The following is a 57,671-nucleotide window of genomic DNA, read 5'->3' as shown; positions in this document are numbered from 1 at the left end:
CGGCACACCGCCCAAACCCGGGAAAGTCTTGCTGCTCCCAAGAAAAGACTTGAAAATCTGGAGTCAACGAGTAGATTACCGCTTCCAGACTACGCCCGCAGACGGAGGTCGCTTTGCCATGCTCGTTACTATTGTCAAAGCTAAACGAAATTTCTCACAATGCAAGCCTGAAATGCCGGGACGGCGGCGGCGTTTTGCCCGGAGATCCGCCATCCTGTTTGGCCTGCTGCTCGCCGCTGCCCTGCTGGGCTTTCGCCATCCTTTTCATGTCAGCGTTTGCCAGGTGGATCACAATCCGCAAACCCAAGCGCTCGAAATCACCTTCAAGATTTTCACCGATGATCTCGAAGAGGCACTGGCCGCGCAGGGCGCGCGCCGGCTCTTCCTCGGCGACGCGCGCGAGTCGCAGGCGGTGGATCGCTATCTTTTCAACTATCTCAAACACGCCGTGGTGTTCGTCGTCAACGGCGATACCGCCGCTTTTCAATACCTCGGTAAGGAAATAGAAACCGACGTGACCTGGTGCTATGTCGAGATTGCGAAGATCGCGCAGGTGAAAAAAATCTCCGTTACCAGCCGGCTGCTGCATGAAATCTTCGAGGATCAAATCAATCTCGTGCACGTCAAGGCCGGCGGCAAACTGAAAAGCCTGCAACTGCGGCGCGGCCAGGCCACCGGCACGCTGGAATTCTAACCGCAGCGCCACGCCGGCGATCGCGAAACCACGCGCGCCCGGCGAGAGACACAGGATCGAACATGCCCACTCCGATCAACATTTTTCCGATTGACAACCAGACGCTCGGTATCGACTGGGACGACCACAGCCGCACCACCTATGGCCTGCGTTTTCTGCGCGGGAATTGCCGCTGCGCCGCCTGCGTCGACGAAGTCACCGGCCAGCGCCTGGTCTTCCCCGAACACATTCCGGAAAATATCCGTGCGCTGGAGGCCAGACCGGTGGGCCGCTATGCCATCCAGTTCCTCTGGTCCGACGGCCACGAGAGCGGAATCTATACTTTCGACTACTTGCGCGAGCTTGTGCAAAAAAGTTGAAACTTGCCGAGGAATGTGCTATCTTGCCGACCCAATTGCCTGCCGTGCGGCGAACCGGTGGCCAGCCGGTTGCAGGCCGGCGGCGGCAGCGGACACAACTGCGGCAAACCATTGCAAAACTCGCACGCAACCCTAGCGGAAGCATGAAGATCTATCTCGAAACCTACGGCTGCCAGATGAACGAGTATGACTCGGAGGTCATTCGTTCGATTCTGCGCCAGCAGCAACACGAGTTCACCGACGTCGAAGCTCACGCCGAGGTGGTGTTGCTCAACACCTGCGCGATTCGCGAAAACGCCCATGAAAAGATCTTCAATCGCCTCGAACACCTGCGCGGTTTGAAAAAGCGGCGCAAGGGCAATCTCGTGGTGGGCGTGCTGGGCTGCATGGCGCAAAACCTGCGCGCCGAGCTGGCGGAGCGTGCCGGTGTCGTCGATATTGTGGCGGGGCCGGACAGTTACAAGCGTTTGCCGGCGTTGATGGCGGCGGTGGTGGAGCATCGCGAAACCGCCTTCGACTTCTCGCTGTCGGAGTACGAAACCTATTCCGACATTGCGCCGCAGCGCCAGCCGGGCGTGAACGCGTGGATTGCGATCATGCGCGGCTGTGATAATTTCTGCACGTTTTGTGTGGTGCCCTACACCCGCGGCCGGGAACGCAGCCGCGAGCCGCGCAATATCGTGGCGGAGGCCGAACGCATCGCCGCCGAAGGCTTCAAGCAAGTCACGCTGCTCGGCCAGAATGTCAATTCCTACCGCTACGAGCAGTATGATTTCGCCGATCTGTTGCAAATGGTGGCGGAGGTCGAGGGGCTGCAGCGCCTCCGTTTCACCTCGCCGCATCCCAAGGATTTTCCGCGCAAGCTGCTGCACACCATGGCCGCCCACCCCAAGCTCTGCAAGCACATTCACCTGCCGCTGCAGGCCGGCAGCAACGCCGTGCTCGAACGCATGAATCGCAACTACACCCGCGAAGAGTTTATGGCTTTGGTCGCGGAGATTCGCGACACGGTGCCCGAGGTGTCATTGACCACCGACATCATTTGCGGCTTCTGCGGCGAGACCGAAGCGGACTTTGAAGAAACGCTGCGCGTGGTCGAGCAGGCGCGCTTTGACTCGGCGTTCACGTTCAAGTACAGCCAGCGCAAGCATACCATTGCCGAGCGCAAATACGCCGACGAGGTTCCGGAAGAGGTCAAAGTGGCGCGGCTCATCCGATTGAATGAATTGCAGCGTGAGATTTCGCTGGCGCAAAACGCCCGCGAAGTGGGCCGCGTGCACACCGTGCTGGTCGAAGAAGTGAGCAAGAAGCGGCCGGACGAATGGCTCGGTCGCACCGATCAAAACAAGGGCGTGGTGTTCGCCGGCAGGGTCAAGCCCGGCGATTTGGTGAAGGTGCGGATCGAGTCCTACGGCACGAATACGTTATTGGGCTCGATCGTGGGCGATTATCGCCATCGCTTTCGCATTCACCTGGAAGCGCAAACGTGTTGCGCTTGAGGGAAAAAAACGGCCCGCGGAGTTGCTGCAACAGCTCATGCTTCATGCTATTGCCAGCAATGATGCGCTGACGTACAAGCGAGGAAGAGGCCTGAGGTAACTGGGTGCCTTCGTGGTCGAATTCGTTTGCGGCGCGCCCGCCGCGAGGTCACTTCCAGGGCTCGTTGCAGTGATCGTCGCCGCCGAAGTGGCGGCGCAAAGATGCGCCCGACTGCTTTTTCCTCCGTGCCAATTGAATTCTACTCGTCCGCGCGACCATGTCCACTCTCAATCCTTTCGATTTCTACAACATTGAGGCTTCGCTCTCCGACGAAGAGAAAGCCGTGCGCGATCAAGTACGGGAGTTCGTGCACAAGGAAGTGAAGCCGATCATTCGCGATCACTTTCGCGAGGGCACATTTCCAAGCGCTCTCGCCAAACCGATCGGGGAGATGGGCCTGCTGGGCGCCAACTTGAAAGGCTATGGCTGCCCGGGCTTGAACAATGTCGCGTATGGCCTGATCATGCAGGAACTGGAGGCCGGCGACAGCGGCCTGCGCAGTTTTGCCTCGGTGCAGGGCGCGCTGGTGATGTATCCGATCTGGGCATTCGGCAGCGAGGAGCAGAAGCAGAAATATCTGCCGCGGCTGGCGAGCGCGGAGTGGCTCGGCTGCTTTGGTTTGACCGAACCGGACTACGGCTCCAATCCCGCCGGCATGATTTCACGCGCCGAACGCACAGAGGGCGGCTTTGTGCTCAACGGCCGCAAGATGTGGATCACCAACGGCACCCTTGCCGACGTGGCCGTGATTTGGGCCAAGCTCGCGGGCACGGTGCGCGGCTTTTTGGTGGAGAAAGGCAGCAAGGGCTTCCGCCAGCAAAAAATGCACGGCAAGCTTTCACTGCGCGCCTCCGACACTGCCGAGCTGCTGTTGGATGATTGCCATGTGCCGGCGGCAGCCATGCTGCCGCACGCCGAGGGATTGAAAGCGCCCTTGCGCTGCCTGAGCCAGGCGCGCTACGGCATCGCGTGGGGCGTGTTGGGTGCCGCGCTGGCCTGCTATCAGGAGGCGCTGGCCTACGCGCAGGGCCGCATCATGTTCGACAAGCCGATCGCCGCGTTTCAATTGACCCAGGAAAAATTCGCTCACATGGTGAGCGAGATCACCAAAATGCAGTTGCTCTGCCTGCAACTCGGCCGCTTGAAAGATCAAGGCCGGGCGCAGCCGGCGCAAATCAGCCTGGCGAAGCGCAACAACTGTCATCACGCCCTGGAGATCGCGCGCATGTGCCGCGAGATTCTCGGCGCCAACGGCATCATCGACGATTATGTCGCCATGCGCCATGCCGCCAATCTGGAAAGCGTGAAGACCTACGAAGGCACGCATGAGATTCACACGTTGATCCTGGGCCAGGCGGTCACCGGCATTCCGGCGTTTCATTGAAAATGGCCGCCGGGCAGGCAAGAGGACAAAGGACTCATTCTCCGGCAGGAGTTGTGCGCGAACCGATGTCTGATTCATCTCTTAGGAGGAAGCTTGAAGCAGTACGGTCAATTCACGGATGATGGCATGCCCCGCTTCACGCTCGAGCAGGCAAATCTGCTGTTGCCCAAGCTGATCGAGCTGACCGAGCAGGTGATCGAATCTTTGCAGGATGCCAAAGACCGGATGGAGTCCGAGCAGTTGTTCAATGAAGAAGATGCCCAACAGAGCTATGATCTGCAGGTGGCGTTGACGCTCGAGCGCTGGTCGCAGCAGGTGCTCAAGCTCGGCGCCTACCCCAAGGGCTATTTCACGGTTGATTTCAAGAGTATGATCCCGGAAACGCTGCTGTGCTGGACCTACGGCGAAACCAGGATCACGCACACCCACAAAGTCTGGGAGAATTTCAAGCATCGCCGGCCCATCGAACATCCCGAAGTCTATTCGTTTGCCTTTTCACTGAACTGAAGGTGTTGCAGCCCGCGGCGCGCCCGAACGTGCACGCAGCGGGGCGAATATGATTCCATATTGCACAGCAAGGCCTGGCTCGAATGTATGAATGTGACTGATGAAAACTGATTCCCCTCACTTGATTCTTCGTACCCGCCAAGAGGATTCCCCCCCAACACGGTTGCTGGCACAGGGGCGCCGGCTGCTGCCCTGGCTGTTCGGCCTGGTGCTGCTCTTCATCGTTTACCAAATGGTTGCCTTCCTGCGCCAGCCGCCGGCTGCCGAAGTGGCGCCGGTCCGGCAGGAAACAGTCGTGCGCGCGCTGGCGATCACCGCGCGCATCCGTCCGCGCTACACGAACCGGGTGACGCCGGTGGTTTCCGGCCGACTGGTCAAGCTCACCCGCGAGGAGGGCGAGGCGGTGCAACAAGGAGAAGTGCTGGCGCAGATTTTCGACGAGGCCGCGCGCGCCGCGCTGCGGCAGGCCCAGGCAGTGGCCGCCACGCAACAAGAGCGCTGGCTGCAGTCGCGCCGTGATTTCGAGCGCGCCCGGCAACTCCACGAGGCCGGGCTGAACTCTGCCGAGGAATTGGAAAACGCGCAACTCGCCCGCGAGCAGCAAGAAAAGGCGCTGCAACAGATGCAAGCCGCGGTTGCGGAGGCCGCCGCGCGGCGCGAAGACTATGTCTTGCGCGCGCCGTTCAACGGTTACATTCTCGCGCGGCCGGTGGACCCCGGGCAAACTGTGGGACCGGAAACCGTCATCTATGAAATCGCCACCACCGACCAGCTCGAGGTCGAAGCGGAAGTGGACGAGCAATATCTGAGCGAGCTCGAGCTCGGCATGCCGGCTACGGTTTCGCCGCTCGGCAACCACCGCCAGCTTTATGAAACCGGGCTGTGCTACATCGCCAAAGGTGTGAACACGCAGACGGGCGCGGCCATTGTCCGCTTCTGCTTTCTCGCGGCGCCGCCGGCACTGCCCATCGGCCTGTCGCTGGATGTCAATCTGATCGTGGCGCGCCATGAGAATGCCCTGACCGTGCCGCGGGCGGCAGTGGCCGGCTTCGGCAGCGCGCCTTATGTTTATGTGGTGAATGACGGCCGCACGGCGCGGCGGCCGGTGCAGGTGATCGACTGGCAATCCGAGCGCATCGTGGTGCTGAGCGGCCTGGCTGCCGGCGAGGCGGTGATCATGAATCCGAGGATGGTGTCCGATGGCATGGCAATTCGGCCGCGACCGTCTCAAACCGCGCTTTGAAATCACAGTCGCCTGGCGCTACTTGCGCAGCAGCCCGCTGCAAACCGGCTTGATTCTGCTTGGCATTGTGGTCGGCATTTTGGTCTACACCTTCATGGCGGCCCTGATCAACGGCTTGGCGAAGCGTTTGACCAACGACGTCGTGGGCAATCTCGCCCACGTCACGCTGGAGCCGCCGGAGCGCGTGCCGGCGCTGCTGCTCCCGCCGGCGGAAGGACGGACGCAAGTCGCGGTGCAGCGGCTGAATCAGCAGCGCACGGAGATCACCGGCTGGCGGCAACTGGTGACGACGATCGCGCAAACGCCGGGCGTCACCGTGGCCGTGCCGCAGGTGATCGGCAATGGCTTCATTCAACGCGGGGAGAAGATCGCGCCGGTGGCCATCACCGGTTGCGAGCCGGAGAATCTCTCCGCCATCATCGACGTGGCCGGCGGTTTGGTGCGCGGTTTGGCAACGCTGGCGCCCGGCGAGGCGCTGATCGGCGCGCGCCTGGCGGAGGAGCTGGGCGTCACCACCGGCCAGCGGCTGCAAGTGCAGAGCGAGCGCGGCCGCACGCGCGCCCTGATGATTCGCGGCATCTTTGACGTGGGCAGCGCCAGCGTCAACGAGCGCGTGGTGTTCGTGGAATTGGGTACGGCGCAAGCATTGATGGATCTGCAGGGCAGCGTCACGCAGATTGCGGTGAAGTTGCGGGACATTTTCGCCGCGCAACCGCTTGCCGGCCGGCTGGCCGGCAGCACCGGCCTGGAGGCGAAAAACTGGATCGACGAAAACCGGCGGCTGCAGGAGGGTTTGCGCTCGCAAGGCATGACCGGCGATCTCATCAAGATCTTCAGCCTGATGGTGATCATCATCGGCGTGGCGAGCAAGCTGCTGCTCTCCGCGGTGCGCCGCAGCCCGGAGATCGGCATCATGCGCAGCATGGGCGTGAGCAAAGGATCGATCATTTTCATTTTTCTGCTGCAAGGCTGGCTGTTGGGCCTGCTCGGCTCCAGCCTGGGCGCCGGCGTGGGCTGGTTTTTCTGTGAATTTCTGCGGGTGGTGACGCTGCGGCCCGACGGCCGCTCGGGCTTGCCCATTGATCCCGCACAAGGCGAATACGGCCTTGCCATCGTGCTGGCCACGCTGTTCAGCACGCTGGCGGCGATTCTGCCGGCGCGCGCCGCCGCCAAAGTCGATCCGGTGGAGGTGCTGCACCAATGAGGGAAATCGTGCTGCGGGCGCGGCAAATCGTCAAGACCTTTCACGACGGCGAACTGGATACGCAGGTGCTCAAGGGCATTGATTTGGAAATTGCCGCCGGCGATTTTCTGGCATTGATGGGACCGAGCGGCAGCGGCAAGAGCACGTTGATGGCGATTCTCGGCACCCTGTTGCGGCCGACCTCCGGCACCATCGAAGTGGCGGGCAAATCCACGCACGAAGTGGCTGATGCCGCGCTCACCGGCTTTCGCAACCGTCACCTGGGCTTCGTGTTTCAGTTTCATCATCTGTTGCCGGATTTCACCGCGCGGGAAAACGTGATGTTTCCGGCGCTCGCCTATCACGGCCGCGAGACCGCGCAAGCGCGGCAGCGCGCCACCGATTTGCTGCAACGCGTGGGCCTGGGCCACCGTCTCGATTACAAAACTCCAAAGCTCTCCGGCGGGCAAAAGCAGCGTGTCGCCCTGGCGCGCGCCGTGATGATGAAACCCGAGCTTGTGCTCGCCGATGAACCCACCGGCAACCTCGATCGCGAAACCGCCGGCGAAGTGATGGCGCTGTTGCAGGACATGCGCGCCCGCGAAGGCACCGCCTTCCTGATCAGCACGCATGATCCCCAAATCGCGGCGCGCTGTGATCGCGTCATTCAAATCGTGGACGGACGCATTCAATCCTGAAAGGCTGCGGGCACGCGCATGTTCAAGCTCGTCTTTTTTTCCCTCTTCAGCCATCTGGCCATCGGCGGTCTGTTGCCGCTGTTCTTCATTGCCCTCGAAGAAATCGGCACGATGTACTTTCGTTTGATCAGCCTGTTGGCGGCGCTGTTTCTGGGCTTCGCTCTACTCGCGCAGCCGTTCACGACTGCGCCGCCGGCTGTCGCACCGGTGCCCGGCTTCTCCCCCGGGCTGGTGTTGGGATTGTTGGCCGCCAGCATCGTGATGCTGGTTGCCGGCGCGATTGGGATCAAGTTCCTGCGCAAGAGTTATCTGTGGCCGGCATTCGGCGCCGGCGTGCTGGCGCTGCTCGCGAGTGCCTTCTTCTATCCTGCCGTCGCCGGCGCCACACCCTCCGCCTTCACGGTCAAGGCACTCAGCTTTGCCGGCTCGGCCTTTCTGCTGGGCAGCGTAATGACGGCCATGATCACCGGGCATTGGTACTTGGTGAATCATCGCCTGACGATTCAACCGTTGAAAATTGCTTCTCTGCTGTTTCTGGCGGCCGTCATCCTGCGGCTTCTGTTCGTGACGGGCTTGATGTCATTCAATGCGCTGGCAGGCGAAGCCGCCACGGTCACGGTCACCCGTAATTTGCTCAGCCTTTCCGGCGAGGGTTTGATCTTTTGGGCGCGTGTCGCGATCGGGCTGGTCGGCCCGCTGATCTTTGGCTTCATGGTCCATGCCACCGTGAAGCTGCGCAGCACGCAGTCTGCCACCGGCATCTTGTATGGCGCAGTGGTGATGGTGTTCATCGGCGAAGCGTTTTCGAAATTTCTCTGGTTTTTCACCGGCATTCCCGTTTAGCCGGCGGCAGATTGAGGTTGCGGTTGCGTCTTCGGACGGACATGAATGAGTGTCTATCCAGAAAGCACGGAACCGCCCGGGCGCTTGGCCCGGAGGCGTGCACCAGGCGAAGCGGACGCGCTCGCGTTCATGATCAAGCGCCCGGGAAGTGGTGTTTTTAGACGGCCACGAATTATGTCTTGATTTTCGGGTCTTAACGACCTATATTTTCGGCAATTTCGAAATGCAGGATGCCTGGAGGCGTGGCCGAAGAGCCTGTATTCTTTGGGATTGGCGAAACGCAGGCGCTGCAATCTGCGTTCGCCATTTCTGTTTCAAGTGGAGGTTACGGCTGCGACTCTGGCGCGAAGGCATCAGCTCATCTCAGGAGAGACAACTATGGATCTGAAGCCAATGGAAGAGCTGACCTTCCGGTTACGATTGGAACTCATGGTGTGTTTGTTCAACGGCCAGCCGCTGCGGCCCTTGCTGGACAAGCTCACCACCGCGCAACTGGTGCAAGCGCACAATTTTCTGTGGAACAAGCTGGTGGAGTTCCACTTCAAGACGCAGAAGGGAGAGTTCCATCGCGAAGAAGTCACGCGCAAAATGATCCCCTCGGCAAAATATCAAAAGCTGCAAAATTGTGATCTGCGCCTCGATTACTGCAAGGGCGTCGAGTGCGTGTGGTCGAACCCTGCTTGTGCGGGCAACAAGATCAAGAACAACATGGAAGTGATGGCCGAGCACATTCGCGGCTATTTGCGGCCGCACCTGGCGCCGGCCACTCCCGCCTTCGAGCACCAATATGCCGCCGCCTGAAGCCGGCGGGCGCATGCAGTGGACCGGAATCGCAATCGGGTTCCTCTTGGGACGAAGCGAGGAAAATCATGGAATCGTTTTGGATATACGGCGCCGTCGCCCTGACGGCTTTTGTCATAGCCTGGCTGCTGGCCAAATTCACCATTCATCGCCAACTCGTCAAAGCCCAGACTGCCGCGGCTGACGTTCTGGCGCAGGCCGAAAAGGAAGCGGAACGCAAGAAGCAGCAAATCCTGGTGCAGGCCAAACAGGAATGGTTTCGCGAGCGCGAAGAACAGGAGCAAAAGCTCAAGCAGCGCCAGCGCAAGGCCGAGCAGAACGAAGAGCGCCTCGAAGAACGCGAGAAGAAGCTCAACCGCCGCGATGACGCCCTCAAACAGCGCGAGGGCGCGCTGCAGCAGCGCGAAAGTGAGCTGGAAACCCATCGCCTCTCGCTCAAGGCCAAGGATGCCGAGCTGGAAAAGCTGATCGCCACCCAAACCCTCGAGCTTTCCAAAATCACCCAGCTTTCGCTCGAGGAGGCGAAACAACGCTTAATGGACAATCTGCGGCAGGAATTCAACCGCGAGGCCGCAGAGCTTTACAAAAGCATCGTCGATGAGGCCAAGGCCAATGCCACTCGCGAGGCCAAGCGCATCCTCACCATGACCATCGAGCGCATCGCCTCCGAGCATGCTTCCGAAACCTCGGTCTCGGTGGTGCCCATCCCCTCGGAAGATGTCAAAGGCCGCATCATCGGCCGCGACGGCCGCAACATCAAAGCCTTTGAACAGGCCACCGGCGTGAAGGTGGTGGTGGATGACACGCCCGAGGCGGTGGTGCTCTCTGCTTTTGATCCGGTCAAGCGCGAAGTCGCGCGGCTGGCGCTGGAACGGTTGATCGGCAACGGCAAAATCCATCCCCAGCGCGTGGAAGACGTGGTGGCCGCGTGCGAGGAGGAGGTGGAGAAGGCCATCTGGCGCGCCGGCAACGAAGCCGTGGCCTCGGTCGGCATCGGCAAGATTCACCCCGATCTCATTCGCGTGCTCGGCCGGCTGCACTTCCGCACCAGCTACGGCCAAAACGTGCTGGATCACTCCAAAGAAGTGGCCTTCATCTGCGGCGCGCTGGCCGCCGAGCTGCGGCTGGACGTGCGCATGGCCAAACGCGCCGGCCTGCTGCACGACATCGGCAAGGCCATCAGTCAAAATCAAGAGGGCACCCATACCCAGCTCGGCATGGAGATCGGCAAGAAGTACAACGAAGATCCCATCGTCATCAATGCCATCGGCTCCCACCATGAAGATATTCCGGCGGACAATTTGATTTCGCTGCTGGTGAGCGCGGCGGACGCCATCTCCGGCTCGCGGCCGGGCGCGCGACGCGACACGCTCGACGGCTATGTCAAACGGATTGACAAGCTCGAAAAGGTGGCGGATGGTTTTGATGCCGTGACCAAAGCCTATGCAATTTCCGCAGGCCGCGAAATCCGCGTGATGGTGCAACCCGAAAAGATCAGCGATGCGGAAGCTGAGCTGCTGGCCTCTGACATTGCCAAGAAGATCCACCAGGCGCTGGAATACCCCGGCCAAATCAAGGTCACGGTGATTCGCGAAACCAAGGCGACCGCGTACGCATAAATCGTAAGGCTGAATGTTCTTTCCCAGTAGACACTGTTGAATATGGCTTTCGCAGTTCACTTTTGACCTTTGGGAAGAGCTGCAAGCAGAGGTACAGAGTTGACCAAGCGAAGAAACAATGGATAGCCGCTATCAGCTCGTTGCATTGCGATATTACCTACAAGGACTGAAGAGGTAACAACAATGGATAACTGGCAGCCAAAACGGATCCTGATCTTAGGTACAACTTATCCAAGCTATTCTCAGAAATACACTGAAACCGTTTGTACTGGAGGCATATTCGAAGATACTTTTGAAATGGTCAGACTTCATCCAATTCCGCACCGATACCTGGAAACAGAGCACCAGTTCAAGTCTTTTCAATTCATCAAAGCAAAGATCACAAGGAATCTCAGTGATCCACGCCCTGAGAGTTATCGCATCGAACCGAACTCTATTGAACTGCAGGAAGCAATACCACCAGAGAGACCTGAGGACCGAAGGAAATATCTTGAGAGATCACCTCACTTTTGCAGTTCTGTTGAAGAACTAAAGGATAGACAAGACAAGCATAGAACATCTCTTGGGATTGTAGTGCCGAAGAAGATCATAGACTGCAGTATTGAGCCGCGTTCTGAGCATGAAAGACTGGAATGGGAAGAAAAGGAGAGAACAATCTTAGACCAGCAAGACTTATTCAACATGCTCAAGCCAATAGATTTCCCAGAGGCCCAGTTTTTTGTTTCTTGGGAATGCAATGATATACGTTGCAGAGGTCATAAGATGAATCTACACCAATGGGGAATTCACGAATTATATCGAAAACTCAAGAATGATCCCGAGCGTGACAAAAAGGTTCTGAAGGCAATGCGCAGTAGACTAGATCAGTCAAATCAAGATGTTTTTCTTTTTCTAGGCAACTTCAGGGGCATTCAATTCAACTTTGGTCTTATGGATTCATATTCTGCGAAAAAGACGCAACAGCTTGCTTTGGAATTTTGAACAAAGTCCTGAAGAGGTGAGACACTAAACTCTTGGAGGAGGAGATGGTATGTTTCAATCTTGGCTACCAAGGGAGATCATTAGCGGAGTTATGTAGCACATTATCTGAAAATGCTGTCAAGATTCTTATAGATGTTCGGGAGCATGCGTGGAGTCAACGTCCAGAGTTTAGAAGAGTAGTGCTGCAAAACACACTGGCCAGTCACGGAATCAGTTATCTCCATTGCAAGATGGCAGGTAATCCTTTTCGTCCTCGCAATGGCGAACGTCTTGATTTCAAAGTCTGCGCTGAAAGGTATGAGCGACATTTGACAGAGGTCCCTGAGGTATTGGATGAATTGGAGAGCGTAATCAAGAATCAACGCTGTGCTCTATTTTGCTATGAACGAGAACGCAACTCCTGTCATCGAGATATTCTTCTGAATGCACTTTCAGTTAGAAATCCTAAAATGAAGATTATCAACCTTTGATGTTTCGAATTGCAGAAATTTGAAGTCCGACGAACTTCAATACTTTAGGATGCCAAAGTTGTGATTGGTCTTTGTGATGTCCGCGGTTTGAGCGTACGCCAAGTTTTGGCCTAGGGCCGCTACGCCTGAGGTTCGCAGCCTTGAGGAATACGATTCGCAATATCGAGAAATCATTGCCGCCAGCGGCGCCCAGCCGCCCGGCATGAAGCGAGGCACCCTCTGAAATTATTGGCTTTCGCCGAATAGATCGACCAGGCGAGACTGGCATGGAAATTGACCATCTCGCCTGAAACAGACCAAATTAACCCCACACAGTGCTGAGGTGAAATTATGGAACGTCGTCGTGTTCGAATCTTCGCTGCCTTCGGTGCGGTCATCGCCATCATTGGATGGGTGATCGCCAGCGGCTTTAAGGATACAATGGTGTACTACAAGACCGTGCCGGAACTCAGAGCCATTGGCCAGGAAGCGGATGGCCGCGGCTTCCGGGTGAGCGGGCACGTGGTGCCCGGCTCGGTGGTGAAATCCGAGGATGGCCTTTCGATCAAGTTCATGATCGAAGAACAAGGCCAGCAACTGCCGGTTTCGTATCACGGTATCGTACCGGACACATTCAAAGAGGACATCGATGTTCTGTTGGAAGGCAAGTATGCCAACGGCCAGTTTGCCGCCAACCAGATCTTCACCAAGTGCGCCAGCAAATATGAAAGCGAAGACGGCAGCGGGTATTCGGCTCCTCCTTCTTCGACATGAGCAGCCCGCCCGGAAGCTGGTTTCAGATTGTGCTTCAAACCATGGCCCCGTCAAGGGGCTTTTTTTCAACCCAGCCGCCAGGGTGCTCACTGGTTGAACTGCCGTAACACCTGAACCCAGGACAACAACTCATGACTCAATTTGGAAGTATCTTCATCTGGCTGTCGCTCGGCTGTGCGGTATACGCCATTCTCGCGTCCGTGCTGGGCGCGCGGCGCAAGGATGCGCAACTGGTCGCCAGCGGCGAACACGGCGCGTTTGGCGTGGCGATCTTTCTCACGCTGGCGGCGCTGGCTTTGTGGCAGGCGATTTTCGCCGACAACTTCCGCGTCGAATACGTGGCGGGTTACAGCAATCGCGCGCTGCCGGCTTACTACAAGTTTACCGCGCTGTGGGCGGGCATGAAAGGTTCGCTGCTGTTTTGGGGATGGCTGCTCTCGCTGTTCAGCGCGCTGTGCATTCTGCTTTATCGCCGCAAGCAATCCGTGCTCATGCCCTACGTCACGGCGATCAACACCGCGGTGACGCTATTCTTCATCGGCTTGATCACGTTCGTCACGCCGCCGTTTGAAATGCTCAATTTCATGCCGGCGGACGGCCGCGGCTTGAACCCGCTGCTGCAACATCCCGCCATGGCCATCCATCCGCCGGTGCTTTATCTCGGCTACGTGGGCTTCACCATTCCCTATGCCTTCGCCTTGGCGGCCCTGCTCAGCGGCCAGCTCGGCAATGAATGGCTCAAGATCACGCGGCGCTGGACCATCATTCCGTGGTTCTTCCTGGGCGTCGGCATGATGCTGGGCGGCAAGTGGGCTTACATGGAGCTCGGCTGGGGCGGCTACTGGGCTTGGGATCCGGTCGAAAACGCCGCGATGATGCCCTGGCTCACCGGCACCGCCTTCCTGCATTCCGTCATGATTCAGGAAAAGAAAAACATGCTGCGCGTGTGGAACATGGTGTTGATCATTCTCACCTTCACCCTGTGCATCTTCGGCACTTTTCTCACCCGCAGCGGCGTGATTTCCTCGGTGCACAGCTTCACCACCTCCAGCCTCGGCCCGTTGTTTCTCGCGTTTGTCGGCCTGATTGCGATCGCCTCCTCGTGGATTCTGATTCTGCGCTCGCATATCTTGCGCAGCCCGGTGCGGATGGAAGCGGTGGTCTCGCGTGAATCCACCTTCCTGCTGAACAATGTCGTGTTCTTGGGCGCCTGCTTCGCGGTGTTCTGGGGCACGGTTTTCCCGGTGGTGTCCGAGGCCGTGCGCGGTGTCAAGATCACCGTCGGCGCGCCCTGGTTCAACGCGGTGCTGGTGCCGATTTCGCTGTTTCTGTTGCTGCTCACCGGCATCGGGCCGCTGGTGGCGTGGCGCAAAAGTTCGCTGGCGCAAATGCGCAAGATCTTCGCGATTCCGGTCACCGGTGCCCTGCTCGCGCTGGTTTTGTTTGTGGCATTCGGCATCCGGCACGTGTACGCGCTCATCTCCTTCACCCTGAGCGTGTTCGTGACCGTCACCATCGTGCTGGAGTTCCACCGCGGCGCGCTCGCCCGCGGCCACAGCAGCGGTGAGGCTTATCCGGTGGCGCTTTGGCATCTTCTGCTGCGCAACCGCCGGCGTTACGGCGGCTACATCGTGCATTTCGGCATGGTGCTGTTGTTCGTCGGCGTAACCGGCATGGCGTTCACGCAGGAAATCGAAGGCCAGGTCAAGCCCGGCGAATCACTCAAGCTGCGCAACTATGAGCTGGTTTATCAAACCACCGAGCAACACAGCGATCCCAACAAAGTGGTGATCCAGGCCACCATGACAGTCAAGCGCGACGGCAAAGTGGTGGATACGATCTATCCGCAAAAGCATTTTTATGTCGTCCAAGAACAGCCAACCACGGAAGTCGCGCTGTTTTCGAATTTGCGCGAGGACTTGTATGTCGTCCTCGGCGCGCATCAACCGGAGACCAATGCCGCGACCTTTCATGTGTACCTCAATCCGCTGGTCACATGGGTGTGGATTGGCGGCTTGGTGTTGACGCTGGGAACCTTGATTACGCTGCTTCCCGAGCCGCGCGACAGCCGGCGCCAGCAAGCCGGCCAACCGGCGGCACAGGCCGACAAACACGAGCCCGCCACCGCCTGATCGACGAGGAGATTCTGGCATGAAAATCACCCGTGACTTCCTGCACGCACTACCGAAAACCGATCTGCACTGTCATCTCGACGGCTCGATCCGGGTGAACACCGCCATGGAGCTCGCCCGTGCCAACGGTCTCTCCCTGCCCGGCAACGCGGCCGAGGCCTACGATTTCCTCTCGGTCAAGGGGCAGGTGGAAAATCTCAGCGAGTATATCGACAAGTTTGATCTTACCCTCAAGCTGATGCAGGAGGAGGAGGCGCTCCGCCGCATCGCCTACGAGCTGGCCGCCGATGCCGCCGCGGAAAACGTGCGCTACATCGAAGTCCGCTTCTCCCCGATCCTGCATCAGCAAAAGGGGTTGTCCCTCGAACAAGTGATGGATGCGGTGCTCGCCGGCCTGGGCGAAGCCGAGAAGAAATTTCCGATCCGTGCCGCGGTGATCATTTGCGCGATTCGCAGCATGGCGCCCGCCGCCACTTTGCGGCTGGCGGAGTTGACGCTGCAATACAAGCGCCGGGGCGCGGTCGCCTTCGACCTGGCCGGCCGCGAGTTCGGCAATCCCGCCAAGGATCACGCCAAGGCCTTCTATTTTATCCGCAAACACTGCATCAACTGTACGGTGCATGCCGGCGAAGCCTACGGCCCGGACAGCATCTATCAGGCGATTCATGCCTGCGGCGCCCACCGCATCGGCCACGGCACCCGCCTGATCGAAGACGAAGATTTGCTCAGCTACGTTTGCGATCACCGCATTCCGCTGGAAATCTGCCTGACCAGCAACGTGCAAACCAAGACCGTGCTGCGCATTGAACACCACCCTTTCAAGAAATTTCTCGACCGCCAACTGCGGGTCACGCTCAACACAGACAATCGCCTCATTTCCCGCACCACCATGACCGACGAGCTGTGGCTTGCCGTGCAGACCTGGGACCTGAACTATGAGCAGGTGAAAAAGATCGTGCTCAACGGGTTCAAGAGTCTGTTCATTCCTTTCGCCGAAAAGGCGAAAATCTACCACGAAGCCAAGGCCCTGCTGGCACAGTACGATTGAACTGCCTGCCTGCCGCTGCGGGGTGCCTGATTACATCGTCATCCAACATCTCTGCGAGGCCGGAGTGCAACCTGCCACCTCGAAAGCCATTCTGTTGATTGCCGATATCAGCGGTTTTACCCAGTTCATGCGGCTGCATCGCATGGCCACCAGCCATGCCAAGCAGATCGTCGTGCGGCTGCTGCAGTCGATCATTTCCGCTTCCGCCCCGCCTTTGACGCTGGCCGAACTGGAAGGGGACGCCGCGTTCTTCTATGCGCTGTATCCCACCGCGGAAGAATTGCCACAGGCACTCGCCGCAGTCAAAGCGCAATTGCCGGAGTTCTTTCGTTCGTTTTACCGGGCGCTGCACCAGACTTGTGATTTGCGGCTGTGCGTGTGCGAGGCTTGCACACGCGTCGACGATCTGCGGCTGAAAATCGTGATGCACGCCGGCGAAGTGGCGATCGAGCGCATTCAGACCTTCGAGAATCTGTTCGGCCTGGACGTCATTCTGGTGCACCGGCTGCTCAAGAACCCGCTGCCGGCACGCGAATACGTCTTGATGACGGAGGAGGTTTACCGCGAGCTTGGCGGGTTTCAGGAATTGCAGCCGGAGCGATGCCGGGTCAACTGCGAAGGCATCGGCCGGGTGGAGACGCTGGTGTTCTATCCGCCGGCGGAGTTGATCGGCGTCGCCGCCAACCGCGGCGCCGCGCGCCAGCCCTCTTTCCTGCAAAAGCTCCGCTGGATCGTGCAACTCGATTGGGGCTTCGTACGCGGTGTTCTGGCCGGCAATAAACAAAAAGCCCCCGCCCATTAGGGTGGGGGCTGTGCCAGGCCGCAGAATTTGAGGGCCATGCCGGCCCGCAGTCATCCTCCCTCTTTGATCCCTTCCATCGTCTCCCGGATCAAATGGTCCATCACCGCCGTGAGATCATGATTGCTTTCCTCATAGACCTGAAGCTGGCGATCGGCGCTGGTGCCCACCTCCAAAATGCGGTAAAGGTAGTTGATCTCGTGGCGGCTGTCGAGTTCTTCGACCGCTTCATCGACAAAGCGGATGTATTCATAGAGCAAGTCGCGGAACGGCACTTCCGCTTGCTTGCCGAAATCGATCAACTTGCCGGAGACGCCGTAGCGCGCCGCCCGCCATTTGTTTTCCTCGATCAAAGTCGGCCGGTAGGTGCGGAAGCTCATGTTGTCCTGGTGCAGCATCCAAAGCTTGGCCACGGTCGCCTGAATCAGGGCGGCAATCGCGATGGTGGTGTCGAGATTGGTGGGAATGTCGCAAATGCGGATTTCGATGGTGTTGAAAAAGGCATGCGGCCGGATGTCCCACCAGATTTTCTTGCCGTTGTCGATGCAGTTGGTTTTCACCAGGGTCTGCACGAAATGCTCGAAGTCGGCCCAGGAGGCGAAATAATCCGGGATGCCGGTGCGGGGAAAGCGGCGAAAGATCACGGCACGGGTGGATTTCAAGCCGGTGCGGCGGCCCAGCCAAAACGGCGAGCTGGTGGAAAGCGCCAGGATGTGCGGCAGGAAATAGCGCATCTGGTTGCAAAGCGCGATCGCGGTCTCGCGGTCTTCGATGCCGACGTGGACGTGCAGGCCGAAAATCAAATTGGCGCGCGCGACGTCTCCCATCTCATCGATGATCATCTTGTAGCGTTCGTGTTCGGTAATCTCCTGCGTGCGCCAATCCGAAAAGGGATGGGTGCCGGCGGCGACGATGCACAGCCCGTTCTTGGCGGCAATCTGTGCGATGCCGCGCCGCAGGGCGGTCACGCTCTCACGCGCCTCGCGAATGTTGCGGCAGATGCCGGTGCCCACTTCGACCACCGACTGGTGCAACTCCGGCTTGATGTTTTCCTGCAGCAACATCCTGCCTTCCGCCAGCATTTGCGAGAGGTGAGACCGCAACTCGCGCGTGTGCGGATCGACGATCTGAAACTCCTCCTCAATGCCGATGGTGAACTGCTCTTTCACGTTCAGGCTCCTTCATCGGTTCGGGACAGGTGCGAGGCGCGTCACTGGCAGCGGCCGGCAGTGACTCACCGGCCCGGTGAGTCGGCGAGCAGGGGCTCGACCGGATCATGGCCGGCGCTGCCCAGAAAATTCGACCACAGATATTCCGCCGGCGGCGTCACCGGCAATTGTGCCCGTTCCAGCGCAAGGTCGGACATCTTGTCGACTACCCATTCGAAATTGGGCGGCGTGACGGACTTGTAATCACAATCGGGCGCGGGATTGCCGAAGTCAATCGCATAGGGGATGCCGTTGCGCACGGCAAACTCGCAGGTGTTGAGATCATACCCCAGTGCCTGATTAATGAGCAGGCAGTAGGTGGTGATGGCTTCGGTCAGCGCCGGCGTCAGCGGCGACGCGTTTTGGAGATATTGCTCGAAAAACGGCTTGCCGGGATCATAACGCATGATGCGGACATGCCGCCGGCCCACGGTGTAGCAGCGATAATACTCGGTGAACTCGATGGCCTCCTGCAGCACCATGCAGAGGATGCCGGTCTGATTGTAACAATTGAAAAACTCTTCGGCGTTGTGGACTTTGTAGACGTGTTTCCAACCGCCGCCGCTGTGCGGTTTCAGGAAGGCCGGCCAGCCGATGTATTCGAACACCGGCTCCCAGTTGATCGGGTATACCATGTTACGCATCGATTGCGAGGAGGTGTAGGGCGGATGCGCGTTATGCGGCAGCAAGACGGTCTTGGGCACGGGCACACCCAGCCGGCGGGCGATCGCATAATTGAAGAATTTGTCATCGGCACTCCACCAAAACGGGTTGTTGATCACATGCGTGCCGGAGAGCATGGCGTTTTTGAGGTAGGCGCGGTAAAAAGGAATGTCATGAGAAATGCGATCGATGATGACGTGATAGCCGCTCGGTTCCGCCATCTGGATGGTTTCGAGCTTGATGAATTCTGCGGTGGCGGGCAGCTTGCGTTCCGCGCTTTTTTCATTGATGCGGGCAATCAGTGCTTCGGGAAAGGAGTTTTCTTCGCCGCGTAGGACACCAATTTTCATTTACCCTCCTCTTCTGCGAGTCCGTCTCGGAGTTCTTCTGCCAGAAACTTGGCCGCGGCCGGCGGCGTGCCGGAAAGATCGACCCGGCGGCGGGCATGGCCACATTGTTTCGTTGCGGGAACCTCACCGTTGGCGGGAGCGCGCGTGATAGATTAGGCGACCGGCTCCCGGTCCGCGCACAGCAGCCACCTGGTTCCCAGCATGTCAAGCAACGATAAAACGCAGAAAATATAAGGAACGGCTTACAAAAAGGGAAGGGAAAATTTCCCCGGACAAAATCCCCCGCGGCAGTTTGCTCATTCACGCACATTTGTGAGTATTCTAAGGTGATGGAAGAATCATCCCTCGTTCCTGGCATTGGCAGGCATTCGCAGATTTACAAGGAGTAGAAATGGGTCCATGGACGCTGATTGCCGGCTGGCAAGCCCGCCTCAATGGCAAGCTAGATGGCGTGAAAGAGAGACCGGCGCAAAACGGCGAAAACATCGCTTACTATCTGTATAAAGGCAAACAACCGGGGATCAGCAGCAACGGGCAGTGGCATGAGGTGCAATGTGCCTCCGAGTATGAACAAAAAGTGTGCAAGATCGCGGATCGCGCCATTCGCAAAGTCTACCAGAAATGGCAGAGCCGGGATGCCAAGCTCATCGGCCAGCACAAGAATTGGATGCACAAGCTCAAACAAGCCGAGGAAAACTACTTTGCCCGGCGCAACGACCTGGAGCGCGATTCGACCTTCGACGCCACGCCCTGGTGGTATTTCCCCATGATCTTCGTCTTCGGCATCGCCGAGTTCGCGATGAATGCACAGGTGTTCGACATCTTCGGCTCGCCGCGCTTCGAGACCGTGATTATGGCGATGATCCTGTCCTTTGCCATCCCGGTGTCCGGCCATTTCTGGGGCCGTTTTCTGCGCGAGGATGAAAAGGAAAAGCCGCTGATCTTTCTCTCCATCGGCTGTTTGGCGGTGATTCTCTTCTCGCTGTACTCGCTCGCCGAGGTGCGCAACAACTATCTGCGCACGGCCGCCGCCTCCTCCGATGAAATGGCATTCAGTGCCTGGCTGTTCTTCCTCTCGCTCAATTTGCTCATCTTTGTGATTTCGGTGTATGCCTCATGGTACGCCCATGAGCGGGATTTCAAGCTATTCAAGTTCAAACGGGATTACCTGAAGGCGATGGCCAAGATTCACAAGATCGAAAGCCGGCGCAATGCGCTGAAATCCTCCTGCCACAACCAGAGCTTCCGCATCCGCGACGGCGCCCACCAGGCGATCAGCGTCTACCGCCAGCACAACATGCGCCACCGCGAAGATGACCGCCGGCCGCGCGCCTTCGAGATGCTGCCGGACATCCTGATTCCCGATTTCGAAGAAGAAACTTTTGCCACCAACGGGCAAAGCCTGCCCCTGCGCAGCCTGCCGCCCCAGGCGGGCAGCTCGCGCTACGCCTTTGACTGAACAACGGCGCGCCCCGGCCGGCTCCTGGCTACGGCGCCCGGTTGCCTGTTCCGCGTTCTGAAACACAAACCCTCGAGTGGTTTTGAAGGATGAAAATCACGATCACACGTTTTGCCAGAGAGTTGTCCCGGCGTGCGGCGCTGCTGCTGGCAGCCCTGTCGACGCTGACATTCACCACCGCTTGTGACAACACGGAAGCGCAGGACAGCGAGCCGCGGTGGGTCATGATCTTTCTCGACATGTCTTTGAGCACGCTGCCCGATCGCGAAAATTATCAAAAGTACATCCAAAACATCGTGGCCAGGCTCAACGCCGGTGACCGCGTGACGGTCTGCAAAATTATCGACCTCACCATCGCCGACTTTGCGCCGATCTACGACGCCACCCTGCCCTCCTTCAACTTTTGGACCGACAACCGCACCCAATACAACAAGCACACGCGCGGCATCACCGATCAGATTCTCTCCACGGTGGACAGCGTGCTGCAAACCAAGCCGCGCATTCAGAAGGCCGAGATCATCAACTCCTTCATCATCTGCGATCAGCTCATGCGCGGCAAACGCGGCAAGAAGTCCCTGGTCATCATCTCCGACATGCAGGAAAGCTCAAACGAGTTCGATTTTCGCACCGACGCGATGACGCCGGCCTATGTCAGCCAGGCGCTCGCCACGCTGAAAAGCAAGGGCCGCCTCCCCAATCTGGCGGGTGTCGAAGTCTGGATTGCAGGCGCCTATTCGAAGGAAACCGAACGCTATTTTACGATTCAGGATTTCTGGAGCCGCTACATCGCCGCCAGCGGCGCCGAGTTGAAATCCTACTCCCACACCCTGCTGGATTTTGAGTAACGGCCGCCGTCGTCAAAAATCTCCCCAAAGTTCCGTTGACAAAGGCGGCGGAATTCCCTATAATCCGCCGCGTCCTTTCGGCGTGATGCCACCTCATCAGGAACACCTCCGGCGCTGCTTCAGCATCAGCTTCCCACCCGTTGAGACGGTGCCGGGCACAACGCGAACGACCTTTCACCGACATGAGGGATGCGATGCACGTGCCGCCGGTCCGCAGCCTGGGGAAGACAGCCAGCGTACCAACCAATCCGCGGCCTGATCCGCCATCTCCTTCCATCTCCATCATTTCGTTCGCAGTCAAGCGAATGTGTTGATATCACGGCTGTGTTGTCACCTTCATTACTCATTTGATCGACCTCACTGTTCTTGCAGGCAGTTGTCGCAATTCGCCAAATCCAATGCACCGGTGTGGAAGCTTTTTTTTCAAACTGGATTCCCGCAGCGCGCCGGCCGGGGTGGTCTGCTCTCTTGCCCTCGCGTCAAAAGGCCGCTTCGACCATGCGGCAGCGGCATGCGGGAAACAATTTTTGAAGCTGGCCGGTGTGCCGAACTCTGATCTATACCAAAAGGAGAGGCAATGAGACGAGCAATTACCACGGGATTGATGCTTCTGGCGTGCGCTTCACTGGCTTGGGCGTCAGAAGCAGGCGTGAAAAAAATGGAGGTCAAGCGGCCAGACCTTGCCATCCCGAGCTTTGTCGGCTGGGTGCCGGACGAAATCGTCGTACAGTTTGACAAATCGGCGGTGATGAATTTCGACCAAACCACCATGGCGCTGGGCAAGTCCGGCCTCAATGCCATCGATCAACTCAATCGGCAATACCAGGCGGTGGCGCTCACGCGGCAGTTTGCGGCCAGCCAGCCGCGCGTGTATAACGGCCGGACGATCGACTTGTCGGGCTGGCATAAAATCAAATTCGCGAGTGCCGTCGCGGACATCGAAGCCGTGGTGGCGGAATACCAGCGGCTGCCCGGCGTGATCGATGCTCAACCGATCGGCATTCACACGGTCTACGCCACGCCCAACGATCCGCAATTCGCCAGCCAATACCATCTCAATCAAGCCAATGATCATGACGTCGATGCGCCGGAAGCGTGGGACCAGCAAACCGGCAACAGCCAGATCATCGTCGCCATGCTCGATACCGGCGTGCGCTACTATCACAAGGATCTCGGCGGCGCCAATGCCGCCGCCGGCAATTTTTCCTCGATCAGCGGCAACATGTGGAAGAATCCCGGCGAGATCATCGGCAACGGCATCGATGACGACGGCAACGGCTACATCGATGACATTGTCGGCTACGATTTTGTGTCAGCGCCGATCGCGGGATCCAATTCCTGCTGGCCGGGCGAAGACTGCACCACCAAAGACAACGATCCGCGCGATTTCAACGGCCACGGCACGCACTGCGCCGGCAACATCGCGGCGATCAACAACAACGGCTACGCCACCGCCTCCGTTTCCGGCGGGTGGCTCAATGGCGCGCAACAGGTTGCCGGCAACGGCGTGAAAGTGATGGCCTGCCGCATCGGCTCCTCGGAAAAATATTTCGGCTTTTTGAACATCGAAGTGGGTTATGTGCGCATGGACTATTGCGCCGAGGCTTTCAATTATGCGGCGAACAACGGCGCGCACATCGCCTCGTGCTCGTGGGGTTCCTCCAATTCCGGCGGGTTGGCAGCGGCCATCGACAACTTTCTGGCCGCGGGCGGTTTGATCTTCAAGGCCGCCGGCAATGACAACACCGGCGACAGCCCGGATTATATGGGCTCGCGCACGGACATCATCAATGTCGCCGCCACCGATCAGAACGATCTCAAGTCCGATTTCTCGAACTACGGCAGCTATGTCGATGTCGCGGCCCCGGGCACGGATATCCTCAGCCTTTATCACAATCACAGTGATGCCGCCAACGACTACGTGGCCACGGTCAGCGGCACCTCGATGGCCACACCGATTGCCGCGAGCGTGGCCGCGCTGATTTGGTCGGCGGATCCCAGTCAAACCGCGGCGCAGGTGCGCAGCCGCTTGCAAAGCACCGCGGACAACCTCGACGGCCTGAATCCCTCCTATGCCGGCAAGCTCGGCGCCGGCCGCGTAAATGCCTTTCGGGCCATCGACGGATTGGGCGCGCCGCCAACGCCGCCCACGGCACCCACCAACTTGACCGCGAATGCGGTGAGCAGCAGTCAAATCAACCTTGTCTGGCAGGACAACGCCACCAACGAAACCGGATTCGAAATCGATCGCGCCACCACCTCCGGCGGACCTTACACGCAAATCGCCACCACCGGCGCGAATGTCATCAACTATTCGAACACGGGCTTGTCGCCCAACACAACCTACTACTACCGCGTGCGCGCCACCAACGGCGCCGGCGACTCGGGCAATTCCAACGAGGCCTTCGCCACCACCCAGTCGCCACCCCCACCGCCAGCGGCGCCCACCAACTTGGCGGCGAATGCGGTGAGCAGCAGTCAAATCAATCTCGCCTGGCAGGATAACGCCAGTGACGAAACCGGATTCGAAATTGATCGCGCCACCACCTCGGGCGGACCATACACGCAAATCGCCACTACCGGCGCGAATGTCACCACCTATTCGAACACGGGTTTGTCACCCAACACGACCTACTACTATCGCGTGCGCGCCACCAACGGCGCCGGCGACTCGGGCAATTCCAACGAAGCTTTCGCCACCACGCAGTCGCCACCCCCACCGCCCGCGGCGCCCACCAACTTGACGGCGAATGCGGTGAGCAGCAGTCAAATCAATCTCGCCTGGCAGGATAACTCAAGTGACGAGACCGGATTCGAAATTGATCGTGCCACTACCTCCGGCGGACCGTACACGCAAATCGCCACCACCGGCGCGAATGTCACCACCTATTCGAACACGGGCTTGTCGCCCAACACGACCTACTACTATCGCGTGCGCGCCACTAACGGCAGCGGCGATTCCAACAACTCGAATGAGGCCTTTGCCACTACGCAGAACGCGCCGTCCGGCAACCTGGCATTGAACAAGAATGCCACCGCCTCGAGCACCTACAACTCCACCTACACGCCGGCCAGGGCGGTGGATGGCAGCACCGCGAGCAGTTCCTACTGGCGCAGCGGCTCGATCAGCAGCAGCAACCCCGGCGCCTGGTTGCGGGTGGATTTGGGCGCACAATACAGCCTGACGCGCGGCGTGGTGAAATGGCGGGAGAATTATTACGCCACGCAGTATCGCTTCCAGATCTCGAACACCGGCGGCAGCAGTGACGCCGAATGGACGACGGTCTACACCAACAACAGCGGCGCGGCCGGCACCCAGGATGTCAGCTTCACTTCGCCGTTTGCGGCACGCTACTTCCGCATCCGCATGGACAAGAACCGCAAGTCCAACTACCGCGTGTTCGAGTTGGAATGCTATGCCGGCTCCAGCCCGGCACCCAAGCCTGCCGGCGATGAGCCGGGGTTGATCGCGGCCGAAATGCCTGCTGATTTCGAGCTGGGGCAAAACTATCCCAATCCCTTCAATCCCAGCACCAACATCACGTTCAGCGTGCCGCAGGAAGAACATGTGACGCTGAAGGTCTTCAATGTGATCGGTGAAGAAGTCGCCACACTGGTGAATGGCCGCCGCGAAGCCGGCGTCTACACGGTGTCGTTTGCGCCTGCGGATCTGCCCAGCGGCATCTATTTCTACGTGCTGCAGGCCAGTGAAACCAGGCTGGTGCGACGGCTCGTGTTCATGAAGTGAGCTGTGCGCGCCGGCGTCGGGGAGGTTGGTTTGTCGCCACCCCTCCGCGCCGGTCGCGGTTTCCACTTCCCCCCGGAAGGTGCAAGCGTTCGGCTGGACGACAAGTTTCAGCCGAACGCTTACGTTTCTGCCGTTGGCGCGCTTTTGGGGATGGCAGTAGAATGGCAGGATGCTTTCACACACTTTTACATGGGAGATTCTCTATTCGCATTGTGCAGCTTTTCGGCTTTTGAAACTTCTGACTGATCAGAAGCCAAACCGGTGACGCTGGGCAGTGTTCGCGGTTGATGCGCGCGCAGCCGTTGCGTACCGGAGGCTTGCCTGACAGTGGTCTTGTTCCCGAAGGTGATTCCGGAGACTGGCTGATACGGCGGCGAATTTGAATGATCGGGGCAATGGCACTCGTGCACGACCTGCTCAAGTGGCCACAAGACCAGCGCAGTGAATCACCCTACGAAACGGGACCCCAGATGATCTCTTTAATCACCCGATTGGCGCCCCGGCCGCCTCAGCTTGCGACTGGAAGCCGCCCCCCAGTAACGACCAGTGTTCCCATTCAAACCACCGGGAACCATGCCGCTTTCTTTCCTGATCGTGCTCCCCTCCTGATTGACGATCAGCCGTGGCAGGCGATTGCCACCATGCCAAGAATGCAGATCCCACTTTGGCTAGAATGTCACTCCATTCAAGATCGCCACTCCAATCAACAGTGCTGCAGTCCAGTTCTTACCGAGCGTGCCGCGCGAGCGCCGCTCATCTGCCATCATTGCTTCGAACGCGATTGACGTTGGGCTGTCATGCCGCCTCTCTTGCCGCGCCGCTGCTGCCGGGCGACGCGTGCTGTTGTGCAATGCCAGCCGGGCCGGCGCGCCTCACCCACCGGTTCGCTGCGCGGAAACAATCCGACCCGAAGCCCGCTTGCTGGGGGCGGGAAGGCCCACGTGCCTGACCGCGTCCTGTCGTCCCTGCTTCGTTGACGGCCACATGCGGGGCTTCGCAGGCTTCATCATTCAACCAGGGAGACAAGGCCCATGCAACCACAAACTGCTGCGACGAACAAGCGGCCGCCCGCGCCGGCAATCTTTCCGTCACGCCGCCCGATAGGCAGGAAATCAACTCGCTGGAAATTTCTTCCGGCTGGGCTGGCTTTCTTCGCCTGGCTCGGGCTTGCCGGCCAGGCGCAGGCGCAGACCATTCCTTCCGAGATAACAGTCAATGCGCGCGTCAATACCGGCTCGGTGAGCGGCGATGCCGATGACCCGGCTATCTGGATTCATCCCACCGACCCGGCGCAAAGCCTGGTAATCGGCACCGACAAGATCGGCGATGCGGTTTACGTTTGGGACATGAATGGCCAGCAACGGCAGCGCGTTTCCGTTTCGGCTACGCCCAACAACGGAGATGTACGCTACGGCATGCCGGTCGGCGGCGTACCGGTTGATATCTACGTCGTCGGCGCCGAAAACCCCAGCCGTCTGGTGATTTTCAAAATCGATCCGAACACCCGCCAGCTCAGTGACATCACCGCCAGCGGCGCCACCTCCACGCCGCAGGTCAAAGAACCGTATGGCGTTTGCTTGTATCGCCGCGCCAGCGACGGCGCCTATTTTGCCTTCGTCAACAGCAATGGCGGCGTCAATGGCGTGCTGAATCAATATCAGTTGCTGGACAACGGCGCGGGCAGAGTGCGTGCGGTGTTCGTGCGGTCTTTCGGCGGTGACGTAAATGGCGATCACTCCGAAGGCATGGTGGCTGATGACGAGCTGGGCTACGTCTATATCTCGGAAGAAGATTGCTGTGTGCACAAGTTCCACGCCGATCCCGCGATGGGTAATCAGCGGTTGGCGGTTTTTGCACAGGGCGACGGCATCGATCCGGATCGTGAAGGGCTGGGTATCTACGGCTGCGCCGACGGCACGGGTTACATTCTGCTCTCCAGCCAGGGCAACAAGCGCGTCAAAGTCTATCGTCGCGAGGGCGATCCCGGCAACCCGCACAGCCACAGCCTGGTGACGACCCTTTACACGCCGCAGGTGGGTGGCACCGACGGTCTCGATGTGACCAATCTTCCGGCCGGCCCGACGTTTCCCTTTGGCTTCATGGCGAAACACAACAGCAGTCCCAAGAATTTCGCCTTGATTGCGTGGGAGGATATCGCCCAAACCTACCTGACCATTTGCCCGAACACCTGCGCTATCACCGCGGATTTCTCCGCCAACATGACTCAGGCATGCGCCGGCCTGCCGGTGAATTTCACCGATCTGACCTCCGGCTCGGCAACTTCCTGGTCATGGGATTTCGGGGATGGTCAAACTTCCACCTCGCAAAATCCCACTCACACCTATGCCGCCCCTGGCGTCTACACCGTGACGCTAACCTCGTCTGATGGCAATTGCAGCGACGAAGAAACCAAGACCGATTTTATCACAGTGACCGGCGCGCCAGCAGCAGAATTCATCGCGTCATCGACTTCCGGCAATGCGCCGTTCACGGTGAATTTCACCGATCAATCCACTGGCAATCCCACTTCCTGGGCGTGGGATTTCGGTGATGGCGGCACCTCGACCGCGCAGAATCCTGCGCATACGTACAATGTCGCTGGTGACTACACCGTGATCCTGACCGCCAGCAATGATTGCGGCTCGACAGTTGAAACGAAAACCAACTACATTCACGTTGATCCGTGCATTCCGCCTGCAGCAGCATTCATCGCGTCCTCGACTTCCGGCAATGCGCCCTTCACCGTGAATTTCACCGATCAATCCACCGGCAGTCCCACTTCCTGGGCGTGGGATTTTGGCGATGGTGGCACCTCGACCGCGCAGAATCCTGCGCATACCTACACTGCTGCCGGCGATTATACCGTGACGCTCACCGCCACCAGTAGCTGTGACTCTGATACAGAAACCAAGACTGCCTACATTCACGTTGATCCGTGCCTGCCGCCAGCAGCAGAGTTCATCGCGTCATCGACCTCGGGCAATGCGCCGTTCACCGTGAATTTCACCGATCAATCCACCGGCAATCCCACTTCCTGGGCGTGGGATTTCGGCGATGGCGGCACTTCGACTGCGCAGAATCCCTCGCATACCTACACTGCTGCCGGCGATTACACCGTGACCCTCACCGCCACCAGTAGCTGTGACTCTGATACAGAAACCAAGACTGCCTACATTCACGTTGATCCGTGCCTGCCGCCAGCAGCAGAGTTCATCGCGTCATCGACCTCGGGCAATGCGCCGTTCACCGTGAATTTCACCGATCAATCCACCGGCAATCCCACTTCCTGGGCGTGGGATTTCGGCGATGGCGGCACTTCGACCGCGCAGAATCCCGCGCATACCTACACTGCTGCCGGCGATTACACCGTGACCCTCACCGCCACCAGTAGCTGTGACTCTGATACAGAAACCAAGACTGCCTACATTCACGTTGATCCGTGCCTGCCGCCAGCAGCAGAATTCATCGCGTCCTCGACTTCCGGCAATGCGCCGTTCACCGTGAATTTCACCGATCAATCCACCGGCAGTCCCACTTCCTGGGCGTGGGATTTCGGTGATGGCGGCACCTCGACCGCGCAGAATCCTGCGCATACGTACACTGCTGCCGGCGATTACACCGTGACGCTCACCGCCACCAGCAGCTGCGACTCTGACGTGGAAACCAAGGCTGCCTACATTCACGTCGATCCGTGCCTGCCGCCAGCAGCAGAATTCATCGCGTCCTCGACCTCCGGCAATGCGCCGCTCACGGTGAATTTCACCGATCAATCCACCGGCAGTCCCACTTCCTGGGCGTGGGATTTCGGCGATGGCGGCACCTCGACCGCGCAGAATCCCTCGCATACCTACACTGCTGCCGGCGATTACACCGTGACGCTCACCGCCACCAGTAGCTGTGACTCTGACGTGGAAACCAAGGCGAACTACATCACGGTGACAAATGTGCCGACGGGCAATTTGGCACTGAGCGAACCGGCGACGGCCTCCAGCACCTATAGTTCCTACGCGCCCAGCCGCGCAGTGGATGGCAGCACGACTTCCTACTGGCGCAGCGCCAACGTGACCAAATCAACTCCCAACACCTGGCTGGCCGTTGATCTGGGCTCGGCATTCAGCCTGACGCGCGCGGTAATCCGCTGGAAGGAAAACTACTTCGCGCGGCGGTATCGCTTTCAAATCTCCAACAGCGGCGGCAGCAGCGACGGCGAATGGACGACGGTCTACACCAACAACGCCGGCGCCGCCGGTTCGCAGAACGTGACTTTCACCTCCCCCTTCGCGGCGCGCTATTTCCGCGTGCGCATGGATCAGAACAACAAGGCGAACAATCAGGTTTTCGAGCTGGAGTGCTATGCCGGCGCAGCCAAGATCAGCGCCGGCGAGAACGACTTTGCCGCAACCGCAAGTCCGGCCGAGCTTGTGCTCGAGCAGAATTATCCCAACCCCTTCAATCCGACGACGCTGATCAGCTTCCGCTTGCCGGCAGAAGGCGAATTCTCGCTCACCATCTACAGTACCAATGGTCAGTTGATCAAACGCCTGGCCGGAGGCTGGCTCGCTGCTGGCCGGCATCGTTTCGAATGGGACGCCACCGATGAAAACGGCCGGCGCGTCGCGAGCGGGGTGTATCTCTACCTGCTGCAAGCCGGTGAATTTGCCGTGCAGCGCAAGCTCTTGTTGATGAAGTGAGCGAAGTATTTGCCCGGCTCATGCAATAAGAACATGGCGGTCAACCGCCCACCTGCGCAGGCCTGCTGTGCCGTGGTCAGCGCAGGATTCCTGCAACTCATTTCACTCAACCTGAGGTTGATATGAAAACCGATAGATTCCCGGTCTCTGGCAGCCTTGTCGTTTTCCTTTTCAGTCTGCTGGTTGCTTGCGCCGCGCTGGCGCAAGCAACCAGCCTGCCGCCCCCCAATCTGAAAATAGCCTTCATCGGCGGCCAAGGGTTCGGTGAGAATGCGCGCGCTGTTTTGGATATGATCCGTAACGAAGGCGCGCAAGCGGTGATTCACCAGGGCGATCTCGACTATGATCACAATCCCGCCGGTTGGGATCAAATGATCAACGATCATCTCGGCGCCAATTTCCCCTACTTTGTTTCAATCGGCGACGCTGACAAAGACGAATGGGACGGGCCGTCCGGCTATCAAGCCAGACTGGAAGCCCGCCTGCAGCGCATCGGCATTCCCTGGAGCGGCACGCTCGGCCTCAAATCATCGCTCTCCTTCAACGGATTGTTCATCATCCTGTCGGGGGTCGATATTCGCGAAACCGGACATGACGCCTACATTCGCCAGCAACTGGCAGCCGACAACTCCATCTGGCGAATCGTGAGCTGGCACAAGAACATGCGGCTGATGCAGGTGGTCAACAAAACCGATGAAACCGGCTGGGGCGTTTACGAGGAGTCACGCCTCGGCGGCGCCATCATCGCCACCGGCCATGCCCACAGCTACAGCCGCACCCACTTGCTCAGCAGCATGCAAAACCAAACCATCGCCAGCACTGCCAACACGCTGCACATTGAGAAGGGCAAGACGTTCGTGTTCGTGCACGAAATCGGCGGACACGGCATTCGTTCGCAAGAATTGTCCGGCAGTTGGTGGGCAAGCATCTATACCCGCAGCCAAAACGCGGAGTACGGCGCCTTGTTCGGCGTTTTTCATTACCAGGGACAACCCAACAAAGCTTACTTCTACATGAAGAATCTGCGCGGCGAGATCATCGACAGCTTCACGGTGATCAGCCACGTCAATGAACAACCCAGCACGCCCAGCCTGCACCTGACGATCCCCAATGGCGGGGAGATCTGGGAAATCGGCACCACGCGCACGCTGAACTGGACCAGCACCAACTTTTCCAACCCGGTCAAGCTGGAATACTCCGTAAACGACGGATCAGCGTGGACCACGATTGCCGCCAACGAAAGCAACGACGGCGTCTACGCCTGGACCATCGCGGCCCCGGCTTCCACCCAGGCGCGCGTGCGCGTGTCCGATGCCGCCGATGGCGATCCCAGCGATCTCAGCGACAACTCTTTCACGCTCACCGACATCCCATTTACACCCACGGCGTTGTCTGCGACGGCCACCAGCAGCAGCAACATCACTCTCAACTGGACTGATCATTCCGGCATCGAAGACGGCTACAAAATCGAACGTAAGACCGGCGCGGGCGGCAGCTACAGCCAGATCGCCGTGGCCGGCGCCAATGCCACGAGCTATTCCGACAACGGTCTGGCTGCGAACACCACCTACTTCTATCGCGTGCGCGCCAGCGCCGGCGGCGGGGATTCGGATTACTCCAACGAGGCCAATGCGACCACCTGGGCAACGGCGCAACCGCCGGCAGCGCCGGGCAATCTCACCGCCACCGCAGTGAGTAGCAGCCAGATCAACCTTCTCTGGCAGGATAATTCCAGTAACGAAACCGGCTTTGAAATCGATCGCGCCACCACTTCCGGCGGGCCGTACACGCAGATCACCACCACCGGCGCGAATGTCACGACCTATTCGAACACGGGCTTGTCGCCCAACACAACCTATTACTATCGTGTGCGTGCCACCAATGCCGCGGGCGATTCGGACAATTCCAACGAAGCTTTCGCCACCACGCAATCGCCACCCCCACCGCCCGCGGCGCCCACCAACTTGACGGCGAATGCGGTGAGCAGCAGTCAAATCAATCTCGCCTGGCAGGACAACTCCAGTGACGAAACCGGATTCGAAATCGATCGCGCCACCACTTCCGGCGGGCCGTACACGCAGATCGCCACCACCGGCGCGAATGTCACGACCTATTCGAACACGGGTTTGTCGCCCAATACAACCTACTACTACCGCGTGCGCGCCACCAATGTCGCGGGCGACTCGCCAAATTCGAATGAAGCTTCAGCGATGACATTGGCTGCACCCGCTGGCAATTTAGCTTTAAACAAGCCGGCAACGGCCTCCAGCACCTACAGTTCCTTTGCGGCCAGCCGCGCGGTGGATGGCACCAGTTCCGGTTCATCATATTGGCGCAGCGCGACGGTGAGCAAGCCGGCGCCGAACACCTGGCTGCGCGTCGACCTGGGTGCGGCATTCGACCTGACACGCGCGGTGATCCGATGGAAAGAGAACTACTTTGCCAGCAGGTATCGCTTTCAAATTTCCAACAGCGGCGGCAACAGCGACGGCGACTGGACGACGGTTTACACCAACAATGCCGGTACGGCCGGCACGCAGGATGTGACATTCAGTTCGCCTTTTGCGGCGCGCTATTTCCGTATTCGCATGGATCAAAACAACAAGGCCAACAACCAAGTCTACGAACTGGAATGCTATGCCGGCGGCGCGGCCAAGGCTGGCTTGCCGCTGGAAAGCGGGGCAGCGGCGATCAGTGAAGCCGGCAATCAACTCGATTTGCTGCACGTTTACCCCAATCCCTTCAATCCTGCCACCGTGATTGCTTATGTCGTGCCCGAGGAGTCACACGTTACCCTCAAAGTTTACAATCTTGCCGGACAAGAGGTGGTGGTGTTGGTGGAGGGCAACCTGCCGGCCGGCCGTTATCATGCGACTTTCCACGCCGGCCATTTGCCCAGCGGGCTCTATTTCACGGTTTTGCAGGCGGGCACAGCCAGGCAGGCGAGGCGGCTCGTTTTGATGAAGTAGTCAGCGTTTTCCGCCTGATCAGGCACGGTGAAGGGCAGGGCACAATCTCGTTGTGTCCTGCCTTTTCTTTTTCTACCTTCTCGCCGCGAGCCGGCGTGTTCGCCCTCCCGTGCCGGTCCGAAAATGTTCCGGCCGCGGCTGCGCCGAGGTTTTCGAACTGCGAGCGCCGTTGCAACGCTTCGCTCTTCAATGCGCCGGCCAAGCCACCGCAGGAACGCTTTTGTCAAGAAGCTGCAATTTCGCACGGGCACTGCCCAACGCGGTTAAACCGCAACTCAAGGGAAATCGCCAACAAACAGAAACAACCCGGCAGAGGAAAAAGCTCTTCCTCCGCTGGAGAAAGTCATTGCTGTCAGAACAACGATTTCAATCTCAAGAGACTGAGCAAACCTGACAGCTCACGGATGCGGAGTTCATCGTTTGCGTATGCCACCCAGCGGCGGTTTCAAAAAAATTCTGGTCATCAAGCTGCGCGCCATCGGCGACGTGATTCTGGCCACGCCGGTGCTGGATAATCTGGCCGCAGCGCTGCCCGGCGCCGTGATCGATTTTCTCACCGAACCGCCGGCCGCTCCCCTGGTGCAGCATCATCCGGCCGTGCATGATTTGATCGTGCTCGAGCGCAATCCGCCGGGCTGGCGCAAGCAACTGGCCCTGCTGCGCGATTTGCGCCGGCGGCGTTATGACCTGGTGATCGACCTGTTCGGCAATCCACGCAGCGCGCTACTGGCCTTCGGCACGCGCGCCGCCGTGCGGGTGGGCTACAAATTTCGCGTCCGCCGCTTCGCTTACAATCATCTCGTCACCCCGCGCGGGGATCAGGTGCATGAAGTCGAATTCAATCTTGATGCGTTGCGCAGTCTGGGGCTTCCCCTCGTCACCAAGGCGTTGCGCGTGGAGGTGGCGGCCGGCGCACAGGAAGAAATCAACGCATGGTGGCACAAGCAGGAATTCGATCGCAGCCGGCCGGTGATCGGTTTGAACGCTTCCGGCGGATGGTACACGAAGCGCTGGCCGCTGGCGGCATTCGCGGCGCTCGGCGACCGTCTGGCAACCGCGAGAGCGGCACAGATCATCCTGTTGTGGGGCAACCGGCAGGAACGCGAGGAGGCCGCGGCGATCCTGGAGATGATGCAATCGCCGGCGTTGCTGGCGCCGCCGACGAGTTTGATGCAATCCGCCGCGCTGCTGGCGCGCTTGCGTCTGCTCGTTTCCAATGACTCCGGGCCGCTGCATTTGGCCGCTGCCATGCAGACGCCGGTGGTGGGCATCTATGGCCCCACGCGCCCGGATTTGCAAGGTCCCTGGGGTGAAGGCCATCAAATTGTGCGGCAGGAAGGTTTGGCTTGTCTCGGCTGCAACGGCGTGGCGTGCCGGATCAAGACACATGATTGCATGCAAAAGCTGGAGGTGGAACAGGTGCTGGCGGCGGTGCAGAGATGCCTGTCATCGCGCAGGGGCGCGGCGGAGGCGCAAGGTGGCCGGGCTGCAGCGGAATGAATCGCGGAAAGTGACGCAGGCGCAGGCGAACGCTACGACGTTAAGCACCCCGGCTTCTCCAAAGGGCCAGCTTGACCCCGACGGGCTCACAGGCATTAGCCCACGGGCAGCGCCCTGGGATATTGACAAGGTTCATCGCAGGTTGCCCTGAAAGGGCGGCATTTCTGACGTGTTTCGAGGGCATGACATTTTAGCGTCAACACATGTTGTCTTCATTCACGAAATGCCTGAAGTCGAATTCCTCTTTACAACTCTTCGCCAGGGCGTGCGCTTCTGCCTTTTTGAGATTCGAGTAATGTACGACAGCATTTGGTGGCCGGATAAAGCAACCCCCCGCCTTTTGCCGTTCGGCACCAATCTTCGCGGGTACGATGCTGGCCGCATTACGCCGGAGACAACAACGCCTCATGCAAACGAAAAACGCAATAATCCGGGTACTGTGCGAGACGCCACATGAATGAAAATGCCGCAGAGTCACCAGCAATGACCAAGAGCATGACGCCGGGCGCGCCCCGGCTTTCAGTGATCATCATCACCCAGAATGAGGCGCATCTGTTGGGCGACTGCCTGGCGAGCGCGGCCTTTGCCGATGAGATCATCATTGTGGATGGCGAAAGCAGGGATGAGACGCAGGCGCTGTGCCGTGCATTCGCCGCCGCGCAAGCACAACCAGGCGGCGCGCAGGTGCGCTGGTTCGTCAGGCCCTGGCCGGGTTTTGCCGCGCAAAAGCAGTTTGCCCTCGAGCAAGCCACCGGCGATTGGGTCCTGAGCCTCGATTCCGACGAGCGCATCACGCCCGCGCTCGCCGCCGAGATTCGATCGGTTCTCCAGAACCCAACGGCGGCGGACGGCTATTACCTTCCCCGCTTGAGCACGTTTTTGGGAAAATTCATGCGGCATGGCGGCTGGTATCCCGGTTATCAACTGCGCTTGTTTCGCGCCGCCCGCGCGCGGCTGATCAACACGCATGCGCATGAGGGCTTTGCAGTGACGGGAACGCTGGCTCATCTGCAGCACGACCTGCTGCACTACACCCATCGCACGCTGGAAGAAAGCCTGGCGCGCATGAATCGCTACAGCTCGCTGGAAGCATTGGATCGCGCCGGCCGGCGCGTGCATTGGTGGGATTTTTTCTTCCGGCCGCTGGCGGCGTTTTGGAACAAATACGTCGCCAAGCAGGGCTGGCGCGATGGCCAGCACGGCCTGGTCCTGGCGTTGGTGACGGCGATGGTGAAACTCGCGCTGTATTTGAAGCTGTGGGAAGCCCAGCACAACGCCGGCGCCCAGACGGACGCACGCCTCAACGCCGCGCCGACGGAAACGAAATGATGATTTCCGAGCCGTGCGCTTCGTGAGGACGCACGGCGATCTCGCCGTGATGCGCTTCGATGATCCTCCGGCTCAGGAAAAGCCCCAAGCCCACCCCCAAGCCGAATTTCTCCGCATTGAACACCGGATCGAAAAAACGCTCGAGCGTTTCGGCCTCGAGGGGGGCGCCGCGGTCTTCCAGGCGGATCACCACTCCTTCACCGTTGGGCTGCGGTTCGGTTTGCATTTTGGGGACGGCGTCTTCACCGGCGGCCATGATCGCGTATTTCAGCAGGTTCTGCAGCGCCACCTGCAGCAGAATCGCATCGCCGGTGATGGGCGGCAAGTTGGGGGCGAGCACCATGGTGCACAACACTTCATGATTCATGGTTTGTTGCAGCAGGGCGAGTGCCTCCAGAATGGCGTCGTTGAGGTCGAGCGCGACGAGATGAGCGGAGGCATCGCGCGCCAGGCTGACCATGTTGTTGGTGAGGTAGCTGATGCGGTAGATTTGCGTGATGATGTCGTGCAGGCCCGCTTCCAGTTCGTGATTACCGCTCTGCGTCGCCATCCCCAGGATGTCATCGAGGCGGTGGCAGATCACGTCGAGCGCGCCCGCCAGCTCGTGCGCCACGCTGGTGTTGAGCTTGCCCAGCAGCAGAAGCTGTTCGAGCAGTTGATGCTGCTTGCGCAGAATCCGGCCCTGGGGTATTTCACTCAACGCCAGCATGGCCAGGCGCTGCCCGCCCGCCGCCGGCAGCGCGCTGAGATGATAGCGGAAGGTGAAGCTCGGACCGTTGCCGTGGCACTGTTGAAATTCGCCCTGCAGTTGCAGCGGCGACTTCGCGTTTTCCTCCCGGTCACTGTGCGCGCTTTCAAACAAGCGCTGCAACTCCCCCCGCAAACCCTGCTCGAAACTGCTCGGCACCAGCGAGAACACCGGCTTCTGCAGCGCTTGCTTGCGCGTCACTCCCACCAGCCGCGCCATGGCGTGATTCCAATGCCGCACGATCAGATCTTCATCGACACAGCAGACGGCTTCCGGCAGCGCTTCGCAGAGGGCGCCGAGCGATAGTGCCTGCTCCGGCGCCGGGGCGGCGGATTGCCAAAAGGTGGAAGCAGCGGGAGCAAGCGTGGTGGTTGAAGCGGGATGCGAGTGCAAAGGGTGCATAATGGCGGCCTCAAATCATCTGGATCTGTTGAGTGACTGGCAAGCCGGTCAGGTTTTGCCGCCGTGCTTGCCGCAATCCGAATCCCACAATCGCAAAGGTGTCACGAATGAAGCGGCGGCCCAGCCCATGAAGCCGCATTCATGCAGAAAGTTGTGGGGAGGGCAAGCACGACAAAATCGGTGCCAGTGTCCCGCCGTCTGCTGCGCTGCAGAATGCTGAAGTTAAACCGGCGCCGGACCCGGCCGGATGTTTCACGGTGAGACTGAATAACGAAGCTGGTTCCGGAGATGGCAGGAGTTACGCAATAACAGAATTGTAAACAATCGCGCTTCAGCGGGCGCCCAACAATACAAAAGGCGCCCACCGCGCGGGATGATCGGAAGTGCCGGTCCGCGTTGCGCGCTTGGCCGCACGCAACGCTGCGGCCTTGTTCATGCCGCGATTCAAGTTGGCATAGAACTGCGCCAGCAACTCGGCCGCGGTGCGCTCTTCACTGCGCCACAAGCTGATGACCAACGAACGCGTGCCGGCATGAAAGAAAGCACTGGCCAGTCCGCTCAGATCCTGGCCGCTGCTCGTGTCTTCCAGCTTCGTGGTGCTGGCGCTCAAGACCGCCAGTTCGGCCTTGAGATTCATGTTGTAGATCTCGGCGACGCGCACAAAGCCGTCGCTGAGCAGAAAAGCCGATTGCAGCGGTTCCTGCGGATCCAGGTAACCGAAGGTCGCCAAATGCAGAAAGCGATGACCGCCGGCATAATGCTGCAACTGTTCCCGCGTGGCCTCGGCGTTCAATTTGGCCCGCACGTTTTTGCTGTGCGCGCTGATCAGTTTGATTTCCTGCGCCGAATACGGCAGAGCGGGGGCCCGCGCCGCCGGCACGACGGGTTTGCCCGCCGGCGCCAGATCGTCGAGATAGCTCACCGGCACGCGCGCAACACCGTTGTTGCTCGCGCTGGCAAAGGGCGCCAGGGCCAGCAGGTCGCCGGAATAACCGGCGGGCGCGCGTTTGCTCACGTTGCGCAACAATGCCGCAGTGGGCGAATAAGTCAACGGATAGCGGTCGAGTAAAAACGCCGTGCCCGCCAGCCGGCCTGCGCCGTTGGCGGCGGGCGCCTGGGCCACGAGCGCGTCAAACGGCAGGTAGTGCAGAATGCCGTCCGGCACGATGATCAACGCCGCCAATTCCTGCTGCTGATTGGCCGCGGCAATGCGCGTCTCCAGCGGCTGAATGAGAATCTGGTAGAGTTGATACGCGAGCGCCTGATCAAACGGGGAGGTGGCGCCGCCGTTCAGCGAGGTGATGAGCTGCGCCACTTTGGCGGTCAGTTTCTCCCGATCAATCCGGACGAGGAAGGGATAGAGGTTCTTCCTGCCGATGACGAAGCTGTAGAGCGCGCGCTCGCCGAGAAAAAACTCCAGCAACACTTCGTTGTCCTGCAAAATTTCATTCTGCACCTGCTGCAGGCGCAGCGGCGCGGGGAATTTCAACTCGGCATATTCCGGATGTGCCAATTGCACGCGTTGCGCCAGCAGCTTCCATTGCGTGTTGGTTTCCTTTTGCTGCTCGATCATGAGGCGCTGGCGCAAGCTGCCCATGCCGCTTTGCCACTCGGCGCGCAGACGCGCGCCGCGGCTCAGCAGGCTTCTTTCCGCTTCACGCAATTCCGGTTCGACGCCGGGCGTAATTTCTCCCGGCGTGGCGAACAGCGCTGCAAGCAAAGGCCGCGCCTTGCCGCGTTCGAGATAGCTGAACGCATTCTCATAATCTTGCTGCTCGAAAAACAGAGCGACCATGCGACGGTAGACATTCACCGCTGCCGCCACCGCCGGCTCTGCGAGCGCGCCAAGCGCCGGCACCGGCAGGCCTTCTTCCAACACCGCCACCGATTGTTTGTACCAGGCCAGCGCCTGCGTCTTGTCACCTTGCAACTCATACAAATAACCGAGCTGGCCCAGCACCTTGTGCTCCAAGTCCTGGTCGCCCAAGGTCCGGCTCAAATTCAGCGCCGAACGCAAAGAACGGAGCGCCTCGGGATAATCCTTGGCGCTGCGATAAACGATGCCCAACTGCTGCTGCACCTGCGCCTCACGGCCGGGATCTGCAGCGCGCCGACAAAGTTCCAGGGCATGCTGCAAGCTGTTCACCGCCAGCGCATAATCGCCGGTTTGTTGATACATTGCCGCGGCCTGCTGCCAGACGTCCACCTCAGTCGCGGGGTCGTTCACTTCCTGATAGATCTCCGCCGCGGTTTGAAAATAAGCGCCTGCTTGTTGATACCGGCCCAGTGCCGTCTGCAGCGCGCCCAAGCGGCTGAGTGTCAACGCGGCTGCGGAGGCCTGGCCCGCTTGCTGTTGCAGCCGCAGCGCTTCCTGCAGCGAAGATTCGGCCTGCGCGCGTTGATTGAGCGCCAGATAAACCATGCCCAGGTTGCTCAGCACGGTTGCTTTGCGGCTCTCCTCCTGCAATTCCGCCATGCGGCGTAAAGCGGTTTGAAAGTGAGCGAGCGCCTCCTGAATTTTGCCGGCGCGCCGCGCGATCTCGCCGATTTCATTGAGCGCCTGAATCTCGCCGGCGCGGCTGCCCGCCTGGCGATGCAGTGCCATGGTTTTTTCATAGTGCTGCCTGGCTTCCTGATACGTGCTGAAGCGGATCTGCCAGTGACTCAAGTCTTCGGTCGAGCCGGTTTGTCCGGTTTTGTCGCCCAAATCCTGATAGGCCTTGTGCAATTCTTCTTTGTAGAAATCCGCCTGCATCTGATTGCCGAGCTGGGTGTAGATCTCCGCCAGCCCGCTGAACAGGGTAATGAGGTCGCTCAGCTCGCCGCTCTTGCCGAGCAGCTTCAGTGCCTCTTGATAGCGCGCCAGGGCGGTGGCGTAATCGCGCGTGGCGAGATGCACACTGCCGATGTGCTTGAGCGCCAGCCCCTCCTGCAATTTGTCGCCGGCCTGGCGCCGGTTGTTGAGCACGTAGTTGAAATACTTCAAGGCGTTTTGATAATCTTGCGTGGCGGCATACAACTCGCCGATGCGGGTGAGCACCACGCATTCGCCCGCCTTGTCCCCCATGCTTTGATAGAGGCGAATGGCGCTGCGATAGTATTCCAACGCCTTGCGGTTCTGGCCCTGGCGGCCGTGGCTTTCGCCCAGACTCACGATCGTGCGCGCTTCCGTGGCCTTGTCGCCGAGGTCGCCGGCCAGCGCCATGGCCTCCTGCAATCGTTTCATGCCCTCGACGGCATTGCCGGCCAGGCCCTGCGTCTCACCCAGCAGCGCCAGCGTTTTGGCGGCAGCCGCCTTGTCTCCCAGCTCCTGCGCGATCTTCAGCGCGGCCTGATGCTGCGCCAGCGCCTCTTCATGGTTGCGGCCGGATCGGTAGATTTCACCCAGCGAATTCCGCGTCACCACCTGCAACGGCCGGTCGCCGATTTGTTGCGCGAGCGCCAGCGCTTCCTGATGCTTGGCGCGCGCCGTCTGATAATCGCCGGCGCGGCGGTAGGTCATACCGAGCTGATTGAGGGTTTTGCTGGTCAGCACCGTGTCCGCTGCGGCGCGGTGCAGCTTGAGCACGTACTCGAATTGTCTGAGCGCGCTGGCCCAATCGCCTGTCTGGCGGTGAATCTCACCCACTAGCGCCTGCACCGCGGCATCATTGGCGGGCAGGGCCTTGAGCAGGCGCAGGGCCTCGAGATCATGGGCGTGCGCACGATTGAAATCGCCCGCGCTGCGGCAGGTCTCGGCCATTTGATGCAGGACGGTGCCCTGGCCGAGCGAATCTTCGCTGGCGCGGCAAATCTCCAGCGCCCGCTGGAAATGCCCGATCGCCTTTTCGTAGTAGCCATTGCTGGCAAACACGGCGCCCGCGTTTTGCGAAACGGCCTTCACCTGGCGCGTGTCGCCGCCTTCGAGCGTGGCCGCCAGGGCTTCGCGAAAACGAGCCAATGCCTGCTTGAATTGCGACAGGCGGCAGTGCATCTCGCCCAAGCGGTTGAGCGTCACGCCTTCGCCGGCGCGATCGTGAATCTTCTTGCGCAAATTGATGGCGGTTTCGAAGGCGGGCAGCGCCTGCTGAAAATCCTGGCGATCGCTGTACAGCTCGCCCAACCGGTGCCAAACGGCAGCCTGGCCGGCTTGATCCCGCGTCTTGCGCTTGAGCGTGAGCGCGGTTTCGTAGGAGAGCAGCGCGTCGTTGAAATTGCCGCGGCTGCGGTAGAAATCGCCGAGATGCATGAACGTGGTGCCCTTGCCGTTCTCATCTCCAGCGGCCATCATGGCGTTGAGCGCGTCATGAAAATAAGACAGCGCCGTGGCATCATTACCGGTGAGTTGATGCACTTCCCCGAGTTGATTCAACACCCGGCCCATGGCCGGCTGATTGCGGGCCTCTTCCAGCGTGGCCAGCGCTTTCAAATAGTATTCTTCGGCGCGGCGGAAATCACGGCTTTCCTGATAAACACGGCCGATGTTTTTGAGAATCCAGCCTTCACTGGACTTGTCGAAACTGGCGCGCGCGAGCTGCAGCGCCTCTTCATAGGCAGACAGCGCCTTGCTGTAAGCGCCCAAGTCCATGTGGATTTGCCCGAAATTGTTCAACACGCTGGCGCGCAGCGAATCATTGCCCGCTTGTTTGACGATGGCCTGCGCCTGCAGCAGATAGCGAAACGCCTGTTCGCGATTGCCGGCCTCGCGATAGATCGCGGCCATGCGATTGAGGATGCCCACTTCCCCGCTGTTGTCGTTGGCGGCGCGCTGCAGCGCCAGCACATCCTGCAAATTCGCCAGCGCGAGTTTGTAGTCGCCCATGCCTTCGTACACGTCGGCGATCAACAGCAGAGTTTCCCGCTCACCGTCGGTATTTTTTTGCAGGCGGAACAGGTAAACGCCGCTTTCCAGCGCGTCGAGCGCTTTTTCGGGATCACTGGCTTTGTAGGCTTTGGCCCCCTGATTGTAGAGATAGCTGGCCAGCACGCCGGCATGAAAGGGAAAGCGTTTGACCAGCAGCTCCGCCTGTGCCTGATTGCCGCTGCGCACGGCGGCCATGAAGCCGTCCATGAAATCCTGGCCGGAGAGCTGTTCTTGTTTGCCCGAGTCCGGCGCGGCGGGTTCCGGCGTTTCCTGCCCAAACAGCAAACCAACGGCAGCCAGCAGCAACAGCGCGGTGAGCGTGGCGGTCATGCGAGTCCAAGGGTTCATGGTGCGGATCCTCGCGCAGGTTTGTTGGCTCATGCGATCACTTCTCGAGTGGGAATAAGACCGCTTGTTTTGCGGTGAAACAGTGCCTTGCAACGCCGCAGGCCCGGCCACAGCACCAGCCTTGCCGGCTGAGGGCGGGAGGAGGTGCTGCAGCCCTGCCGCATGCCCGCCGCCCGGCATTGGCGGCGCGGCAGGCGATGGTGCGATTGCATTTGCTCAGCTTAACAGGCGCCGGAGCCTTCTTCGCGTTGCCTCTTGCGGTTCGGGAGGCGACAGGTGCATTCAACATTCGCGCCGTGTGGAGGTGGCTCAAGTCAATTGCAAGATTCAAGCCAGCCGCGGGTGACCGGCCTTTACTTGGATTTGAATTCATAAACGCCGTCCCAGTTCGGCGGCGGCGGTGTTTCGATAAAATTGAAACAGCGCGTGACGTAAACCCGCGAAGGTCCATCCGAGGGAAAATAGCGCAGCACGCGCTTGAACTGCTGCAGCGCCCCCACCCAATCTGCCTGCCGGTACAGCGCCAGCCCTTGCGAATAGACCTGAATGATCAAGTCTTCTTCGATTTGCGGCAGCGGCTCCATGCTGCGCAGCTCGTAGATTTTCACCGGCCGCTTCTTGCCTTTCACCCGCACGAGATCGAGCTCGCGCACACGGGCGCGAGCTTTGGCCTGGGTGTAGGTCGATTCGGAAATGATGATCGAGGTCCAGTACTCCTTGTTGGCGCCCTCCAACCGTGCGCCCAGATTGACTTCATCGCCGATCACGGTGTAATCGAACAACTGCTGCGAGCCCAAATTCCCCACGATCATGTGGCCGGTGTTGATGCCGATGCCGATCTGAAAGTAATCCTGCGCGTTCGCCGACCAGCGTTTCTGCATCTCGCGCAGCCGGTCGATCATCGCGACCGCGGTTTCACAGGCCTTCTCGGCATGATTGGGATAAGCGTAGGGCGCGCCATACACCGCCATGATTTCATCGCCGACGTACTTGTCCAGCGTGCCCTGCTGCTGCTTGATGATCTCCGTCATCTCGGTGAGATATTCATTGAGATGCTGCACCACGGTTTCCGGCGCGTGCTTTTCGCAATAGGTGGTGAAGCCGCGAATGTCGCTGAACAACACCGTCAGCTCACGTTTCTCACCGCCGAATTTCGGCATCGCGCCCGAGGCCAGAATGCTGTTGACGATGCTTTCGGAAACATACTGCTGAAACACCCGCTTCGTACGCCAGCGCTCGCGGCGTTCGGTGATGATGAGCTGGGCATTGTTGCCGACATAGCTCAGCACGATGGCCAGGCCGGGCGCCACCACCGGCAGCCAGACGAGAAACTTGATGAAACAGAGCAACCCGGCGATCAAAACCAGCAACATGGCCAGACCGGTCGCCAGCATGCCGGTGAACGTGCGGCTGGTCAGTACCAGCGTCATGGTGCCGAAGCCGGTTGCCAGCAGCACCAACCACTCAATCCAAAACGGCGTGCGCTGCACGGCATCCCCCAGCAACAGCGTGGCCAGGGCATTGGCATGCACTTCCACGCCCGGCAGCTTGTGCCTGGATTCACCGGCGCCATAGAACGGCGTGAACTTGACATCCTGCAATTCTTCCGCGGAAGCGCCGACAAAAACCACCTTGTTTGCGAAGACGCGGTTGGGCAGATAAACGGTCTCGAAATAGTTGGTATCGAGTTCGGCTTCGACGAGCTGAAAGTCGCGATCATCGAGCACGCTCGCAAACGAGTACGTGGGAAAAGTGCGCGCCGGGCCGCGAAAATTGATGAGAAAGGTATTGTCATCGTGCTGCGGCAGGCCGTTGGCGGCATCCACCGGATCCTGTGGCGCGCCTTTGAGCTGGCGATGGGCCATCATCGCCAGCGGCAGATGGCGACTGCCTTCCCATTCTTCGAACAGCAAATAGCGGCGCACGAAGCCATCGAGATCTTCATCGATGTTCACGATGCCCCAGGGGCTGCCGCTCTGCAACAACGGCTTGATGGGTTTGATCAGATAGGTGTTGAGCGTGCCGCCCGAGGCCAGCTCAAACGCCTTTTTGCCCGCAAACACCACCCGCCGGGAGCGGGCCGCCGCAGCAGCCAGCGCCAGATCTTCCGCGGGATTGCTGGCCGTAGGCTCGGAGAAAATGATGTCGAACAAGATCAGCCGGGCGCCGGCGCGCGTGAGGTTGTCGATCAGCCTGGCATAGTACGTCCGCGGAAACGGCCAGCGGCTGGGCAAATCGAAAAAGGACTGGTCGTCGATATCGACAATGACCACGCCGAGCGAGTCGACGCCCTGCGGTCCGCGCAGGGCAAAGCGAAGGTCGTAGGATTTGAGCTCGAGATTCTCGAAGGCGGTGGTGAAGCTCAGCACGAAGGCCAGCAGGATGGAGAAGAGACTGATCGCGCTGCCCAAAATCCATTTGTTGGCGAGCGCCTGCGACAGATTCACGTCAATCCGCCTCAGAAGCGAAATTCATAGTGGGCCCGCACCACGCTGTTGGTGAAGGGCGAGCGCGGCGTGAAGCCGGACGCGGTTTGCAGCCCCCCTTTGTCGCTGTATTTGATCAAAGCCAGATCCACCACCACTTCGTGCCGCTGCCGCAGCAGCAGCGAGCCGCCGAGTTGCAGCCCGGTCTGCGTGTACTTGATCAGGTTGACCACCGGCGCGCCGGTAATGCCGTTCTGCCCGGAAGCGCTCACGCGGCGCAGCGCCACGAAGGTGCGGAGCTGTTGCCGCGGGAACTCATAGTCCGCCCGCCCGCTGAACATGGTGAAGTTGAACTGGTTTTGCCTGCCGCCGACGTTGTTGTCGTTGAACGCCAGGTTGAAGGTCGTCATCAACGGTGAATGGTATTTCGTGCGCACCGTGATGGAGGTCAAATCGGAAGTGACGTCCCCGCCACCGAAGCCTGCCACCCGCTGATTGGCCCAGCGGTCGATGCGATCGGAGTTGGTCAGGCTGAGCGAAACGGTGTGCTGGTAGCGGAAGGCCTGCAGATTGTGGCTGAACGTGAGCGAGAAGTCGCGCGTGCGGTTGTTCTGCCGCAAATCCGTCACGCGCTCTGTCGTGTCGTTGAGAGTAATAACCTGAACTGCAAAAACTGAATCGACGCCGTTGTCGCGGTTGTAGTTGCGCAGGTTGAAGCTCACCGTCGGCAGATTGGGATTCCAATTGAGCAGGAACCCGAATTGCACGGCGTTCAACGCGGTTTGCGGCTTGCCGTCGAAGTTGTCGTAATGATCGGTAAAACGCTCCAGGCCGAAGTTGAGATTGAGGCGATTGCCCAGCAGCCGCAGGCGATCATACAAACTGAAGCCGCTGATGTCACTGCGCAGATAAGTGTGGCCGAAAGAATTGTACTCCGAACCGATTTGCTTGAGCGTGAGAGTGAAATACTGGTTGAAATAGTTGAGGCGCAAACCGAGCTGGTAGGCCAGCGCAGTTTTGCCGCGCGGATCGAGCGGCGTCGTGCTCTCGTTGAGAATCAGCCAGTCTTTGAAACCGGCGGGATCGAAGGGCAGCTCCACGCTGCCGTCGGTGTAGACACTGTCGACATAGGACTGCGAGATGATGGGCAGGCGCGTGTCCTTGGTGACGAACGATTGCGCCACCGCCGCCTTCAATTCGATGCGTCGCCGGCTGAACGCCATCAGCACATCCGCGCCGATCACGAAATTGTCACGCGGCGCTGTCGTAGCGGGCACGGCAATGATCGAAGAAGTGTCGTCGCGCGCCTTCATCAACGTCAAGCCGAATTGAAACGACCGGCTGCCGAAGCTCGGCCGGATCGCGGTGAGCGTTTGCTGATAGGTGCCGCCCAGCACTCCCGGCACCGGGCTGATCGCGCGCATGGTCTGCCCGGTGACGAATTCCACATTGACAATGCCGGTATGCAAACCCGCTTGCACGCCGCGCACGCGCCGGCCATAGAGCACCAGATCGTTGAAATAGGGCGTGGCATCGCCGAGCGTGAAGTTGAGCCAGCCCGTGCCCGCGCTCAACACAAACCGGTTGCGCGGTTGCACCGTGCGGCTTTCCAAAGAGGTGAAGTAGGCCGCAGCCTCGAAATGCAACGGCCCATATGCGCCGTTGAGATTGCCGCCCAGATTGTTGTTGTTGAGCGTAATGCCGCTGAATTCCTCATGGCGCAGCTCGGCAAAGGTGACACCGCTCACCGGCCGCTGCCCGGCTTCCTCGCCAGACTCGGCCAGCGGCGACCTGCCGGCCACCTCAAACTGCCAGCTCACCGGGCCAATGCGCCTGCCGGAAGCATCATTCGCGACAATGCTCACGCGATGTGTGCCGGCCTTGAGGCGACCGGCATCAAACGACACCAACAGCGCCGAGACATTCGCGCGGCCGGTGATTTCCGTGCCGTTCCACTTCACCCGCACGCTGCTGGAATCGATATTGGCCTCCGGCGCAAAGGAAGCCAGGATCAAAACGCCCTCCTCGGCCGGTATCTTGCTGAACGGCTCGGGGCTCAAGGGGAGAATGGGATTGGCCAGGCTCAGCACCGCTGCCGGAGTGGAAGCCGTGTCCTCGCTGTTCTCCGCGCGCAGCGCCTCCATTTGGCGCAACTTCTCGTGAAGCTGCGGCGAGATGCGCTCGGGCGTCGCAGCGGTGTCTGGTTTGGCCGGCCGCTTGCCCGGACCTTCGCGCGCCGGCACGGCCGGTCGCAGTGGTTGAGGCTGGGCCCCGCTTTCCGGCTGGCTGCCGGCCTCGTTCACGATGATCTCGAACGGCTGGCCGTAAGGATTGCGGCTCGGGAAGCTCATCACGCTTTGGTCGCTCAACAAGGCGATGAGAAAATACTGCACGCCGGGCGGCTGCACCGCGCGCGCCGGAATCTCGCCGACATAACCTTCGACGCCGGGCCGCATGTCCACAAAGCGAAAATTGCTTTCACCCGGCCGCCGGAAATAGATGCGCACATAGATGAGCGACCGGCCGAAGGCGTTGATTTGCGCCTCGAGGCGCACGCTGCGACCGGCGGTGGCCGCGGTTACGGGAATATGATCGATCTCCGGCATCCGGCTGGCCGGCACCGCGCCTTCTTCGTTCGCGAAAGCCCAACCTGCACCCACGCACATCGCCAATACCAAAACTGCCAGCCCTCGTAGATGAGAATTCATGTTGCCTCGAAAACTTGTAAGTGATTCCACCATGTCTTTCAGAAGGAATCCTCTGCGGTATTGGGTGCCCCGCCGGCATCATCACAAAGTCCTTGCCAGATGATGGCGGCGGTGCATATGCTCTACAAGGTAACCGCACAGCCAGCGAATCTACTCGTAATTGACTTTCAGCTTCTTCTTCTGCCCGCTGGCATCTTCGAATTCGATCTCAAAGCTGCCGCCGGTGCTGTCATCATTGCCCCAGGTCGGAATCTCCTCCGGCCGCGAAGGCCGCGCGGCCGGCGCTTGATTCTTCAGCAGTGTGCCGGTGTAACCGGCATTCACCAGCACTTTGCCGAGCGCATTCGCCAGCTCGACCGCGCCTTCCAGGCAGATGATGATCATCTTGCCGTTTTCATCCATGAGACAATAGAAATTCGTGCCCTTGACCGCGGCCACGCCCGAAGGCGTCTGAATGCGAAACGGTGCCGTGCTTTTGGTCACTTTGGCCCAAAGCTGTCCGAATTCCAGCGCGATACTCTTGACCACGCTGTTGTCCTCCCGCGCGCCTTTGATCGCCACCTTGGAATTGGAGCGGACTTTGAGAATGGATTTGTCATCGGTGAACACCAGCGCCGCCAGCGACTCTTCGCCGGTGCGCAACTGGTTGCCGCTGTGCAGCCGCGTGCCTTGCCGCGCGCTCTCCGCCGCCCGGTTCTGCGCGCGCAGGACCTCGACTTTGCCCTTCGCCTTCAACACCACCGCAACCTCCGCGGCCGGTTGCGCCAAAGCCAAGCCCAAGCTGCCCGCCAGCAGCATCGCCAACGCGCCAAAAACTGCAGAAAATTTCATGGTTGGATCCGTAGTTGAGGTCATTATTCCACTACAAAACCGCTCAAGCGCCGGGCATTTGCGCGCAATTGGGTAATCAGCTCGTTCAAGTCGATGCGCCTGCCGTTCAACATGACCGTGCCGCTGGGCAGGTAACCTTCCAGCGGGCCGCCGGCTTCGAACAACTGGTTGACGTCTTGCAAACCCAGGCTTTGCAGCAACGCCAGCAGTTGCTGCAGCAACAGTTCGTTCTCACTGCCGCCAAACGTGCTGATTCTAAAACACCAGATCTGGCCGGGCAGCTCGAGCTCGCCGGTTTGAGTGGGCACGAGGGCATTGACCTGCCAGTAGTAGGTGCGGCCCTCCTGCAGAGGCAGGCCTTCTGAGGGATATTGCAAAGTGGGGGAGCCGAAGAAATGAAGATTGCGCTGCAGCCGCAGCCGCAAACGCGGGGGATTCTGCATGACGTCTTCCGGGCCGGAATTGGTGGGCAGCAGCTCGCACACCGTCAGCACGAACACGTCCGCTTCCGAATCCCATTTGAACTGCGGCAGATTGGTGAAAACCACCGGGCATTCCAGCTCACCCGCAGGCATGCCCGGCGCCACCAAATCCAGTGAAGGCAGGCTGGAAACGAACAGCTCTCTTTCTTCAAACTTCTCAGTGGGGTCCCCGGCGCTACCCATTTCAGAGATGGTCACACTGAGAAAGTAGCGGCCGTTCGGCAGCCGGCCGGTGCGCAACACGTTGTCGATGATATTGTCAATGGCGTTGGGGTTGTACTCATAGCGCGCGATGGTCACGTCGCCGTTCTCGCCGGTGCCGCGAAAATCGCGGTATGTAAACCGCCGTTCACGATGGGGCTGCATGTCGAAGGGATCGGTGTACGCTCGCACGATTGGGGTGAGACTACCGTCGCGGCGAAAAGTCATCTCGATCCGAGCGCGACGGACGGTTTCAGTACGATTGCTGATGATTAACTGAAACAACTCGGCAGGGTTGCCACCGCCGGCTATATCAAAATCCGAAAGAAAGAAAATCGGGCTTTCCACCACGGTGAAGGATTCAAAGTCTTGCGCCTGCGCCGCGGGCCAGGCCAGCCAGCTCATCACCAGCCCCAGAGTCAGCGCGACGGAATGCGCGCACCTACTGCCGAGGGATTTTGCCATAGATTGATCTCCTGATTGGAATGACAGGCTGGCCTGACAGCACGCGCTTTGCGGGCGCAGCCGGATTGCCTTCCGTGGAATTTGCTGAAAAAGGATTTACCGGCTGTGGCGTGAGGCTGCGTAACGCTGCACACGTTTGCCGGCTGCGTGCATGCTACCTGCCAGGTGCGGCGTTCGAGAAATGGCGGGCCCCAAAAAGAAAGGGCAACCAAGGTGGGTTGCCCTTTTCAAATTCACCTGTCGTGCCGGGCGCCGTTCAAGGTGAGCAGCAGCATTGGTGGGAAATCCCGGCACCGCGATCAAACAACGGCCGGCGGCTATTGCGGCAGCGTCAGCACCACTTCGATGCGGCGATTGCGCGCGCGGCCTTCTTCGGAGTCATTGCTGGCAATGGGAAAATTCTCGCCGAAGCCGACCGCCTGAATGCGATTGGCCGGCAGATTCATGTTGGCGACGAGATATTGCTGCACCGAGAGCGCGCGCTCGGTCGAGATGCGCTGATTGTTGGCGTCATCGCCGCGCGAGTCGGTGTGGCCTTCGACCGAGATGAAAGAATCCGGCAGCTCGCGAATGGCGCGCTGCAGCTTGGTCAGCAGCGGAAAATATTCCGGCATGATGACGGCTTTGCCGGAGGGAAAGATCAGCCCGATCAGGCGAATGCGCAGCCGCTCGTTTTCGCGCGTCACCACCGCCTCCTCGGGCGCAAACATGGTCTCCACCGCCTTGACGCGCTCTTCGCGGCGCTGCAGTTCCTGCTGCCGGCGTTTTTCCTTTTCAAGCTGGGATTCCAGACCGGCCTGCGCCTCGCGAATGTTGTTGAGTTCCTTGCTGAGCTCCGCCATGCGGGTCTCGAGTTTGTTCACTTCGTCGCTCAGGCTGCGGCGGTCGTCACGCAGGGATTTCACCGCTTCGCGAATATCGTTCACCGGCTTGTCCAGGCCCTGATCGAACTGCGGCTCGAAATCGAGCGCAGCAGCAATGCCGGCAATCTTCTGTTCGAACGAGAGCAGGAATTTTTCCCATTGCGTCTCATCGACTTTGACGCGCTGCACCTGCTCGGCGAGATGCCGGGCGTGGCGCACTTCATATTCCGCGGCCTCGGCCTTTTCGCGCGCCGAGCCGGCGGCGTAACGATTGGTGTTGAGGATTTTTTCCGCTTCCGCCAGCAGCGCCTCGGCCTTGCGGTAGGTTTCCGGCGCGAGGCGGTCCATCTTGGCGTTGCGCGCCTGCACGAGCTGGCTGCGCACGCTGCCGATCACGCTGTTCTTGATCGCGTGCAACTCCGCCTCGCGGAAGAGCTGCTCGGCTTCTTCACCCTTCTTTTGCGCGGCATTCACGTCCCCGCCTTCCAGCCGGCGGGTGGCCTCGCCGAACGCTTTGTCGGCCAGCGCGAATTTCTCCGCGGCGTTTTGCTCGGCCTCGGCCTTGAGCGCATCTTCGCGCGCACGCAGCACTTTTTCGAGCGCCACTTTGCCGAGATTGGCGGACTTCACCGCCGCTTCCAAATCCACGCTGATTTCACCGAGCTTCCTGTTGATGTCAGCCAGCGCGCGGCCGCGGCGGAAGTCTTCGCGCGCTTCGTTGTACTTCTTCAGCGCCCGGCCAAAAGCCTCCGGCGCGAGAATGTCGGCCTGCGCCGATTTGGCCTGGCCGAATTTCTCCTGCGTCTTGCCGAAGATCTGCTGAAAGACTTTTTCGTCCTGCGCCTGCCGCGCCTGCGTGGTGGACAGCATGCCCGGGACGATCATCATGAGCGCCAACAAAACCAACATGAATCGAGGCATATCACCCTCCGATGGTTGCTACAGCGTTTTCCGTGCCTGGATTGCACTCGACCGCACTCGCCGGCGGCAGGGCCCGAAGTTCCAATCGCCCGCAGCCGCCGAGCCAACAATTCTCCAGGGCGCTGTCACCCTTGAAGAACGCAATCATTCCTGTCATCCAGCAGGGATATCGTGCCGACCCAGGCACCGGCCCGAGTGCTTCACAAGATTCCTCGGCATGACAGGTGAAATGAGCTGCCTGTACCAATCGAAACGACAACCTGACGCGTGCGCATTATAACCAGATTTTGCTGAAAAGGCAAGCCTGCCGGGAGTTCTCCTGCACGCCGCTCAGCAGTGCCGGCGGCGTGATCACCTCGCCATGCGCCGCCGGTCCTCAATCGCTCGCCGCCAAACAGCGATCACAGGCGCCGCAAGTTTCGGCATGCGACAAACCGAAATACTCATGAATGAACGCCTTGCGACAGCCCGGGTGCTTGGCATATTGCACCAGCGCATAAAGCCGCCGTTGCTCGCGCTTGAGTTTGCGATCCAAATTCTTCTGATCCGTGAGTTCTTCCGGCAAATCGCCGATCACCGCCAAGTCTTTGCCCTCCAGGCTGCCGGTGGTGACGCCATAGCGCTCCAGCATGCCGAGCGCGGTTTCCAGCCGAAAATCATGCTTGCTCTTGAAATGCAGTTTTTCCTTCAAGCCTTCGAGGCCATGGGCATTGACTTGCTCGGCGTCTGCGAGCAGGAAATGATAAAGCCGGTGGTAAAACGCCGCGCCCGGATTGTTCCAGTTGAGAAAATCCATTTGAATGAGCAGATCCTGCTCATCATAAAGCAGCAGGCAATCAGAGCGGTCGCCGTCGCGACCGGCGCGCCCGATTTCCTGATAGTAGGCTTCGAGCGAACCCGGCACTTCGGCATGCACCACGAAGCGGATGTTGTCCTTGTCGATGCCCATGCCGAAGGCATTGGTGGCGAGCACGAGTTGATTCTCACCCTGCATGAATTTGTTCTGCACGCGTTTGCGCTCCCGGCTGTCCAAATCGCCGTGATACTGCAGCGCCGGCAGGCCGCGGGCGCGCAGGCGTTCGCCGAATTCCTGCAAGGTTTTGATGAGGGCAAAATAGCAGATGCCGTTGCCCGGCAGCCGCTGCGGCAGCGCGAGCAGATTTTGCAGCTTTTCCTCCTGCCCCCACACCTGGTGCACCGCAAGATGGAGATTGGGCCGCGCAATGCCTTCATGAAAGAGCTTGATCTGGCCGCGCGTCAAACCAAGCTGCGTGATGATATCCTCCTGCACTTCGGGCGTGGCGGTCGCGGTCAGCGCCAGAGTGGTGGGATTGCCGAGCAAACGGCGGATCTCGCCGACGCGCGAGTAATCCGGCCGGAAGTCGTGGCCCCACTGGCTGATGCAATGCGCTTCGTCAACTGCCAGCAGGGAAATGTGCCGCGTGCGAATCAACTCGACGAACTCCGGCTTGCGAAAACGCTCGGGTGTGACATAAAGCAGGCGATAGGCGCCGCCGGCAATGGCGGCCTGGCGCGCCTCGCGTTCGCTGCGACTCAAAGAGGAGTTGAGATAGGCGGCAGCAATGCCTTTGGCAACCAGCGCATCGACCTGATCTTTCATCAACGCGATCAGCGGCGAGAGCACGAGCACAAAGCCGTCGGGCAGGAGCGCGGGAATTTGGTAGCACAGCGATTTGCCCATGCCGGTGGGCATGATCACCAGGGCATGGCCGCCCGCCAGCACATGACGGATGATGGCCTCCTGCTGGCCGCGAAATTCGGCATGGCCAAAATGTTCGAGCAAAACTTCGTGAATGGTGGGCATGAAAGATTTTCCGGCGAATTTCAGCTTGATTCCAGTGCAACGGTTTCGTATTTTGGCGCGTTCAATAATGCGACTTCCGGGGACGACATGGCTTCGACGGGGGTCGAGGAAGCGAGAGCAGCATGTCGAGGTTGTCTGGAGCCTCGTTAAATATCCGGGCACCAAATTTAAACGCAGACAACTATGCGTATGCTGTTGCTGCCTAATTCAAACTAGGCGGCACGCTCATCACCCTCGCGCCACTCGGTGGTGAATGAGCGTCACAATAGTGGCTGGCCTGCGGTTGTGTCTGGGTATCGCAGGTGAGAACCCACAGGCTGGCGCGTGTTGACCCTTGTCTGCTGAGGTCACGCGCGCGAGATTGATCAACAGACTAAACATGTAGACGTTCTCGTTGACTGGCCTTCGGACGCGGGTTCGATTCCCGCCGTCTCCACCAAAACCTCAGGCCGCTGATGCTGCACCGCATCAGCGGCCTTTTTGTTTGGCCGCGGTGCGCTGGTGCCGCAAGGCCACGTAGCCGTGCAACACGCGCCCAAACAACGGCAGCAAAGCGCGAAATTGCGGGGCGTAGAACAAACGCGCAATCAGGCGATTGCGCCGCAACAAACTGCCGAGCCGGTGGCGAAGAATGCGGCGGCGATAATCCGCCAGAGAAAAATCACGCGTGTCCAGGGCATGCACAATGGTTTCCGCCGCCACCTGGCCGTAGGCCAGCGCCGCCGAAATGCCTTCGCCCAGCCACGGTTCGATGCCCGCGGCCTCGCCCGCGAGCAACACCCGCGGCCGGCTGAAGTGATCCGCGGGATGAAACCAGCGCTCGGGATGCCCCATCAGCGGCGTGGCCGGATCAAAGCCGCGCGCCTCGAGATGGCGGTTGAGCAGATCCGGCAGATCCGCGCGCACGCTGTTTTGCCGCTCGTGAATGCGGCTGTCGAACAATCCCACATTGAGATGCGGGGCGCCGTTCACCCAGCACGGAAAGTCCCACACATACCCCTGCAAACCCTCCCGCATCGGCCGGAAGTCGATGACCACCGTCTGATTCTCGAATTCACTCGCGGCTGCGCCGGTCGCGGGCACCAGCACTTCCAGCAGCCGCGACACGCGCGAGGGCGTTTCACGGAAGAACTGCCGCCGCACCAAACTCTTGGCGCCCTCCGCGCCCACCACCAATTCGGCGCAATACTCGCCGCGCGCCGTGGTGATGATGATGCCCTCGTCACGCCGCGACAACGACTGCACCGCCGTGTTCTCCAGCAAGCGCACCCCCTTGCGGCGCAGACAATCCGCCAGCGCGGCGTCAAACTCGTTGCGGCGAATCGTGCGCATCAATCCCGGCACGTCGAAAACGAGCGGCTCGTCGTTGAGATAGAACCGCACGCGGTCGACGCAAAAGTCCGGTGCCGGCGCGGTCAAATCCAGCTCGCGCAGCAGGCGGTCAACCCAGGGCGTGAGGCCGCCGCCGCAAAGTTTGTGGCGGGGATGCTGTTCTTTTTCGAGAATCAGAATGTGATCCCGCATTCCCGGCCGCTGCTTGATGAGTGCGGCCGCGGTCGCCAGGCCCGCCGGGCCGGCGCCGATGATGCAAATGTCGACTTTTTCCACGGGTGCATGAATTGCGATTCACCACCGACCACTCAGGCGCAGCGCTGCGCTGGTGGGAGAATTCTCGCGCTTGCCCGGCCTCCTGCGCGACCCGGCGTCCGCCGGTCTCACTGAGATTGCGGCGCAATCGGTTGTGCCGCAGCCGGTTGGCGGGATGCGCCGGAAGTATTGCCTCCCTCCTGCTCCAAAAATTCCACCGCGCGGTCAATGGCGTGGCGGGTGGCCTTGAACAAAGTGGCATCGGTGAAAAAAATGTTCTCGCGACCGATGCTGGCCTCCAGGCCGGAACGTTCCAAAACGCGCGCGGCCTCACTGGTGGCCCCGGAGATGAGCAGCAGTTTGCCGCCCGCCTTCATGTATTCGTGCACCTTCATCAGCGAGAGCACGAAGGTGGCGTCGAGGCAGGCCGCCCCGCGCATGCGCAAGATCAGCACGCGCAGCTCGGGCCGGTGCGCGATGCGCAACAGCTCGTTCTCCAGAAATTCCGCGGTGCCGAAAAACACGTCGCCGGAGATATGAACGATGGCGATTTCCGGCAGCGGATGCGGCTGGGAAGCATCGAGTTCCTTGAAGCCGAGGTGCCAATCATACACCAGCTCGGTAAGGCGCGGCTTGCGCACCTTGCGCAGGAACAGGATGATCGAGATGCCGACGCCGATGAAGATGGCCTGATCCAGCGGAAAAACCAATGCGCCGATGAAGGTCGTGAGCAGCGCGGCACGGTCACCGCGCGTGGTGTGCCAGGCGATTTTGGCCTCGTGCCAATTGACCATGGTCGCGGCGATCAACATCAGAATGCCGGCCAGCGCCGCCACCGGCAGGTAACGCATCACGGGGCTGATCAGCAGTCCCGCCAGCGCCACGAATATTCCCGCGAAAACATTGGCAAAACGCGTCAGCGCGCCGGCGCGATAGTTCAGCAACGTGCGGGTGATCGAGCCGGAAACCGGCATGCCGCTGAGAAACGCGGTCACGATTTTGGCGGTGCCCTGGCCGATCAATTCCTGATCCGGATCGATCTTGTCGCCGGTGAAGGCCGCGGCCGATTTCGCAGCGGAATAGGATTCTGCCAGGCCGATGAGGCCGAGCGCCAGCGCGCCCGCGCTTAACGCTTGTATCGTTTTCCAATCGAATACCGGCAGGCTCAACGGCGGCAGCGAGCTGAGAATCTCGCCGACCAGGCGCAAGCCCTGGCCTTCGAGCTCGAGCAGCCAAACCACTGCGGCCGCGGCCAGCAGCGCAGTCAAGTAAGGCGGCAGCAGCGGCAAGCCCAGCCGCGATTTCGGGCAATATTTTTGAATGAAGAGTGCGCCCAGAATCGTGCCGGCGCCAATCGCCAGTGCGGCCGGGTTGATTTGATCGAGGTGGCGAACGACGTTCAGAATGCCGTCGAGCGCCATCATGTTGCTCTGTTTGCTGAAGCCGAGCAAGTTGGGCAGTTGATTCGTCATGATCAGCAGCCCGGCCGCGGCAATAAAACCGGTGAGCACGGCTTTTGAAATGAACTCGGTGAGATTGCCGAGCTGCAACAAACCCGCGGCCAGTTGCAGGCTGCCCGCCAGAAAGCCCAGCAGAAAAACGACTCCGATGAAGTTTTCCTGCGCGGCATAGACGGCGAGGGTGCTGGCAATGACGATGGAGCTGGCGTTGGTCGGCCCGCTTTGCAGATGCCGCGAGGAGCCGAACGCCGCGGCCACGATGCTGCCGGTGATGAAGGCGTAGATGCCGTATTGCGCCGGGACGCCCGCGATCAAGGCATAGGCGATGGATTGCGGCAGGGCGACAAAGGCCACGGTCAAGCCCGCGATCAAATCGCGGCGCAGGGTGAAGTTGTCATAGTGCCGCAGGGAATTCCGCCATTGCGCGCGCAGCCGGGCGACGATCGCGTAGCTGTCGAGTTGGTTCATGGAGAGATGAAAGGGATTTTGGCGGGATTTTGCAAGGGGTTTCTGGGCTTCAATCCTGCGATTCGATCCTGCGATTCAAATCCCTGCGATTCGATCCTGCGATTCAAATCGCAGGCTGATACCAAAAGCCGGCTGAAGCCGGCTGGAAGTTCTTGAGGCTGAGGTTGGGGGCGAGCACGGTGCAGGAGATACCGCCCGGGCAGACCAACTCTATCCTGCGATTCAAATCGCAGGCTGATACCAAAAGTCGGCTGAAGCCGGCTGGATGTTCTTGAGGCTGAGGTTGGGGGCGAGCACGGTGCAGGAGATCCCGCCCGGGCAGAGGGGACGATTGATTTTTTTTGCGGCGATTTATGCTCAAAAAGCTAAAGCCGGCTGGATGTTCTTGAGACTGAGGTTAGGGGCGAGCACGGCGCAGGAGATACCGTCCGGGCAGCCGGAAGTACTCCGCGCGGCCTCCGGATCTTCACGGAATCATCATGAGCATTCTGCCCGGGCGAAAGTGTCACACCTCACGATAGCGATAACACCTCACCACGTGATCATTCACCATGCCCACCGCCTGCATGAAAGCATAGCAAATCGTCGAGCCCACGAATGAAAAGCCGCGGCGCTTCAGGTCTTTGCTCATGGCATCGGATTCCGGCGTGCGGCTGGGCAGTTCCTTCAGTTCCCGCCAGCGGTTCTTTTTCGGCTTGCCGCCCACGAATTGCCAAATGTAGCGGTCGAAGCTGCCGAATTCCTTCTGCACCTGCAGCAAGGCCTGGGCATTGGCCACCGCCGCATGAATCTTGAGGCGGTTGCGCACAATGCCGGGATTCTCCAGCAGCGCGGCGATTTTCCGGCGGTCGAATTTGGCCACGCGCGCCGGATCGAAATTCGCGAAGGTCTTGCGGTAGTTGTCGCGCTTACGCAAAATCGTGAGCCAGTTCAAGCCCGCCTGCGCGCCTTCGAGAATCAACATCTCGAACAGCCGCCGATCGTCATGCACGGCTACGCCCCACTCCGCATCATGATAGGCCACGCAGAGCGGATCATCGCCACACCAGGGACAGCGTCGCTTGCTTTGCATTTTGAGAATCCTCGAGTGTTTTTTCTCACCTCGCCACGCGCCGCGGGAGTTTTAGGCCGTGAGGCGCTCAAAGCCAGAATGAGATTCCAACTTTCACAACGCGGACGAGCCGCAACCAAAAAAAAACATCAGCTCACGCAAAGACGCAAAGATACGCAAAGAAAATCTTGACTTCAGACTTTCATGAAGAGAACAAATGATTGAAA

General features: G+C 59.7%; 39 protein-coding genes, 1 other RNA gene and 2 pseudogenes. 28 read left to right on the top strand and 14 right to left on the bottom strand.

Annotated elements, in window-relative coordinates; all coding sequences use genetic code 11:
• The first annotated feature begins 118 nt into the window (after positions 1-118).
• From L6R21_00210 to L6R21_00130, 17 genes are all read left to right on the top strand, one after another.
• Positions 119-694 carry a hypothetical protein gene (locus tag L6R21_00210; protein MCK6557595.1) on the top strand — a complete coding sequence of 192 codons (576 nt, stop codon included), beginning with the start codon at positions 119-121 and terminating at the stop codon, positions 692-694.
• 62 nt (positions 695-756) lie between these two features.
• The gene (locus tag L6R21_00205) at positions 757-1,053 is read left to right on the top strand and encodes a DUF971 domain-containing protein (GenBank protein ID MCK6557594.1); all 297 of its coding nucleotides are present in this window, start codon (positions 757-759) and stop codon (positions 1,051-1,053) included.
• Between the two features lie 143 nt (positions 1,054-1,196).
• Positions 1,197-2,552: a tRNA (N6-isopentenyl adenosine(37)-C2)-methylthiotransferase MiaB gene (gene miaB / locus L6R21_00200; protein MCK6557593.1), complete on the top strand. Its 1,356-nt coding sequence runs from the start codon at positions 1,197-1,199 to the stop codon at positions 2,550-2,552.
• Between the two features lie 257 nt (positions 2,553-2,809).
• Positions 2,810-3,976 carry an acyl-CoA dehydrogenase family protein gene (locus L6R21_00195; protein ID MCK6557592.1) on the top strand — a complete coding sequence of 389 codons (1,167 nt, stop codon included), beginning with the start codon at positions 2,810-2,812 and terminating at the stop codon, positions 3,974-3,976.
• A 93-nt stretch (positions 3,977-4,069) separates the two neighbouring features.
• Positions 4,070-4,483 (top strand): DUF2203 domain-containing protein, encoded by a 414-nt coding sequence (locus L6R21_00190; protein ID MCK6557591.1) that lies wholly within the window; start codon positions 4,070-4,072, stop codon positions 4,481-4,483.
• Positions 4,484-4,583: 100 nt separating this feature from the next.
• Complete coding sequence (locus L6R21_00185) at positions 4,584-5,726, top strand: efflux RND transporter periplasmic adaptor subunit (protein ID MCK6557590.1); 1,143 nt, start codon at positions 4,584-4,586, stop codon at positions 5,724-5,726.
• Positions 5,683-6,930 (top strand): ABC transporter permease, encoded by a 1,248-nt coding sequence (locus L6R21_00180; GenBank protein ID MCK6557589.1) that lies wholly within the window; start codon positions 5,683-5,685, stop codon positions 6,928-6,930. The genes L6R21_00185 and L6R21_00180 overlap by 44 nt, the downstream gene beginning before the upstream one ends.
• A complete protein-coding gene (locus L6R21_00175; GenBank protein ID MCK6557588.1) occupies positions 6,927-7,607 on the top strand; it encodes an ABC transporter ATP-binding protein in 681 nt (226 codons plus the stop codon). Before L6R21_00180 ends, L6R21_00175 begins: the two co-directional genes overlap by 4 nt.
• A gap of 18 nt (positions 7,608-7,625) precedes the next feature.
• On the top strand, positions 7,626-8,450 hold the full coding sequence (locus tag L6R21_00170) for a hypothetical protein (protein MCK6557587.1): 825 nt from the start codon (positions 7,626-7,628) through the stop codon (positions 8,448-8,450).
• A gap of 378 nt (positions 8,451-8,828) precedes the next feature.
• On the top strand, positions 8,829-9,251 hold the full coding sequence (locus tag L6R21_00165; GenBank protein MCK6557586.1) for a hypothetical protein: 423 nt from the start codon (positions 8,829-8,831) through the stop codon (positions 9,249-9,251).
• A 68-nt stretch (positions 9,252-9,319) separates the two neighbouring features.
• Entirely contained in the window at positions 9,320-10,870 is a 1,551-nt protein-coding gene (gene rny, locus L6R21_00160; protein ID MCK6557585.1) for a ribonuclease Y, read from the top strand.
• A 183-nt stretch (positions 10,871-11,053) separates the two neighbouring features.
• Positions 11,054-11,851, top strand: a complete 798-nt coding sequence (locus L6R21_00155; protein ID MCK6557584.1) for a hypothetical protein — start codon at positions 11,054-11,056, stop codon at positions 11,849-11,851.
• Between the two features lie 44 nt (positions 11,852-11,895).
• Positions 11,896-12,321 carry a DUF488 domain-containing protein gene (locus tag L6R21_00150; GenBank protein MCK6557583.1) on the top strand — a complete coding sequence of 142 codons (426 nt, stop codon included), beginning with the start codon at positions 11,896-11,898 and terminating at the stop codon, positions 12,319-12,321.
• A gap of 330 nt (positions 12,322-12,651) precedes the next feature.
• Entirely contained in the window at positions 12,652-13,074 is a 423-nt protein-coding gene (locus tag L6R21_00145) for a cytochrome c maturation protein CcmE (GenBank protein ID MCK6557582.1), read from the top strand.
• A gap of 131 nt (positions 13,075-13,205) precedes the next feature.
• A complete protein-coding gene (locus L6R21_00140; GenBank protein MCK6557581.1) occupies positions 13,206-15,206 on the top strand; it encodes a heme lyase CcmF/NrfE family subunit in 2,001 nt (666 codons plus the stop codon).
• Between the two features lie 19 nt (positions 15,207-15,225).
• On the top strand, positions 15,226-16,254 hold the full coding sequence (gene add / locus L6R21_00135) for an adenosine deaminase (protein MCK6557580.1): 1,029 nt from the start codon (positions 15,226-15,228) through the stop codon (positions 16,252-16,254).
• 64 nt (positions 16,255-16,318) lie between these two features.
• Complete coding sequence (locus L6R21_00130; protein ID MCK6557579.1) at positions 16,319-17,056, top strand: DUF2652 domain-containing protein; 738 nt, start codon at positions 16,319-16,321, stop codon at positions 17,054-17,056.
• Between the two features lie 50 nt (positions 17,057-17,106).
• Here L6R21_00130 and L6R21_00125 read toward each other — a convergent pair whose 3' ends face one another.
• The gene (locus L6R21_00125) at positions 17,107-18,222 is read right to left on the bottom strand and encodes a carboxylate-amine ligase (GenBank protein MCK6557578.1); all 1,116 of its coding nucleotides are present in this window, start codon (positions 18,220-18,222) and stop codon (positions 17,107-17,109) included.
• 65 nt (positions 18,223-18,287) lie between these two features.
• Positions 18,288-19,274, bottom strand: a complete 987-nt coding sequence (locus tag L6R21_00120; protein ID MCK6557577.1) for a hypothetical protein — start codon at positions 19,272-19,274, stop codon at positions 18,288-18,290.
• Positions 19,275-19,665: 391 nt separating this feature from the next.
• On the opposite strand from L6R21_00120, the gene L6R21_00115 reads away from it, so the two are divergent.
• From L6R21_00115 to L6R21_00090, 6 genes and pseudogenes are all read left to right on the top strand, one after another.
• Entirely contained in the window at positions 19,666-20,733 is a 1,068-nt protein-coding gene (locus L6R21_00115) for a hypothetical protein (GenBank protein ID MCK6557576.1), read from the top strand.
• Positions 20,734-20,822: 89 nt separating this feature from the next.
• Positions 20,823-21,578 (top strand): hypothetical protein, encoded by a 756-nt coding sequence (locus L6R21_00110; protein MCK6557575.1) that lies wholly within the window; start codon positions 20,823-20,825, stop codon positions 21,576-21,578.
• A gap of 577 nt (positions 21,579-22,155) precedes the next feature.
• Positions 22,156-25,326, top strand: coding sequence for a S8 family serine peptidase (locus tag L6R21_00105; protein ID MCK6557574.1), 3,171 nt, complete (start codon positions 22,156-22,158; stop codon positions 25,324-25,326).
• A gap of 1,031 nt (positions 25,327-26,357) precedes the next feature.
• Positions 26,358-27,431, top strand: a pseudogene (locus tag L6R21_00100) (phytase).
• 114 nt (positions 27,432-27,545) lie between these two features.
• Positions 27,546-27,740 (top strand): annotated as a pseudogene (locus L6R21_00095) (PKD domain-containing protein).
• Positions 27,741-27,755: 15 nt separating this feature from the next.
• Positions 27,756-30,017, top strand: a complete 2,262-nt coding sequence (locus L6R21_00090; protein ID MCK6557573.1) for a PKD domain-containing protein — start codon at positions 27,756-27,758, stop codon at positions 30,015-30,017.
• Here the strand turns inward: L6R21_00090 and L6R21_00085 are convergent.
• Entirely contained in the window at positions 29,960-30,331 is a 372-nt protein-coding gene (locus tag L6R21_00085) for a hypothetical protein (protein ID MCK6557572.1), read from the bottom strand. The two genes, L6R21_00090 and L6R21_00085, sit on opposite strands and share 58 nt — an antisense overlap.
• On the opposite strand from L6R21_00085, the gene L6R21_00080 reads away from it, so the two are divergent.
• The 4 genes from L6R21_00080 (at position 30,308) to L6R21_00065 (ending at position 35,815) form a co-directional block, all read left to right on the top strand.
• Complete coding sequence (locus L6R21_00080) at positions 30,308-32,986, top strand: fibronectin type III domain-containing protein (protein ID MCK6557571.1); 2,679 nt, start codon at positions 30,308-30,310, stop codon at positions 32,984-32,986. The two genes, L6R21_00085 and L6R21_00080, sit on opposite strands and share 24 nt — an antisense overlap.
• A gap of 426 nt (positions 32,987-33,412) precedes the next feature.
• Entirely contained in the window at positions 33,413-34,486 is a 1,074-nt protein-coding gene (waaF, locus tag L6R21_00075) for a lipopolysaccharide heptosyltransferase II (GenBank protein ID MCK6557570.1), read from the top strand.
• A gap of 223 nt (positions 34,487-34,709) precedes the next feature.
• Positions 34,710-34,943, top strand: coding sequence for a hypothetical protein (locus L6R21_00070; GenBank protein MCK6557569.1), 234 nt, complete (start codon positions 34,710-34,712; stop codon positions 34,941-34,943).
• Positions 34,940-35,815, top strand: a complete 876-nt coding sequence (locus L6R21_00065) for a glycosyltransferase family 2 protein (GenBank protein MCK6557568.1) — start codon at positions 34,940-34,942, stop codon at positions 35,813-35,815. The genes L6R21_00070 and L6R21_00065 overlap by 4 nt, the downstream gene beginning before the upstream one ends.
• Here L6R21_00065 and L6R21_00060 read toward each other — a convergent pair.
• The 8 genes from L6R21_00060 to L6R21_00025 form a co-directional block, all read right to left on the bottom strand.
• Complete coding sequence (locus tag L6R21_00060; protein MCK6557567.1) at positions 35,787-36,965, bottom strand: PAS domain-containing sensor histidine kinase; 1,179 nt, start codon at positions 36,963-36,965, stop codon at positions 35,787-35,789. The genes L6R21_00065 and L6R21_00060 overlap by 29 nt on opposite strands.
• Positions 36,966-37,296: 331 nt before the next feature.
• The gene (locus L6R21_00055) at positions 37,297-42,156 is read right to left on the bottom strand and encodes a tetratricopeptide repeat protein (GenBank protein ID MCK6557566.1); all 4,860 of its coding nucleotides are present in this window, start codon (positions 42,154-42,156) and stop codon (positions 37,297-37,299) included.
• A 353-nt stretch (positions 42,157-42,509) separates the two neighbouring features.
• A complete protein-coding gene (locus L6R21_00050; protein MCK6557565.1) occupies positions 42,510-44,603 on the bottom strand; it encodes an adenylate/guanylate cyclase domain-containing protein in 2,094 nt (697 codons plus the stop codon).
• Positions 44,604-44,614: 11 nt separating this feature from the next.
• Positions 44,615-47,290: a hypothetical protein gene (locus L6R21_00045; GenBank protein MCK6557564.1), complete on the bottom strand. Its 2,676-nt coding sequence runs from the start codon at positions 47,288-47,290 to the stop codon at positions 44,615-44,617.
• A 150-nt stretch (positions 47,291-47,440) separates the two neighbouring features.
• Positions 47,441-48,121, bottom strand: a complete 681-nt coding sequence (locus tag L6R21_00040; protein ID MCK6557563.1) for a FecR family protein — start codon at positions 48,119-48,121, stop codon at positions 47,441-47,443.
• Positions 48,122-48,144: 23 nt separating this feature from the next.
• Positions 48,145-49,269, bottom strand: a complete 1,125-nt coding sequence (locus tag L6R21_00035) for a hypothetical protein (protein MCK6557562.1) — start codon at positions 49,267-49,269, stop codon at positions 48,145-48,147.
• Positions 49,270-49,586: 317 nt separating this feature from the next.
• Positions 49,587-51,053 carry an OmpA family protein gene (locus tag L6R21_00030; GenBank protein ID MCK6557561.1) on the bottom strand — a complete coding sequence of 489 codons (1,467 nt, stop codon included), beginning with the start codon at positions 51,051-51,053 and terminating at the stop codon, positions 49,587-49,589.
• Positions 51,054-51,429: 376 nt separating this feature from the next.
• Positions 51,430-52,878: an ATP-dependent DNA helicase gene (locus L6R21_00025; GenBank protein MCK6557560.1), complete on the bottom strand. Its 1,449-nt coding sequence runs from the start codon at positions 52,876-52,878 to the stop codon at positions 51,430-51,432.
• A gap of 78 nt (positions 52,879-52,956) precedes the next feature.
• Here L6R21_00025 and ssrA point away from each other — a divergent pair.
• Positions 52,957-53,317: a transfer-messenger RNA gene (ssrA, locus tag L6R21_00020) on the top strand.
• Positions 53,318-53,346: 29 nt separating this feature from the next.
• Here ssrA and L6R21_00015 read toward each other — a convergent pair.
• The 3 genes from L6R21_00015 to L6R21_00005 form a co-directional block, all read right to left on the bottom strand.
• Positions 53,347-54,486 (bottom strand): NAD(P)/FAD-dependent oxidoreductase, encoded by a 1,140-nt coding sequence (locus L6R21_00015; GenBank protein ID MCK6557559.1) that lies wholly within the window; start codon positions 54,484-54,486, stop codon positions 53,347-53,349.
• A 107-nt stretch (positions 54,487-54,593) separates the two neighbouring features.
• Complete coding sequence (locus L6R21_00010; GenBank protein MCK6557558.1) at positions 54,594-56,393, bottom strand: SulP family inorganic anion transporter; 1,800 nt, start codon at positions 56,391-56,393, stop codon at positions 54,594-54,596.
• 505 nt (positions 56,394-56,898) lie between these two features.
• Positions 56,899-57,465, bottom strand: coding sequence for a DNA-3-methyladenine glycosylase I (locus tag L6R21_00005; protein MCK6557557.1), 567 nt, complete (start codon positions 57,463-57,465; stop codon positions 56,899-56,901).
• Positions 57,466-57,671 lie beyond the last annotated feature (206 nt).

It is taken from the genome of bacterium (assembly GCA_023150945.1).
Classification (GTDB): Bacteria; Zhuqueibacterota; Zhuqueibacteria; order Zhuqueibacterales; family Zhuqueibacteraceae; genus Coneutiohabitans.
The sequence above is the reverse complement of the archived record's forward strand: the minus strand, read 5'-3'. Positions and strand labels throughout refer to the sequence as shown.

Bases quoted from the DNA above. Each gene is read 5' to 3' on its own strand.
- L6R21_00210 (MCK6557595.1), top strand. From the start codon at position 119: ATGCTCGTTACTATTGTCAAAGCTAAACGAAATTTCTCACAATGCAAG.
- L6R21_00205 (MCK6557594.1), top strand. From the start codon at position 757: ATGCCCACTCCGATCAACATTTTTCCGATTGACAACCAGACGCTCGGT.
- miaB (MCK6557593.1), top strand. From the start codon at position 1,197: ATGAAGATCTATCTCGAAACCTACGGCTGCCAGATGAACGAGTATGAC.
- L6R21_00195 (MCK6557592.1), top strand. From the start codon at position 2,810: ATGTCCACTCTCAATCCTTTCGATTTCTACAACATTGAGGCTTCGCTC.
- L6R21_00185 (MCK6557590.1), top strand. From the start codon at position 4,584: ATGAAAACTGATTCCCCTCACTTGATTCTTCGTACCCGCCAAGAGGAT.
- L6R21_00180 (MCK6557589.1), top strand. From the start codon at position 5,683: ATGGCATGGCAATTCGGCCGCGACCGTCTCAAACCGCGCTTTGAAATC.
- L6R21_00175 (MCK6557588.1), top strand. From the start codon at position 6,927: ATGAGGGAAATCGTGCTGCGGGCGCGGCAAATCGTCAAGACCTTTCAC.
- L6R21_00170 (MCK6557587.1), top strand. From the start codon at position 7,626: ATGTTCAAGCTCGTCTTTTTTTCCCTCTTCAGCCATCTGGCCATCGGC.
- L6R21_00165 (MCK6557586.1), top strand. From the start codon at position 8,829: ATGGATCTGAAGCCAATGGAAGAGCTGACCTTCCGGTTACGATTGGAA.
- rny (MCK6557585.1), top strand. From the start codon at position 9,320: ATGGAATCGTTTTGGATATACGGCGCCGTCGCCCTGACGGCTTTTGTC.
- L6R21_00155 (MCK6557584.1), top strand. From the start codon at position 11,054: ATGGATAACTGGCAGCCAAAACGGATCCTGATCTTAGGTACAACTTAT.
- L6R21_00150 (MCK6557583.1), top strand. From the start codon at position 11,896: ATGGTATGTTTCAATCTTGGCTACCAAGGGAGATCATTAGCGGAGTTA.
- L6R21_00145 (MCK6557582.1), top strand. From the start codon at position 12,652: ATGGAACGTCGTCGTGTTCGAATCTTCGCTGCCTTCGGTGCGGTCATC.
- L6R21_00140 (MCK6557581.1), top strand. From the start codon at position 13,206: ATGACTCAATTTGGAAGTATCTTCATCTGGCTGTCGCTCGGCTGTGCG.
- add (MCK6557580.1), top strand. From the start codon at position 15,226: ATGAAAATCACCCGTGACTTCCTGCACGCACTACCGAAAACCGATCTG.
- L6R21_00120 (MCK6557577.1), bottom strand. From the start codon at position 19,274: ATGAAAATTGGTGTCCTACGCGGCGAAGAAAACTCCTTTCCCGAAGCA.
- L6R21_00115 (MCK6557576.1), top strand. From the start codon at position 19,666: ATGGGTCCATGGACGCTGATTGCCGGCTGGCAAGCCCGCCTCAATGGC.
- L6R21_00110 (MCK6557575.1), top strand. From the start codon at position 20,823: ATGAAAATCACGATCACACGTTTTGCCAGAGAGTTGTCCCGGCGTGCG.
- L6R21_00105 (MCK6557574.1), top strand. From the start codon at position 22,156: ATGAGACGAGCAATTACCACGGGATTGATGCTTCTGGCGTGCGCTTCA.
- L6R21_00080 (MCK6557571.1), top strand. From the start codon at position 30,308: ATGATCCGTAACGAAGGCGCGCAAGCGGTGATTCACCAGGGCGATCTC.
- waaF (MCK6557570.1), top strand. From the start codon at position 33,413: ATGCCACCCAGCGGCGGTTTCAAAAAAATTCTGGTCATCAAGCTGCGC.
- L6R21_00070 (MCK6557569.1), top strand. From the start codon at position 34,710: ATGCCTGAAGTCGAATTCCTCTTTACAACTCTTCGCCAGGGCGTGCGC.
- L6R21_00065 (MCK6557568.1), top strand. From the start codon at position 34,940: ATGAATGAAAATGCCGCAGAGTCACCAGCAATGACCAAGAGCATGACG.
- L6R21_00060 (MCK6557567.1), bottom strand. From the start codon at position 36,965: ATGCACCCTTTGCACTCGCATCCCGCTTCAACCACCACGCTTGCTCCC.
- L6R21_00055 (MCK6557566.1), bottom strand. From the start codon at position 42,156: ATGAACCCTTGGACTCGCATGACCGCCACGCTCACCGCGCTGTTGCTG.
- L6R21_00045 (MCK6557564.1), bottom strand. From the start codon at position 47,290: ATGAATTCTCATCTACGAGGGCTGGCAGTTTTGGTATTGGCGATGTGC.
- L6R21_00040 (MCK6557563.1), bottom strand. From the start codon at position 48,121: ATGAAATTTTCTGCAGTTTTTGGCGCGTTGGCGATGCTGCTGGCGGGC.
- L6R21_00035 (MCK6557562.1), bottom strand. From the start codon at position 49,269: ATGGCAAAATCCCTCGGCAGTAGGTGCGCGCATTCCGTCGCGCTGACT.
- L6R21_00030 (MCK6557561.1), bottom strand. From the start codon at position 51,053: ATGCCTCGATTCATGTTGGTTTTGTTGGCGCTCATGATGATCGTCCCG.
- L6R21_00025 (MCK6557560.1), bottom strand. From the start codon at position 52,878: ATGCCCACCATTCACGAAGTTTTGCTCGAACATTTTGGCCATGCCGAA.
- L6R21_00010 (MCK6557558.1), bottom strand. From the start codon at position 56,393: ATGAACCAACTCGACAGCTACGCGATCGTCGCCCGGCTGCGCGCGCAA.
- L6R21_00005 (MCK6557557.1), bottom strand. From the start codon at position 57,465: ATGCAAAGCAAGCGACGCTGTCCCTGGTGTGGCGATGATCCGCTCTGC.